Raw genomic sequence first — 57,671 nt, 5'->3', positions numbered from 1 at the left:
GCGTCTGGCTGCCCGGAAACCACGATTTCCAGCCAGCAATGTACAGCTCCCTTCAGGATGCGGGGATTTCTCCGGCAAAATGCGTATTTGCAGGTGAACAGTGGCAGATCCTGCTGCTGGACAGCCAGGTATTTGGCGTCCCGCACGGTGAGTTAAGCGAGTTTCAGCTCGACTGGCTGGAGACCAAACTGGCTGCCGAACCTGAACGTCATACGCTGCTGTTGCTCCATCATCATCCGCTGCCGGCGGGCTGCAGCTGGCTCGATCAGCACAGCCTGCGTAACTCAGCGGCGCTGGATAGCGTGCTGGCCAAATACCCGCGGGTGAAAAATCTGCTGTGCGGACACATTCATCAGGAACAGGATCTCGACTGGAACGGACGCCGCATGCTGGCGACGCCGTCAACCTGCGTGCAGTTTAAACCGCACTGCGCCAACTTTACGCTGGATACTATCGCGCCAGGCTGGCGCTGGCTGGAACTGCATGCCGATGGCACGCTGACTACGGAAGTCTGCCGTCTGGCAGGCGCAGAGTTCCGCCCGGATACCGCTTCAGAAGGCTACTGATGTCTACGCTCCTTTATCTGCACGGATTCAACAGCTCGCCGCGCTCCGCAAAAGCGACGCAGTTTCGCCAGTGGCTGAGCGTGCAACATCCCCACGTTGAGATGATTATCCCGCAGCTGCCGCCTTATCCGGCGGAGGCGGCGGAAATGCTCGAATCGATCGTGCTCGAACACGGCGGTGAATCCTTCGGCGTGGTCGGCTCATCGCTGGGTGGATACTACGCCACCTGGCTCTCGCAATGCTTTATGCTGCCCGCCGTTGTGGTTAATCCGGCGGTACGGCCATTTGAGCTGCTGAGGGACTTTCTTGGCGAAAACGAGAACCCCTACACCGGGCAGCAATATGTGCTAGAGTCACGCCATATTTACGATCTCAAAGTTATGCAGGTCGACCCGCTTGAAGCGCCGGATCTCATCTGGCTGTTGCAGCAGACGGGTGATGAAGTGCTGGATTACCGCCAGGCAGTGGCGTATTACGCCTCCTGCCGCCAGACTATAGAAGAGGGCGGAAACCATGCTTTCACGGGCTTTGAGGATCATTTCACCCAGATTGTCGATTTTCTTGGACTGCACAGCCACTGACAATCAATGCGAATTGCTAGTTTAAATCATGACGCAAACCTATAACGCTGATGCCATTGAGGTACTCACCGGGCTTGAGCCGGTTCGCCGCCGCCCGGGGATGTACACCGATACGACGCGCCCAAACCATCTGGGCCAGGAAGTTATTGATAACAGTGTGGACGAAGCGCTGGCGGGCCATGCCAAACGCGTTGACGTCATCCTGCACGCCGATCAGTCGCTGGAGGTCATCGACGACGGTCGCGGCATGCCGGTGGATATCCACCCGGAAGAGGGCGTGCCTGCCGTTGAGTTGATCCTCTGTCGTCTGCACGCGGGCGGTAAGTTCTCCAACAAGAACTATCAGTTCTCCGGTGGTCTGCACGGCGTGGGGATTTCCGTAGTGAACGCCCTGTCCAAACGCGTGGAAGTGAACGTCCGCCGCGACGGCCAGGTTTACAACATCGCGTTTGAAAACGGCGAGAAGGTGCAGGATCTGCAGGTCGTCGGCACGTGCGGTAAACGCAACACCGGCACCAGCGTCCACTTCTGGCCTGACGAAAGCTTCTTCGACAGCCCACGCTTTTCGGTTTCTCGCCTGACGCACCTGCTGAAAGCCAAAGCGGTACTGTGCCCGGGCGTGGAAATCACCTTTAAAGACCACGTTAATAATACCGAACAAACCTGGTGCTACGCCGATGGCCTGAACGACTACCTGTGCGAAGCGGTAAACGGCCTGCCGACGCTGCCGGAAAAACCGTTCGTCGGTAACTTTAGCGGCGATACCGAAGCCGTGGACTGGGCGCTGCTGTGGCTGCCGGAAGGCGGCGAGCTGCTCACTGAAAGCTACGTTAACCTGATCCCGACCATGCTCGGCGGTACGCACGTCAACGGCCTGCGTCAGGGGCTGCTGGACGCGATGCGCGAGTTCTGCGAATACCGCAACATTCTGCCGCGCGGCGTGAAGCTTTCGGCGGAAGATATCTGGGACCGCTGCGCCTACGTGCTCTCCGTGAAGATGCAGGACCCGCAGTTTGCCGGGCAGACCAAAGAGCGTCTGTCATCGCGCCAGTGCGCGGCGTTCGTCTCCGGCGTGGTGAAAGATGCGTTTACCCTGTGGCTGAACCAGAACGTCCAGGCGGCAGAGATGCTGGCCGAAATGGCCATCTCCAGCGCCCAGCGTCGTCTGCGCGCCGCGAAGAAAGTGGTGCGTAAAAAGCTGACCAGCGGCCCTGCGCTGCCGGGCAAGCTGGCGGACTGTACCGCGCAGGATCTCAACCGTACCGAGCTGTTCCTCGTGGAAGGGGATTCGGCGGGCGGGTCGGCCAAGCAGGCGCGCGATCGTGAATATCAGGCGATCATGCCGCTCAAGGGTAAGATCCTGAACACCTGGGAAGTCTCTTCAGACGAAGTGCTGGCCTCGCAGGAAGTGCATGATATCTCGGTGGCGATCGGTATCGATCCTGACAGCGAAGATCTGAGCCAGCTGCGCTACGGCAAGATCTGTATTCTTGCGGATGCGGACTCCGATGGTCTGCACATCGCTACGCTGCTCTGTGCGCTGTTTGTGAAGCACTTCCGCACGCTGGTGAAAAACGGTCACGTCCACGTGGCACTGCCGCCGCTCTACCGTATCGACCTTGGCAAAGAGGTTTACTACGCGCTGACGGAAGAGGAGAAAGCGGGCGTGCTGGAGCAGCTTAAGCGTAAGAAGGGCAAACCGAACGTGCAGCGCTTTAAAGGGCTGGGCGAGATGAACCCGATGCAGCTTCGCGAAACGACGCTGGATCCGAACACGCGCCGTCTGGTGCAGCTGACGATCAGCGACGAGGACGAACAGCAAACCAACGCCGTGATGGATATGCTCCTTGCCAAGAAACGTTCGGAAGACCGACGTAACTGGCTGCAGGAGAAAGGCGATATGGCGGATATTGAGGCCTGATGTCCCCCTCACCCTAACCCTCTCCCCAAAGGGGAGAGGGGATTGCACGGAGCCGTCTTTTCACCCTCGCACTAAAATCAAAACTCCATCTTCACCGTAAACTGCACTTCACGCGGGTCGCCAATCTGGTTGCCCAGGTTGTTGGTCGCAATCGACGACGTGTAGTAGGTCTTATCAAACAGGTTCTTCACGTTCACCTGCAGCGTCACCGGATACTGCAGCTTCATCTTATACGCCGCAAAGGCATCCGCCACGAAATAGCCCGGCAGATAGTAATCCGCGCCGTTGGTCGCCGAGCGGCGGCTCACGCCGTGCCCGCCGCCGCCGAGCGTCAGGGTATTCCCGGCAAACGCATTGTGGATATCGTAGGTGAGGAACAGGGATCCGGTATGGCGCGGCACGTTCGGCAGCGGTTTGCCCGCGTAGTCCGGGTCTTCCAGCACTTTCGCGTCGGTGTAGCCGTAGCTGGCGATAATGTTGGTGTTCTCCGTCAGCGACCCGGCGAGATCCACCTCCACGCCCTGAGAGCGCACGCGGCCCGCGGTTTTGGCGATGGTCTCGCCCCCGATGCTTTCGTTATAAAGCACGTTGCGCTTGTGGATATCAAACAGCGCGATGTTGGCGGTAATGCCGTCGAACAGGTCAAACTTTGCGCCCACTTCGTAGGCGTTTGAGGTTTCCGGCGGCAGATCGCCAATGTAACTCGCAATGGACGACTGCGGCATAAACGTCTGCGAATAGTTGGCAAACAGCGAGACTGCAGGCGTCAGTTTGTAAACCAGCCCCAGCTTCGGCGTCCACTGATCGTCGCGGCTGTCGGTATTGACGTTAAACGGGCGGCCTTTGCCCGCGTACTGGGTGTAATACTGGTAGCGCAGCCCGGCGACGGCGATCCATTTATCCGTCAGATACAGGGCATCCTGGGCGTAGGCCGAGTAGCTCTCCTGCTTGAGCGTCTGGTCGCTGTCAGCGGCGGAGACGGTTGTACACTCGTCGAGTTTGCCGTAAACCGGATTATAGATATTGAAGCCTTTAACGTTCTTACAGCGCATCATGTCCGTGCGCAGCAGATCGTAATTTTCATACGACACGCCGGTCAGGATCTCATTGTAAAAGCCCGCGATATCCACGTTGCCCTGCAGATCCGCACGGGTGCTGTGCATGCGCTGGGTGGAACCCTGGGTCGCATCCACGCGGCGGGTCAGGGTGCCGGTTTTTGAATCGTAGGCCATGACGCGGGCCTGATTGTCGCTGTATTTATCCTGGCTGTAGCTATAGTCGAACTTCGCGGTCCACTGGCTGTTGAGGCGGTATTCCGCGTTGAGCTGAGCGAGATCGGACTGCCCGTCGGTCACGTTAAACGGCTCGTCGAAGCGGGTTTTGCGATCGACGTCGACGGCTTTTTTGGTGTTGAGATCGAAGATCGTTCCGCGATCGAACGGCGTTTTATAGTCGCGATGTGAATAGAGCACGGTCACGGTGGCATCGTCGCCGAACCACGTCAGCGACGGGGCGATAAAGGTGCTGCGTTCATTGCCGAAGTTGCGCCAGTAATCCTCGTCCTGATATTCACCCGTCAGGCGATACGCCAGGCGTGTGCCGTCAATCGGACCGGTAACATCAACCTGTCCGGTGCCGCCGCCAAAGCTGGAAGAGGTGGCAGAAATCGAGCCGCCGAAGGTTTTCTCCGGGCGCTTCGTGACGACGTTAATCAGGCCGCCCGGATCGAGAATGCCATACAGCGTGGAGGCCGGGCCTTTCAGCACCTCCACGCGTTCGGTTGCGGCGTTAAAGCTGCGCGGCAGCACGGTGCGCAGGCCGTTGGTCATGACCGAGCCGTCGCGGTTTGCGCCGAATCCGCGGCGCACAAAGGCATCCTGCGTGCCGCCCAGGGTGTTGGTCTGCACCACGTTGCTGACGTTATAGAGCGCTTCATCCAGCGTGGTAGCGTGCTGATCCTCCAGCACCTTATCGCTGACGGTATTCACCACCTGCGGAATATCCAGCATCGGCATGTTGGTCAGCGTGGCGGTGGAGGTGTTCAGCGGCTGGTAACCGCTGGTGGCCTCCGCTGCAGCATTTGGATCGGCGGTGACGGTAAGCGTTTCGCCGTCTTTAGCCGTGGTGTCTGCTGCCTGCACCAGCGGTGCCATAAACAGCAGTGAAAAGAGCGCGCGCCCTTTTACTCCAGAGAGTGAAGGTGTGAACGTAGCCATTACATCTGTTATCCCGAAATATCCGTGAAGCACCTTCACGGAAGAACATGTGAGTCATTGCCCTTGATGGTCTGCTCGTTAGCCAGAGACGGCATCGAACATGTAATTGAGAATCATTCAATCATGCGTCAATGTAGTAGTAAATGAAAAAAGTTAAAAAACGGCTACATGGATAAAACGCAGCGGAAAAGTGAAAATATTAATAATTATCTTTTTGATAAATAAGTGTTTATTTTCTTTTTGCTTAGCGTAGTAGCGCTCCGTTGCCCCTGGTTTTTTTAGGGTGTTTCTTCTCTTGACTACTACATGGCGCGGCCTCAAACTCTCAAAAGAGAATGATTTTTATTTATATTTATTGCTGTTTTTTATTACGTTGGCGTTCACGTGGCTCACAACACGACAAAACCGGGGCTGGTTCTGGAGAATCTTTCTGCCGGTTATCAGAAAAAAATCATCGTTGAGGGTATCTCCCTTGCGATCCCCCAGCAGAAAATCACCGTTCTGGTGGGCGCGAACGGCTGCGGAAAATCCACGCTGCTGAGTACCATCGCGCGTTTGCTCCAGCCGCTTGGCGGCGCGGCCGTTCTCGACGGTAAGGCGATCCACGCGCAGCCGACCAAAACCGTCGCCCGCCAGTTGGGCATCCTGCCGCAGTCTCCGCTGCTGCCGGAAGGGTTAACCGTCTTTGAGCTGGTCTCACGCGGGCGTTTTCCCTGGCAGAACTTTATGCGCCAGTGGAGCGACGAAGACGAGCGGGCGGTGGAAGAGGCGCTGCGCCTGACCGGCACGGCTGAGTTTGCCCATATGCCCGTCGAAAGCCTCTCCGGCGGCCAGCGTCAGCGCTGCTGGATCGCCATGGCGCTGGCGCAGCAAACGCCCTATATCCTGCTGGATGAACCCACCACGTTCCTCGATCTCCGCTATCAGGTGGAGATCCTCGAACTGCTGCATACGCTGACGCGCGAGCATGGGCGTACCGTGGTGGTGGTGCTGCACGACCTGAACTTCGCCGTGAACTACGGCGATTCGCTGGTCTTTTTACGCCAGGGAAAAGTCGAGGGCGTACTGCATGAGGGAGATGTCTGCACGCCGGAGCTGATTAAAGCGGTGTTTGATGTCGACGTGCATATGTCCATCAATCCGCTGACCGGTAAACCGTTCTTTATGCCGTTTCGCCAGGTCACAAAACAGCCATGATGCGCACCTCTCTGGCTTTCCTGATGTTCGCCCTGCTGCTGGCAACGGGCGCGATTGCCCATCTTGGGATCGGCGCACGCTTTATCGCCCCGCAAACGGTGGTGGAGGCCTTCTTTAACTTCGATCCGCGCAATTTCGACCATAACATCATCATCAAACTCAGGCTGCTGCGCCTCTGCGCCGCGATGGTGACAGGCGCCGCGCTCGGCGTGGCGGGCGTGCTGCTGCAATCCGTGATCCGCAACCCGCTCGGCGAACCGCATATTCTGGGGCTTAACGCCGGGGCAGCGCTCGCGGTGGTGCTGACAAGCGCGCTGGGGATGACGCTGCCGTTTGGCCGCCCGCTGATTGCCGCAACCGGTGCCGCGGCGCTGTTTCTGCTGGTGCTCACGTTCTCCTCTTCTGGTCGCACCGGGCTGACGCCGATGAAAGTCACTCTGTGCGGCGTGGCGATGTCGGCGTTTGCCTCGTCGATTACCGCCACGGTGCTCATTCTTGATGAACAGACGCTGCTCGCCATGCGCACCTGGCTGGCGGGGGATTTGGCCGGGCTTAGCGGCGAAACGATTACCGCTGCCCTGTGGGTGGCTGGTGTGGGGTTTGCGCTGGCGCTCTGGTTGTCGCCGTCGCTCAACATGCTGGCGCTGGGCGACAGGATGGCGCAGGGGCTTGGCGTATCGCTGTTGAAAACCCGGCTGCTCGCCCTGCTTGCCATTGCGCTGCTCTGTGGTGCGGCAGTCTCCATTGCCGGGCCGATCGGCTTTATCGGGCTCGTGGTGCCTCAGCTTATTCGCCGTCTGGTGTCGGTCGATCTGCGCGTGATGGTGCCGCTGTCCGCCCTGTGCGGGGCGCTGGTTCTGCTGCTGGCGGATATCGCTGCCCGCACGCTGTTTTCGCCCTGGGAGCTGGCAACCGGCATCATGACCGCGCTGGTTGGCGCCCCGGTCTTTATCTTCATGGCCTCGAGGATGTTCAAATGAACCGCGCCGGGCTGCGTGCGCTACGCGTTGGCGCCTTCTCGGCGCTGGTCCGCCCAAAGGCGCTTGTATGTCTGGTCATCCTGACGCTGGTCGCCTGCCTGCTGACGGGGTTTGGCCTGACGCACGGTTCTTTGCCCATCCCCACCTCCGCCATCGGGCGCGCGCTGTTTTATCCAGAAAGCCTGACGGCGGAGACGCGCTACATCGTGATGGATATCCGCCTGCCGCGCCTGCTGATGGCGGCGCTGTGCGGTGGGATGCTCGGCATGGCGGGGGCGGCGATGCAGTCCATTACCCGCAATGGCCTGGCTGACCCCGGCCTTATCGGCGTGAAAGAGGGCTGCAGCGCGGCGGTACTGCTGCTGATATTTCAGTTTCCGGCGCTGAGCATGGCCTGGCGGCCATTGGTCGGCATGGGCGGCGGGCTGCTTACCGCGCTGCTTGTGATGGCCCTGGCGCGCGATATCTCACGTCCGCGATTCATCCTGATCGGCATCGGCGTGTCGTGGGTCTTTGCTGCCGCAATGGGCGTCTTTATGACCACAGCGGACGTGCGCGACGTGCAGACCGCGATGCTGTGGCTGGCGGGCAGCCTGCATGCGGCAAACTGGACGCTGGTCTGCATTGCCGCTGTCTGGGCGCTTCCGGCGTTTGCACTGCTGCTGTTTACCGCCCGCGCTGCGGACGTGGCGTTACTCGGCAATCACGCCGCAGCAGGCCTTGGCGTGCGCACAAACCGGCTGGCGCTTATAAGGGTTCTCGCCCCGGTAGTGCTGACGGCGGCCTGCGTCTCCTGCGTGGGCAGTATTGGTTTCGTCGGGCTGATTGCGCCACATATGGCGCGCCTGCTGCTGCGCGGTGGGCAAACCGCGCTCCTGACGGGAAGCGCCGCGCTGGGGGCGCTGCTTGTGCTGCTGGCGGATAACGTCGGGCGGCTGGCTTTCCTCCCGCTGCAGCTGCCGGCGGGAATTGTGATTTCGCTGATTGGCGGACCGTTTTTCCTGCTGCTGCTCTGGCAGCGTCGGGACAGATTTTAGGGGATTAACATGCGCATACTGTTTTCGATGCTGTTGCTGGTGGGGTTCGCGGTGAGCGCGGCGGAGCCAACGCAGACGTTTACTGACGATCTGAACCGTAAGGTGGTGGTACCGGTGCATCCAAAACGGATCGTCTCGTTACACGATCTGGATATCACCATTCCACTGATTGAGCTTGGCGTACCGCCGGTGGCGAGCCATGGCCGCACCCGGCCGGACGGCAGCCATTTTCTGCGCTCCAGCGGCATGTTAACGGGCGTCGACTTCGATAATTCTGACATCAAATTTATCGGCACTGCGGATATCGACATTGAAGCCATCGCCGCCGCAAAACCAGACCTGATCGTTACCGAGCCAACCCGCAATACCCCGGTGGAGCAACTGGAGAAAATTGCCCCGACGGTGAGTATCGATCATCTCGACGGCGGCGCGCCGGAGATCTACCGTAAGCTGGCGCAGCTGACGGGAACGCAGGCGCGGCTCAGGGTTCTGGAGCGGCGCTACCAGGAGCAAATTAAGGCACTGAAAGCGACTATTGATACCCGCAAGGTAACCGTGTCGGTGATTCAGGCCAATCAGGGGAAAATTAACGCCATGCACAGCTACCACTCGCTGGGCCGCGTGCTGCGTGATGCCGGGTTCACCTTCCCGCCGCTTATTGAGTCCATCCCGGAAGGGGGGCGGATTGACGTCAGCGCCGAGCGCCTGCCGGAGCTGGATGCCGATTTCGTTTTTGCTACCTGGCGCGGGGATACGGGCGGCAAGCCGCAGGATGAGCTGGCAGCAATGGATGCGGTGATGCCGGGCTGGTGTCAGTTCCTGAATGCCTGCCGGACCGGGCACTACGTGCTGATCTCGCGTGAAGAGGCCATCTCGAACTCGTTCGCCTCGTTAGGGCTGATGGCCGCGCAGGTTCAGTCGCAGATTGCCGGACGTCCACTGCCGGAGGCGTCACGGTGAGCCGTAAAGTCGATGTCTTTGGCGATCGCCTTCGCTCGCGCTCGCACCAGCTCACGCCGCGCCTGCTGCAGGTGGCACGCTATATCAATGAAAACCGTGAAGTGGTGATGGAGCAGACGGCAATGGAGATCGCGACGCTGCTGAAGACGTCGGATGCCACCGTCGTTCGCGCCATCCAGGCGCTGGGTTTCGCCGGGCTGCGCGATCTCAAGCAGACGCTGGAGCAGTGGTTTGGTCCGGTCGTGACCTCCAGCGAAAAGATCTCCACCACGGTGAATACGCTGACCAGCGACGTCAATGCGAGCATTGATTTCGTGCTGGAGGGGCACCAGCACACCTGTGAAGTGTTGTCCGCTCCCCACAACCGCTTTGCGATGGCGCAGGCGGTCTCCCTGCTGGCGCAGGCGAGGCAGGTTGCCATATTTGGGATTGGCGCGTCCGGCATTCTGGCCGACTACACCGCCAGGTTGTTCAGCCGGATGGGGCTACCCGCCACGCCGCTTAACCGTACCGGAATAGGGCTGGCCGAGCAGCTGATCGGGCTCCAGCGCGGAGATGTGCTGATCATGATGGCGCAAAAATCCGCGCATCGGGAAGGACAAACCACACTGCGCGAAGCGAAACGGCTGGGGATCCCCACCATTTTGCTGACCAATGCCACCGACTCGCGATTCAGCAAAGAAGCCAGCGTGGTGATCCACGTTCCGCGCGGCGGCGAGAAGGGCAAAATCCCGCTTCACGGCACGGTGCTGCTGTGCCTGGAGATGATTGTTTTGTCCGTTGCCTCCACCGAGCCGCAGCGCACCATCAAGTCGATGAAGCGCATCAACGAGCTTCACCGGGGGTTAAAGCCGGGCAAGAAAAGCAGTTGATTGTCTCCCTCTCGTTTGAAGGAGAAGGGCGGGTGAGGGTGTCATACCGCACGATGGTTCTTCCGGTACTGCAGCGGCGTCTCGCCAATCCCCTTCTTAAACGCGCTGATAAACCAGGTGACGTCAGAAAATCCCACCCGCGCGGCAATCTCCCGCACGCTCGCGTCGCTGTGCAGCAGGCATTCACACGCCTTGCGCAGGCGGAGCGTGTTCAGGTAGTGGTGGATCTTCTCCCCTGTCTCCGCATGGAATTTCCGCGACACATAGCTGCGTGATTTCCCCAGCTCCGCCGCCAGCGCGTCGAGGTGGAATTTCTCCTGATAATGCTCATCCAGCCAGAACATCACCTGGTTGGCGATCCCCTGGCTGCTGCCCGGTGCGCCGGAACGATCGTCAGGTAACATAGCGAACAGGCCGATCAGCAGCCCGGCGATGTTTTCGCTGGTCATCGGCGGCGGATAACAGCTGAACAGATGATCGACATGGCTATGACAGTGCGCCAGGTCCGCTACCCACGCCTCTGAGCCGCGACGAGACAGTTTTTCCAGCCGCTGATGAGTATGGGGGAAATCACGCAACGCCTTCAGCACCGCGTGGTGGTCGAGATGAATAATCGTGCGCCGGTAAATCGCTTCCGCCTGTTCGTCCACTCTCACTTTATGCAGGGTGAAGGGCGGAAAGAAAAACAGGCGTCCGGGGCGCATAGTGTAGTGACGATTATCGACAATCGCGACGCCAAATCCTTCTTCTATATAGAGAATTTCCAGACACTGATGCCAGTGGTGGTAACGCACCGTGTTGGCAAAGAGGCGGCTGAACGACGCCACGGTGTCGTTTAAGGTAATCAACTCAAGATGATCGGATGTGGGCGCGTCGTGCATAGTGCAATAAAACTCAACTTTTTCCCGTCATACGAGATTTATAAACCACCTTTTTAAATTTTATCAACCGCAGGTTTATTGAACATTCTCACCTGTGACATGGCTAACATTTCTCCACCTTACGCATTCACTATGCTTGGCCGCAGTTGATGACGAGGGTGGAACTATGTGTGCGACAAACGACGAAAAATCAAATCCGTTGTCTTCACGCCAGGATGTTGTGGTGTCTCTGAATACCTTACTTGGCGCGCTGGATACGCAGTTTCCGGTAAATCATTCGCGGTTCTCGCTGGGTGATACCTGCGCGCACTACGCGACGGATATTGCGCAGATGGAGGGGCTCTCCCGCGCGCTGTGGGGGCTGTTTCCGCTGTTGGCTTCGGGCGATGCTTCGCCGTTTAGCGAGAAGTACATGGAGGCCATCAGGATCGGCACCGATCCGCAAAGCCCGGGCTACTGGGGTGAAACCGGCCCGTACGATCAGCGTCTGGTCGAGATGGCGTCCTATGGTCTGGGGCTCTCCCTGATGGGGAATAGACTCACCGATTGTTTGAGCGAGCGCGAAGTGCTGAATCTGCACGCGTGGCTCAATCAGATTGCCGACGCGCAGATGCCCGACAGCAACTGGAACTACTTCGCTATCATTGTCCAGCTGGGCTTCAAACGCGCCGGGCTGCCGTACGACCAGGCCGCCATTGACCAGCGGTTTGCGCTGATGGGGGCCTATTATCTGGGCGACGGCTGGTATTCCGACGGTCCTGGACGCCCGAAAGATTATTACATCTCCATGGCGTTCCACTTCTACGGCCTGATTTACGCCACTTTGAGCGGGGACGAGGCGAGGGCGGAGGTGCTGCGCGAGCGCTCGCGCCTGTTTGCGGAGGACTTTATCTACTGGTCCGCCGCGGACGGCGCGTCAGTACCGTTTGGCCGCAGCCTGACCTACCGCTTTGCGATGGTCGCCTTCTGGAGTGCGGTCGCCTTCTCTGAACTTGACGTGTTCACGCCGGGTATTGTGAAGGGAATTATCCTGCGCCATCTCCGCTGGTGGCAGCAGCGACCGATTACCGACCGGGACGGCATTCTGACCCTCGGTTTTGCTTATCCGAACCTCGCCATGTGTGAGGACTATAACTCTCCCGGCTCGCCCTACTGGGCGCTGAAAAGCTACCTGATCCTGGCGCTGCCGGAGGCGCATCCGTTCTGGCAGGCAGAAGAACAGCCGCTGCCCGCGCTGGCGGAGAAGCGCGTCATCCCGCACGCGCAGCAAATCCTGATGCATTCGACGAACTCTCAGCATGTCACCATGCTCACCGCCGGTCAGCTGGAGCTGAACAACTACGTCAACACTGAAGCGAAATACACCAAATTTGCCTACTCCTGCCGCTTTGGCTTCACCATTGAGCGCGGGCGCTTTGGCCTGAAGCATGCGGCCTGTGATTCCATGCTGCTGCTGGCGGACGGGGATAACTATTTCCGCGGCCGTCGCGAGTGCGAAGCGGTGCGGGTGGATGATAACGCTATCTATTCACGCTGGTCGCCGTGGCACGATGTGCATATCGAGACCTGGCAAATTCCCTTCGGCGAGTGGCATTTGCGCCTGCACCGCATTAACAGCGCGCGCACGCTGCAAACGGCCGAGGGTGGTTTCGCCGTGATGAAAACCGGGCACCAAATCCGCGCGCGCGGCAGCTATCTGGCGGCAGAGAACGGCAGCAGCGCGATTATCGATCTGTCGCCCTTCATTGAACGCACCCCGGACAGCATCGTCACGCCGCCGAACAGCAGCATCATGTTCCCGGAGTGCGCCTCCATTCCGCTGTTAACAACCGATCTCCATCCGGGAGAGAGCTGGCTCTGTTGCGCCGTCATTGCCAGCGAAAAACAGAGCGTTGCGACCGCGCCGCATCTGGATATTACCCATAACCAGGTCGCGATCCGCGAACCTGGAGGCGAACGTCTGCTGTCGTTCACGTTATAAAAATTCTGACCCTACACGTCGGCGAGGATGCTATGAAAAAGACATCTACAACGAACAGAAGTGAATATTACAAAATCAGCAGCTTTATTTTTCTCTATTTTTTTACCTGGTCTGCCAGTATTGGCCTGCTGGCGATCTGGCTTGGTCAAAAAGCGAATCTCAGCGGTTCGGTAATAGGCACCGTCTTCGCGGTTAACGGTATTTTTTCCGTTATTCTCAAACCCATCTACGGCTATATTCTCGATAAAATCGGCATGAGCAAATACCTGCTCTATTTTGTTGTGATCATGTCAGCCCTGATGGCACCGTTTTTTATTTATGTCTATCAGCCGCTGTTAATGTCCAATACCCTGCTGGGGATTATTATCGGCGCACTCTATTTAAGCTTTGCCTGGTATGCGGGCGTCGCGGCGTGTGAATCCTATTCCGACCGCTTCAGCCGCTTAAACGGCATGGAGTTCGGGCAAATTCGTATGTGGGGCTCGCTCGGCTGGGCGGTGGCGTCGTCCTTCTCTGGCCTGCTGTTTAACCTCTCTCCGGCCTATAACTTTATTCTGGGTAGCGCGGCGTCGGTGGTGATGCTGGTTGTCCTGCTGAGCCTGAAAGTGAACACTAACTCCGCATATGCGGGCGAGGTGCTGACGAAAGAGAAAATCGCACCGGCAGACGTGTATGCCCTGCTGCGTAACCGTAAATTCTGGGCCTTCTGCCTGTACGTGGCGGGGGTGGCATGGATGATGTTTATCGCCGAGCAGCAGTTCTCGCGCTATTTCGTCACCTTCTTTAACGATATTCACGAGGGTAACGCGGTGTTTGGCTATCTCGGCACCGTGCAGTCGGGCATGGAATTCGTCATGTATATGATTGTCCCGCTGTTCGTGAATATTATTGGCGCTAAACGCGGGCTGTTGATTGTCGGGCTGGTGGTCGGGGCACGGCTGATTATTTCCGGGATGTGCGATTCGCACCTGTTAATTTCCATTCTCAAGCCGCTGTACGGTCTGGAAATTTGTCTGCTGCTGGTGTCGGTATTTAAATATATCGCGGAGCATTTCGACAAGCGCGTGAATGCCACCATGTATTTACTCGGTTATCAGGCGATGCTCTATGTCGGCAACGTGGTGGTTTCCTCACCTGCCGGATATATGTATGACCGCATTGGCTTTGAGCAGACCTATATCATTATGGGCGCGACGGCGCTGACCTTTACCCTTATTTCTGCCTTTACGTTATCTGCCTGCCAGAGCAAATGGCGCGGCCCCCGCCCGCTGAACGTAGCAGAACCTTCATCACGCTGACCACAAGGAACCGAAATATGTTAAGTCGTATCAGTGAGGAACGCCTGTCTGCCATTCCTGTTCCCGTAGACTCGCGCCTGTTTAGCGATGAACTGACCTCTGCGCGCAGCCACGTCCTCGAGCTGATTAGCCGTCATTTAACGGCGTTCGGAGAGCAGTTCCCGGCGGAAACCTGCCGGAACGGTTTTTACCCGCTGACGGACAACGTGGAGTGGACCACCAGCTTCTGGACCGGCCAGCTGTGGCTGGCGTGGGAGATGAGCGGTGAGGAGAAATTCCGCGCGATGGCGGAAAAGCACGTGCGCTCGTTCGGCCTGCGTATTGCCGGGCGCAGCGACACCAATACCCACGATCTGGGCTTCCTGTACACGCTCTCCTGCGTGGCAGCCTGGCGACTCACCGGCAGCCGCGAGGCGCGCGGCTTCTCCCTGCTGGCGGCGGAAGCCCTGCTGGAGCGCTTCCATGAGAAGGCGAAGATCATTCAGGCGTGGGGCGATCTTTCAGACCCGGAGCAGGCCGGGCGGATGATCATCGACTGCAACATGAACCTGCCGCTGCTCTACTGGGCAACTGAGCAGACGGGGGATCCGCGCTTTGCTGACGCCGCAAAAGCGCACGTCATGCAGGCGGCGAGGTATCTCATCCGCGACGATGCCTCGACGTTCCACACCTATTACATGGATGTGCAAACCGGCGCGCCGCGCTACGGCAACACCCAGCAGGGGTATGCCGACGACTCCTGCTGGTCGCGCGGGCAGGCGTGGGGCATCTACGGCTTCCTGCTGAGCTATATCTATACCGGCGACGAGACGATGATTGCCCTGTCTAAGCGGCTGGCGAACTACTTCCTCAACCGCCTCCCGGAAGATTACGTCTGCCACTGGGATCTGGCGCTGGTGGGCACCGACGCACTGCGCGATTCGTCGTCAGCGGCAATCGCGGTGTGCGGGCTGCTGGAGCTGGTGAAGCATCTGCCGGTGACGGATCCGGACCGGGAGCGGTATCTGGAGTGGGCCAAAGGCATTATGTCGTCACTGACGAAGCACTACCTGATGGGCAAAGAGGAGAAGGGCGACGGGCTGCTGAAGCACTCGGTCTATCACCTGGCGAGCCACAAAGGCGTGGATGAGTGCGCAAGCTGGGGAGATTACTTCTACGTGGAGGCGCTGGTGCGCTTTACGCAGAGCTGGAAACTGTACTGGTAAAAACGGTCGGGGGGGCGTCCCCCGACTCGCGGATCACGCTTTTGGAATACGCAGCGTCTGGCCGGGGTAGATTTTATCCGGGCTGGAGAGCATCGGGCGGTTAGCCTCAAAAATCTTGTTGTACTGATTGGCATCGCCGTACACGGTTTTGGAGATAGCGCTCAGGGTGTCGCCAGATTTCACCGTGTAGTAAGTGGCTTCATCTTTGGCATCGGTGGCGGTGATGTTGTTTTCCACCTCGCTGACGCCCGCGATGTTGCCGACGGCGACCTGGATTTTTTCTTTCTGCTCCTGGGTCAGCCCGTCGCCCGTCACGCTGGCTTTTCCATCGGTAACGTTAACCTGAACTTTGTCTGAACCGGGAATGTTGAGTTTCTTGAGGTGCTCGGTGATTTTGTCGCTCTGACCTTTGTGGTCGGTCAGGTTATCCCATAGCTTTTCGCCTGCTTCTTTTACGAAGTTAAAAAGACCCATTCCATCCTCCTGTTAATCATGAAGTCAGAATAAGCATAGCAGGTCAGAGAGATTTCCCTCCCCGGAAGGAGAGGGAAGGCAGGTTTTAAACCCCTTGCTCCAGAATACGGATATGGGTCTCCAGCACGTCACCCTTCACCGCGTCGCTCCACGCTTTCATGTGTGCGGTCTGCAGGTGGGCTTCAAGGTGCGCGACGGTTTCCCACTGCTCAACCATGATAATGGAGTCTGGCGCAGTGGCCTGGAAGCTTGCGTCGGTAGCGGCGTCCACCATCGGCGCGTAGCCGTGGCAGCCTTCTTCTTTCAGTACGGTTGGGATGATTTTCGCGAACTGATCCAGCACCGCCTGGCGGTGATGTTGACCTGGACGAGTACGGATTTCTGCGATTACTGTAAGCATGGTTACTACTCCTTTAATTCCAGGCTACCAGTTAAGCAAAAATTTTCGCGAGATGCTTGCGATATTCTGCGATATAGCTCGGGACGTCAGGCATTTTAATCACGTCGTTGACGATAAAGGTCGGCAGCGGATCCATCCCCAGGAACTGGTTCGCCTTGTGGAACGGCAGATACGCGCCGTCTACGCCCACGCCTTCGAAGAACTGATCTTTTTCGGTGAACGCTTCCATTGGGGCGTTCCAGGTCAGGGAAAGCATATATTTTTTGCCCTGAATCAGGCCGCCGGAACCGTATTTTTTAGAGGCATCTGAGCGGGTGCGTCCGTCGCTGGCATACAGCGAACCGTGACCTTCGGTGAAGACGTCGTCCATATACTTTTTCACGGTCCACGGCGCGCCCATCCACCAGCCCGGCATCTGCCAAATCACCACGTCGGCCCACAGGAAGTTCTGCACTTCGGCCTTCACGTCATAATTGCTGTCCGCGCGCACGACCTTAACATCATGCCCGGCGTCGCGCAGGAAACCGTCCGCGACCTCGGTCAGGGTGTCATTCAGCTGGCCTTTAGAGTGCGCAAATTCTTTCGCGCCGTTGATAATCAGGATGTTGCTCATTTTTTGTCCTCGATGCTGAGAGTATGCCGGGTATTCTACGCGCGAGGACGGAGCGGAAAAATAAGCAAAATGTGCAAAGTCTTTTGCGCTCAGCGCAATAATCCCTTACCAGCTAACCTTCACTTCAAAGCCGCCTTCTGTCGCATTGTCCAGCGAGACGCGCATCCCGTGTAACGCCGCGATGCGCTTCACGATAGATAGCCCCAGCCCGCTGCCCGTGGCGTCCTGACCCGGTGGACGATAAAAGCGCTCGCCGAGACGCGCCAGCGCATCGGGCGAAATACCCGGCCCGTTGTCGCGCACGGTAAAGCTCCGGGTGTTCAGCGTCACGTCTACCACGCTGCCGCGCGGGCTGTAACGGGTGGCGTTATCCAGCAGATTACGCACCAGCAGGCTCAGAAGCAGCTGCTGACCCGTGCGGGTCACCTCCGGCGCGTTGATGTGCAGGCGAATATCGATCCCTGCCTGCTGCGCCGGAGGGTAGATATCCATTACCGCGGACTGCAGCAGGTCGGTCATCGCTATTTGTTCTATGCCGTCCAGGCTATCCAGCGAGTCCAGGCGAGACAGGGTGAGGAGCTGATCCACCAGCCGGGAGGCGCGGTCGATACCCGCGTGCAGCTGCGTCAGCGCTTTTTCCTGCGCCTGCGGATCGTCCTGAGAGAGCTGCGCCACGTCGGTTTGCACCTTCAGCGCCGCCAGCGGGCTGCGCAGCTCGTGGGCGGCGTCAGAGGTGAAGCGACGCTCGCGGATCATCATCTCCTGGGTACGGGCAAAAAGATGGTTCAGCGAGTCGAGCAGGGGGCGCACTTCTGCGGGCACGCCCTGAGTGGGCAGGGCATCGGTGGCGTCCGGCGAGCGGGAGCGCAGGGTCTGGGCCAGCTTTTTCAGGGGCCTCAGCTCGCGGCTCAGCAGGACGATCAGCAACAGCAGCATCACCGGAAGTGCCACCAGCCACGGCGTCAGCTGCGAGCTGACCACATCCAGCGCCATATCCTGCCGGTACTCCCACTCCTGGCCGACAACGACGCGGTATTTTCCGTCCGGAGAGGTTAGCCACAGGAAACGCCATTCGTCGTTGTCATCCTGAAGCCGTCCGTCATCAAAGCCATCACGACGATAGTGATACGGGATATCGCGCCCGTTTTCGCCGTCGTTAAGGATCATCGTGCCATCTGAAGCGTAAATAGCGAAGGCCAGCGCGTCGTCGTCCAGATGCCCGTGTTTGGCCTTTTTCGGCACCTCGCGCATGCGTTCCGGCGCGCGGATTTCGTCCAGATCCATCGTCAGCAGCCGTTTGGCAAACAGCATCTGCTGCGTATCGAACAGCTTATCGAGCTTGTGGGTGGTCTGCTGCCACGCCACCAGGCTGGCGGCAAACCAGGCCGTCAGAGACAGCGCTAAAAAGAGAAGCGTCAGGCGCAGCTTCAGGCTCAGTTTCATGCGTCACCCAGGGTGTAGCCGATGCCGTGCACGGTGCGGATAAACTCGCTCCCGAGCTTGCGGCGTAAATGATGAACGTGGACTTCGACGGCATTGCTGGAAACGTCATCGTCCCAGGTATACAGCTTTTCCTCGATCAGCTTGCGCGGCAGCACCCGGCCCGCGTTACGCATTAACAGCTCCAGCAGAGCGAACTCTTTCGGTTTAAGCGTCAGCGTTTCGCCCTCCAGCGTGGCGACGAGGCTGGCCGGGTCGAGTGTCACCTTGCCATGACGCAACTCGCTGCGGGTCTGGCCGTGGCTGCGGCGCACCAGCGCTTCCAGACGGGCGGCCACTTCTATTAGCGCGAACGGCTTGCAGAGATAATCGTCCGCACCGAGGCGCAGCCCTTCAACGCGCTGGTTCAGCGCATCCCGCGCGGTCAGGATCAGCACCGGTTCGCTGCGCCCGCTTTCGCGCCAGGCGCGCAGGATCTCCAGACCGTCAATTTCCGGTAGGGTCAGGTCAAGCACCACGGCATCATAGGGCGCAGAGGTGAGTGCGGCCTGCCCGGTTTTCCCGTCGGTAAACCAGTCCACGCTAAAGCCCAGTTTGCCTAAGCCTGCTTTGATGCCATCGCCGATTAACCTGTCGTCTTCTACCAGTAAAATGCGCATATTCCCTCCTTGATGCCGTCAGTAAACCCTCTGTAAGCGCCTGCTGTACAGTAAAAATAAATAAATTTTCCCCTTAAGAAGTTGTTAAGGTTTACCCTGTTTAATGGATTGTGAAACGACATTAAAGGGAGAGATAAAGATGAAAAAATTCGCTGCAATTGCTGCCATCATGATGATGACCACCGCGCCGGTCTTTGCTGCTCAGGGCGGTTTTACTGGCCCATCAGCCACACAGACCCAGACGCAAACCCAGCAGGGCGGTTTTGTCGATAACAACGCCAACCTCACCACTGCGGCAAAAGTGAAAGACCTGAAGGACGATGCCTGGGTGAAGCTGCGCGGGAATATTACCGAGCGCCTGTCCGATGACCGCTACACCTTCCGCGATGAGTCCGGCATGGTGGTGGTTGAGATTGACCACAAGCGCTGGAACGGCGTGACCGTCACCCCGCAGGATAAAGTCGAACTGCAGGGTAAAGTCGACAAAGACTGGAACGAGTTTGAAATCGACGTGAAGCAGGTTATTAAGCTAAACAAATAACCCGAAAAGGGCCGCATACGCGGCCCTTTTTCTTTGTGACTCAATTCGTCAGATGAGGTAGTATCTGCGGCAATATTGCCTGAAACCCTTCGGTTTCTGAGTTGAGGAATCACACGTAATGAGCGATATGGCAGAGCGCCTCGCGCTACATGAATTCACGGAAAACGCCTACCTGAACTACTCCATGTACGTCATCATGGACAGGGCGTTGCCGTTTATCGGGGATGGCCTGAAGCCCGTTCAGCGCCGCATCGTCTATGCGATGTCCGAACTGGGGCTGAACGCCACCGCCAAGTTCAAGAAATCCGCCCGTACCGTGGGTGACGTACTGGGTAAATACCATCCGCACGGCGACAGCGCCTGCTATGAAGCGATGGTATTGATGGCCCAGCCGTTCTCTTACCGCTACCCGCTGGTTGACGGGCAGGGGAACTGGGGTGCGCCGGACGATCCGAAATCCTTCGCGGCGATGCGTTATACCGAATCCCGCCTGTCCAAATACGCCGAAGTGCTGCTGGGCGAGCTGGGTCAGGGAACCGTTGACTGGGTGCCAAACTTCGACGGTACGCTGCAGGAGCCGAAGATGCTGCCCGCGCGTCTGCCAAACATCCTGCTGAATGGCACCACCGGTATCGCGGTCGGCATGGCGACGGATATTCCGCCGCACAACCTGCGTGAAGTGGCGAAAGCCGCCATCACCCTGATTGAGCAGCCAAAAACCTCGCTGGACGAGCTGCTGGATATCGTGCAGGGGCCAGACTATCCGACCGAAGCCGAGATCATCACCTCGCGCGCGGAAATCCGCAAAATTTACCAGAACGGTCGCGGCTCCGTGCGCATGCGCGCGGTGTGGAATAAAGAGGACGGCGCCGTGGTGATCACCGCGCTGCCGCACCAGGTTTCCGGTGCCAAAGTGCTGGAACAGATTGCCTCCCAGATGCGCAATAAAAAGCTGCCGATGGTGGACGACCTGCGCGACGAATCGGATCACGAGAACCCGACCCGTCTGGTTATCGTGCCGCGCTCCAACCGCGTGGACATGGAGCAGGTGATGAACCACCTGTTCGCCACCACCGATCTGGAAAAAAGCTACCGCATCAACCTGAATATGATTGGCCTCGACGGTCGCCCGGCGGTGAAAAACCTGCTGGAGATCCTCTCCGAATGGCTGACATTCCGCCGGGATACGGTGCGCCGTCGTCTGAACCATCGTCTGGAGAAAGTGCTTAAGCGCCTGCATATCCTCGAAGGTTTGCTGGTGGCGTTCCTCAATATCGACGAAGTGATCGAGATCATCCGCACCGAGGATGAGCCGAAGCCCGCGCTAATGTCGCGCTTTGGCATCAGCGAAACCCAGGCCGAAGCAATCCTCGAACTGAAGCTGCGCCATCTCGCCAAACTGGAAGAGATGAAGATCCGCGGCGAGCAGAACGATCTGGAAAAAGAGCGCGATCAGCTGCAGGCGATCCTCGCCTCCGAGCGCAAGATGAACACCCTGCTGAAGAAAGAGCTGCAGGCGGATGCCGATGCCTTCGGCGACGACCGTCGTTCTCCGCTGCACGAGCGCGAAGAAGCGAAGGCGATGAACGAGCACGACATGCAGCCGTCCGAGCCGGTGACGATTGTGCTGTCGCAGAGCGGCTGGGTGCGCAGCGCCAAAGGCCACGATATTGACGCGCCGGGCCTAAGCTACAAAGCGGGCGACAGCTTCAAAGCGGCGGTGAAAGGCAAGAGCAACCAGCCGGTGGCGTTTATCGACTCCACGGGCCGCAGCTACGCCATCGACCCGATTACGCTGCCTTCCGCGCGCGGCCAGGGCGAACCGCTCACCGGTAAGCTGACGCTGCCGCCGGGCGCAACGGTTGACCACATGCTGATGGAAGCCGACGACCAGAAGCTGCTGATGGCCTCCGATGCGGGTTACGGCTTTATCTGTACCTTTAACGACCTCGTGTCGCGTAACCGTGCCGGTAAGGCGCTGATCAGCCTGCCGGACAACGCCCACGTGATGGCGCCGCTGGTGATCGAGAATGAAAGCGATATGCTGCTGGCGATCACCTCTGCCGGACGTATGCTGATGTTCCCGGTCAGCGATCTGCCGGAGCTGTCGAAAGGTAAAGGCAACAAGATCATCAACATCCCGTCGGCGGAAGCCGCGAAAGGCGAAGATGGCCTGGCGCACCTCTTCCTTCTGCCGCCGCAGAGCACGCTGACTATTCACGTCGGCAAGCGTAAGATCAAACTGCGTCCGGAAGAGCTGCAGAAAGTGGTGGGCGAGCGCGGTCGTCGCGGTTCGCTGATGCGCGGTCTGCAGCGTATCGACCGCGTGGAGATTGATTCGCCTGCGCGCAGCAGCGCGGGTGACAGCGAAGAGTAATGTCGTAACACCCCCTCTGTCCGGAGGGGGTATTTCAATAAAATTTCCCGTAAAATCGTTGTTAATTCGTGCGTTGCGATTAACAATACGCGCTCGTAATAAAGTCCTTACCTGGCCACAGGTGAAGTATAATTGTCAGCTGTCAGGGCTTCAGAGGTCGCTATGCTATATATTGTTCGTCTAATTCTTACCGTTATCTACTGCATTCTGGTCTGTATTTTCGGCTCTATTTACTGCCTGTTCAGCCCGCGTAATCCGAAGCATGTTGCCACCTTTGGCCATATGTTCGGTCGCCTTGCGCCGCTGTTTGGTCTGAAGGTTGAAAAACGCCTGCCTGAAGGAGCGGAGAATTTCGGCAACGCCATCTATATCGCCAACCATCAGAACAACTACGATATGGTGACGGCCTCCAATATCGTTCTGCCGCCAACCGTGACGGTAGGGAAAAAAAGCCTGCTGTGGATCCCGTTTTTTGGCCAGCTGTACTGGCTGACCGGTAACCTGCTGATCGACCGTAACAACCGTGCAAAAGCGCACGGCACCATTGCGGAAGTGGTGAATCATTTTAAAAAGCGCAAAATATCCATCTGGATGTTCCCGGAAGGGACGCGCAGCCGCGGTCGCGGCCTGCTGCCGTTTAAAACCGGCGCGTTTCATGCCGCAATTGCGGCAGGTGTTCCAATTATTCCCGTGTGCGTTTCCAATACTTCTAATAAGATTAATCTTAACCGCCTGAATAATGGTCTGGTGATTGTCGAAATGCTGCCACCCGTCGATACCAGCAAATACGGTAAAGACCAGGTGCGCGAGCTGGCAGCGCACTGCCGCGAGCTGATGGCTCAGCATATTGCGCTGCTCGATAAAGAAGTCGCAGAAAGAGAAGCCGCCGGTAAGGTTTAATCCGGCGTTAAAGGGAAAACGAATTCCCGCGTTGTTAGTCGTTTCAGATGGAGCTTATATGTCACTCAGTCGGCGTCAGTTTATTCAGGCTTCGGGGATTGCCCTTTGTGCGGGTGCGATGCCGCTGACAGCCAGCGCCGCCGGGCAGCAACAGCCGCTGCCCATTCCGCCGTTGATCGAATCCCGTCGCGGGCAGCCGCTTTTCCTCACGCTTCAGCGCAGCCACTGGTCATTTACCCAGGGCACGCGCGCGCCGGTGTGGGGCATCAACGGGCGCTACCTCGGGCCGACCATCCGCGTGTGGAACGGCGATGACGTTAAGCTCATTTACAGCAACCGTACGGCTGAAAATGTCGCCATGACCATCAGCGGCTTACAGGTTCCTGGCCCGCTGATTGGCGGCGCGGCGCGAATGATGTCCCCCAATGCTGACTGGGCGCCCGTCCTGCCGATCCGCCAGAGCGCGGCAACCCTGTGGTATCACGCCAACACCCCTAACCGTACGGCGCAGCAGGTCTATAACGGTCTGGCCGGCATGTGGCTGGTGGAAGATGAGATCAGTAAATCGCTGCCGATCCCGAACCACTACGGTGTGGATGATTTCCCGGTCATTATTCAGGACAAACGTCTGGATAACTTCGGCACGCCGGAGTACAGCGAGCCGGGCAGCGGTGGCTTCGTCGGCGATACCCTGCTGGTTAACGGCGCGCAAAGTCCGTACGTGGAAGTGTCCCGTGGCTGGGTGCGCCTGCGCCTGCTCAACGCCTCTAACTCGCGTCGCTATCAGCTGCAGATGAGCGATGGCCGTCCGCTGCACGTGATCTCCGGCGACCAGGGCTTTTTACCCGCGCCGGTCTCCGTGAAACAGCTGGCGCTGGCACCGGGAGAGCGCCGTGAAATTCTGGTGGATATGACCAACGGGGATGAAGTCTCCGTCACCTGTGGTGAAGCCGCGAGCATCGTTGACCGTATTCGCGGGTTCTTTGAGCCGTCGAGCATTCTGGTCTCCACGCTGGTGTTAACCCTGCGTCCAACCGGCCTGCTGCCGCTGGTCACCGACAGCCTGCCGATGCGCCTGCTGCCGCAGGAGATCATGAGCGGTTCGCCGGTGCGCAGCCGTGATATCAGCCTGGGCGACGATCCGGGCATCAACGGCGCCCTGTGGGATGTGAACCGCATTGATATTACCGCTCAGCAAGGAACCTGGGAGCGCTGGACGGTGCGTTCAGATATGCCGCAGTCGTTCCATATTGAAGGGGTGTCATTCCTAATCCGCAACGTTAACGGCGCGATGCCGTTCCCGGAAGACCGCGGCTGGAAAGATACCGTCTGGGTGGACGGCCAGGTTGAACTGCTCGTCTACTACGGTCAGCCTTCGTGGCCGCACTTCCCGTTCCTGTTCCACAGCCAGACGCTGGAGATGATGGACAGGGGCTCCGTGGGGCAGATGCTGGTGAATCCGGCACCGTAAAACGAGTCGGGTGGCGGCTTCGCCTTACCCGACCTACAGGCCGTAGGCCCGGTTAGCGTAGCGCCACCGGGCAATAAATACCCCTTCATTTCCCACATTGATCCAGCGTATAATCCCGCTCCTTTTGTCTATTTTTTCTTCGGAAGCACTATGAGCGCAATTTCCCTGATCCAGCCGGATCGTGACCTCTTCTCCTGGCCCCAGTACTGGGCGGCCTGCTTTGGACCGGCGCCGTTCCTGCCGATGTCCCGGGAAGAGATGGACCAACTGGGCTGGGACAGCTGCGATATCATTCTGGTCACGGGCGATGCCTACGTTGACCACCCGAGCTTCGGCATGGCCATCTGTGGCCGCATGCTCGAAGCGCAGGGCTTCCGCGTGGGGATCATCTCCCAGCCCGACTGGAACAGCAAAGACGATTTTATGCGTCTGGGGAAACCCAACCTGTTCTTTGGCGTGACCGCCGGTAACATGGACTCGATGATCAACCGCTATACCGCCGACCGTAAGCTGCGCCATGACGACGCCTATACCCCGGATAACGTGGCGGGCAAACGCCCTGACCGCGCAACGCTGGTCTATACCCAGCGCTGTAAAGAAGCCTGGAAAGACGTGCCGGTGATCCTGGGCGGAATCGAGGCAAGCCTGCGCCGCACCGCGCACTACGACTACTGGTCAGATACCGTGCGCCGCTCGGTGCTGGTGGACTCCAAGGCTGACATGCTTATTTACGGTAACGGCGAGCGTCCGCTGGTGGAAGTGGCGCACCGTCTGTCGCAGGGCGAGCCGGTGAGCAGCATCCGCGACGTGCGCAACACCGCGATCATGGTGAAAGAGGCGCTGCCGGGCTGGCGCGGGGTGGATTCCCGCATCATCGATATGCCGGGCAAAATCGACCCGATCCCGCACCCGTACGGTGAAGATCTGCCGTGTGCCGATAACAAACCGGTAGAGCCAAAGAAAGCGGAAGCGAAGGCTATCGTTGTGCAGCCGCCGCGCCCGAAGCCGTGGGAAAAGACCTATGTGCTGCTCCCGTCCTACGAGAAGGTGAAAGCCGATAAAGTGCTCTACGCGCATGCGTCCCGTATTCTGCACCATGAAACCAACCCGGGCTGCGCCCGCGCGTTGATGCAGAAGCACGGCGAGCGCTTCATCTGGATCAACCCGCCAGCCATTCCGCTTTCCACCGAAGAGATGGACAGCGTCTTTGCGCTGCCGTACAAGCGTGTGCCGCACCCGGCATACGGCAACGCCCGTATCCCGGCGTATGAGATGATCCGCTTCTCGATCAACATTATGCGCGGCTGCTTCGGCGGGTGTTCGTTCTGCTCTATTACCGAGCATGAAGGGCGTATTATCCAGAGCCGCTCTGAAGATTCGATCATCAACGAGATCGAAGCCATTCGCGACTCGGTGCCGGGCTTTACCGGCGTGATCTCCGATCTTGGTGGCCCAACCGCGAACATGTATATGCTGCGCTGCAAGTCGCCGCGCGCGGAGCAGACCTGCCGCCGTCTCTCCTGCGTCTACCCGAGCATTTGCGAGCACATGGACACTAACCACGAGCCGACGATCAACCTCTACCGCCGCGCGCGCGACCTGAAGGGGATCAAGAAGATCCTGATTGCCTCCGGGGTGCGTTACGACATCGCCGTGGAAGATCCGCGCTACATCAAAGAGCTGGCGACGCACCACGTCGGCGGCTACCTGAAGATTGCGCCGGAGCACACCGAAGAAGGCCCGCTGTCGAAGATGATGAAGCCGGGCATGGGCAGCTATGACCGCTTTAAAGAGCTGTTCGACACCTATTCGAAGCAGGCGGGTAAAGAGCAGTATCTGATCCCGTACTTTATCTCTGCGCACCCGGGCACGCGTGACGAGGACATGGTGAACCTGGCGCTGTGGCTGAAGCAGCGTCGCTTCCGTCTGGATCAGGTGCAGAACTTCTATCCGTCACCGCTCGCCAACTCGACGACCATGTATTACACCGGCAAGAACCCGCTGAGTAAGATTGGCTATAAGAGTGAAGAGGTGGTGGTGCCGAAAGGGGATAAACAGCGTCGTCTGCATAAGGCGCTGCTGCGTTATCATGATCCGAAAAACTGGCCGCTGATCCGCCAGGCGCTGGAAGAGATGGGTAAAAAACACCTGATCGGCTCGCGCCGCGACTGCCTGGTTCCGGCCCCGACGCTGGATGAGATGCGCGAAGCGCGTCGCCAGAACCGCAATACGCGCCCGGCGCTGACCAAGCACACGCCGATTGTGCATCAGCGTTCGAATGGTGGGACAGCGCCGAAGAAGAGTGTAAAACGTAAGATCGGTTAAACCGATTGCCCGGTGGCGCGTCGCTTACCGGGCCTACGCTCTGACTGGTAGGCCGGGTAAGGCGAAGCCGCCACCCGGCTTTTTACTAACCGCCAAACTGGTCCGGATCCGGCCCTAAACGCTTGCCCTTATCCAGCTTCGCAATTTCACCCAGCTCGTCTTTGTCCAGACGGAAATCCCAGACGTCGAAGTTCTCGGCGATGCGCGACGGCGTGACCGATTTCGGGATCACCACCAGGCCATTGTCCAGATGCCAGCGAATGACGATCTGCGCCGGGGTTTTGCCGTATTTATCCGCCAGGTCGCGGATGATTTTCTGATCGAACACGCCTTCACCGCCCTGCGCCAGCGGGCTCCAGGACTCGGTCTGGATCTTGTGGGTGGCGTTCCAGGCGTGAAGCTGGCGCTGCTGCATCAGCGGGTGCAGCTCGATCTGGTTAATCACCGGTGCGACGCCCGTTTCGTCAATCAGACGCTGCAGGTGATGCACCTGGAAGTTACAGACGCCGATGCTTTTCACCAGCCCCTCTTTCTGCAGGTCAATCATCCCTTTCCAGGCGTCAACATAGTGATCGATAGCCGGAACCGGCCAGTGCATCAGGTACAGATCGACGAAATCGAGCTGGAGTTTCTCCAGGCTCTCCTGCAACGCTTCGCGGGGGCGCTTTTGATCGTCGTTCCACAGTTTAGTGGTGATGAACAGTTCATCGCGGGGGACGCCGGCGCTGGCCAGTGCGGTCCCCACGCCGTCCTCGTTTTTGTACGCGGCGGCGGTATCAATCGACCGATAGCCGACTTCCAGGGCTTTATGAATGGCGGAGACGACCTCGTCGTTACCGGCTTTCCATACACCTAGCCCCAGTTGGGGCATCACGTTGCCGTCCTGCAGCTTGATTACGGTTTGGTTTGCCATTTTTCCTCCTTCAGGTGCGCATCGCCGGAGGGGGACTCCGGCGATGGGGTGTGCATTAAGTCTGGACGAAATGTCAAAAAACGAAAGTCGGGAGGGCAAAAACGCTTAGCGTGCCGCTTCGTAGATACGACGGCTCACGTCCAGCGTAATGTCCCCGTGCTCGCCCAGCTGGGTCATGCCGTGCGCTTCGAGTTTCGCCAGCAGGGCAGGGATGGAACTGCCGTCCAGGCCGTAGCCGGACAGACGCGTTGGTACGCCCAGGCTCTCAAAGAAGTTACGGGTCGCTTCGATGGCGGCATCAATACGCGCGTCGTCAGAACCCTCGGTGATGTTCCACACGCGCTCGGCGTACTGCAGCAATTTGGCGCGCTTTGCATCACGTTTTTCGTTCCACAGCGCAGGCAGAACAACGGCCAGCGTCTGAGCGTGATCGAGGCCGTGCATCGCCGTCAGCTCGTGGCCGAGCATATGGGTCGCCCAGTCCTGCGGCACGCCAGCGCCGATCAGACCGTTCAGCGCCTGCGTCGCGGCCCACATGACGTTCGCGCGAACGTCGTAGTTTTCCGGCTCTTTCAGCGCTTTCGGACCTTCCTCAATCAGCGTCAGCAGAATGCCTTCCGCGAAGCGATCCTGAATTTTGGCATTGACCGGATACGTTACGTACTGCTCAACGGTATGAACAAAGGCATCGACCACGCCGTTCGCCACCTGACGTGCGGGCAGGGTGTAGGTGTAAACCGGGTCCAGGATCGCGAACACAGGCTGAACGTGTTCGTTCATGAAGGCCTGCTTATCGCCGGTGGTTTTACGGGAGATCACCGCGCCCTTGTTGGATTCAGAGCCGGTGGCCGGCAGGGTCAGCACGGAGCCCATCGGGATTGCGCTTTTAATGTCGCTGCCGCGGGTTTCCAGAATGTGCCACGGGTCAACGCCGTCAGCGTAGTGCGCTGCCGCCGCGATGAACTTGGTGCCGTCCAGTACGGAGCCGCCGCCGACGGCCAGCAGGAAGGTAATGTTCTCTTCTCGGGCGATTTTCACCGCGTTCATCAGCGTTTCATAAGAGGGGTTTGGCTCGATGCCGCCGAACTCACGCACGTCCAGACCGTCCAGGGCGCTGTAAACCTGATCCAGCACGCCGGTTTTTTTCACGCTGCCGCCGCCGTAGGTGATCAGCACGCGGGCGTCCGCAGGGATCTGCGCGCGCAGGTCGGCGATGGCGTCTTTACCAAACAGAATGCGGGTTGGGGTGTGAAGATTAAAGTTGTTCATTGCTCGTTCCCTTTAGTGGGTGAAAAACCGTGGTGGCGCGGGTGGCTACCTGATGCTGCTCATTGTGGCCGCCCGGCGCTATCCTCTCAATGCACATTCCTGCCGATGTCTTGCCCATTTCTACAGAGCGCTGGAGAAAGCGCGGAAAAGCACGCACACTGTCAACGTCGGAAACCGTACCCGGAGTAACGCTAAATGAACCGCGAAGCAATCTGCCGTCAGCTCACGGCGCAGATTAAACGACTGATGGATAAAGAAAATGGCGTCAGCAATCTGCTGCCAGACATTCGCCTGCTCTATGGCACGCAGCCCGGGACGCGTACGCCGGTGATGTACCAGCCGGGCATCGTTTTTCTCTTTTCGGGCCATAAAATTGGCTATATCAACGAGCGTGTATTCCGCTACGACACCAATGAATACCTGCTCCTGACAGTACCTTTACCCTTCGAATGTGAAACCTTCGCGACAGAGGCGGTTCCGCTGGCCGGTATTCGCGTCAACGTCGATATTCTTCAGCTGCAGGAGCTGCTGATGGAGATTGGCGAAGACGAGCTTTTTCAGCCGTCGATGGCCTCAAGCGGGATTAACTCGGCAACGCTGTCGGAAGAGATCCTCTGCGCGATAGAGCGCCTGCTGGATGTGATGGAGAGGCCGCTGGACGCGCGTATTCTGGGTAAGCAAATCATCCGCGAAATTCTCTATCACGTGCTGCTGGGGCCGGGTGGCGGGGCACTACTGGCGCTGGTCAGTCGACAGACCCACTTCAGCCTGATAAGCCGCGTGCTTAAGCGTATCGAAAGTCAGTACACGGAAAACCTCAGCGTCGACCAGCTGGCGGCGGAAGCGAACATGAGCGTCTCGGCGTTTCACCATAACTTTAAATCGGTGACCAGCACCTCGCCGCTGCAGTACCTCAAAACCTACCGGTTGCATAAGGCGCGGATGCTGATGATCCACGACGGCATGAAGGCCAGCGCGGCGGCAATGCGGGTGGGGTACGAAAGTGCCTCGCAGTTCAGTCGGGAGTTTAAGCGCTATTTCGGCGTTACGCCGGGAGAAGATGCGTCGCGCATCCGAACGATGCAGGGAGCGTAGGCTTTTTCCCCTCTCCCTTATGGGGAGAGGGTCAGGGTGAGGGGGTCAGGCGCTGCAGTATTTTTTCTTAATCACCACCGCAATCGTCCCCACCAGCCCTGCGACCAGCAGGAATATCGGCAGCACCATCAGGAAGGTCATCACCTGATCTTCATGGTGCTTCACAAAGGGGATCATGTTCAGCGCGTAGCCGAGGGTGGTTACCACGCCAACCCACAGCAGGGCGCTCAGCCAGTTGAAGAACTGGAAGCGGCGGTTGGAGAGGCCGGAAATGCCCGCCATCGTCGGCAGAAGCGTGCGAACGAAAGCGAGGAAACGCCCGGCCAGCAGCGCCAGCAGGCCATGCCTGTCGAACATGCAGGTCGCGCGTTGATGATACTTATGCGGCAACTGCGCCAGCCAGCCTTTCACGACGCGCGTGTTGCCCAGCCAGCGGCCCTGTAAATAGCTCAGCCAGCAGCCCAGGCTGGCGGCTGACGTGAGGATCACCATCGTCGGCGTGAAGTCCATCACCCCCTTGCCGATTAACGCGCCTGCGAGCAGAAGCAGGCTATCACCGGGGAGGAACGAGGCTGGCAGTAATCCATTTTCCAGAAACAGCGTCGCGAACATCACGAAGTAAACAATCCCCACGACGTGCGGATCCGCCAGCGCGGCAAAATCGTGTTGCCAGAGCGCCGCAATAATATCTTGAATAACAGCCATGGACTTTCCTGTGGAACAGCAGATATAACGCTATTGTACTCCTGAATTGGCTCGCTGGGGTTGATCGCGGACGCAACTCATGCAGACTTTTCTGCTTGCAGTGTTCACGAAAACGTCCAGGAGTACATTTTCAGCCTGCACTCTACACGATACGTTCAAACCCTGCTGACAAATCCGCAATTAAATCGTCCACACTTTCTAAACCGATATGCAATCTAATCAGCGTGCCGCTGAAGTCGACCTCACCGCCCGGGCGCAGGGCCGCAATTTGCTCCGGCTGGTTAGGCAGGATCAGGGATTCAAAGCCGCCCCAGGAGTAGGCCATGCTGAAGAGGGTAAAGTTATCCAGATAGCTTGCCAGCTCGTCATTACTCAGCCGTTTATTCAGCACGAACGAGAACAGCCCGCTGCTGCCCGTAAAGTCACGTTGCCAGAATTCGTGGCCTTTGCTGCCCGGTAACGCGGGGTGATTCACGCGTTCAACCTGCGGATGCTGCGCCAGCCACTCAGCGATTTTCAGGCTACTTTCATGATGCTGACGCAGGCGAACTCCCAGCGTGCGGAGACCGCGGCTGGTCATGTAGGCCGTGTCTGCGTCGACCATCTGCCCCATCAGATAGGCGTTTTCCCGCAGCTGGTCCCAGCAGCGCGCGTTGGAAACCGCGGTGCCAATCATGCCGTCCGAATGGCCGATCAGGTATTTGGTTGCCGCCTGAATCGAGATATCAATGTCGAATTCCAGCGCCTTAAACAGCACGCCCGCCGCCCAGGTGTTATCGATCATGATGATGGCTTCTGGCGCTTTGCTGCGCACGGCCTTCACGATAGCGGGGACGTCATGCACTTCCATGGTGATGGAGCCGGGAGATTCCAGGAACACAATGCGCGTGTTTGGCTGAATAAGTTCGGCAATGCCTGCCCCAATCAGCGGGTCGAACCAGCCGGTGGTCACGCCGAGCTTGCTGAGGATTTTGGTGCAGAAATCCTGGCTTGGCTCGTAGGCGGTGTTGGTCATCAGGATATGGTCACCCTGTTCCACAAACGCCAGAATAGTGTTAGCCACCGCCGCCGCACCGCACGGGAACAGCGCGCAGCCCGCACCGCCCTCCAGCTCGCACATCGCTTCCTGGAGTGAAAAATGGGTTAGCGTGCCGCGACGGCCATAAAACAGCCCGCCTTTTGCGCGGTTACGCGTGGCGATTTTTTTATCCTCAACGGTGTCAAACACCAGCGAGGAGGCGCGTTGAATCACGCTGTTGACCGATCCCTGCGTGTATTTCTTGCTGCGTCCCGCCTGCACCAGCGTGGTATCAAGATGCTTTTTTGTCATGTTCGCTAACCCTGTTTTTATACGTCTGGACGTCCAGACTACCACGATTGTAAAAATCTGCACCCGCAGGCTTATCGAATAAGCAGAAAATATTAGCAAAAATGAGCATAAGAAATTTTTACTGCGTAAGCGCAAGGAAAGTGAGCGAAAATTGCGGCACTATGTAAATACTAATGAGAACTACTATCAATTCGACGACGTTTTGATATTATTACGCTCAGAATTTGTGATTTGCGTCCTGGAGATACAGAGTGGGTAATAATTTGATGCAGACGGATCTTTCCGTTTGGGGCATGTACCATCATGCTGACATCGTGGTTAAGATTGTGATGATCGGCCTGATTCTGGCGTCCGTTGTCACCTGGGCTATTTTCTTCAGCAAAAGCGCCGAGCTGCTTTCGCAGAAGCGTCGCCTTAAGCGGGAACAGCAGCAGCTGGCTGAAGCCCGCACTCTGGATCAGGCTTCTGATATGACCTCATCCTTCCACGCAAAAAGCCTGACCACCCTGTTAGTGAACGAAGCGCAGAACGAGCTGGAACTCTCCGCAGGCAGTGAAGATAACGAAGGCATTAAAGAGCGTACCGGCTTCCGCCTGGAGCGTCGCGTCGCTGCCGTTGGCCGACATATGGGGCGCGGTAATGGTTATCTGGCGACGATCGGTGCGATCTCGCCGTTTATCGGTCTTTTCGGTACCGTCTGGGGCATTATGAACAGCTTCATCGGCATCGCACAGACGCAGACCACCAACCTGGCGGTGGTTGCGCCGGGCATCGCAGAAGCGCTGCTGGCAACGGCGATCGGCCTGGTCGCGGCGATTCCGGCGGTGGTTATCTATAACATCTTCGCGCGTATGATTGGCAGCTACAAAGCGACCCTCGGCGACGTCGCCGCGCAGGTTCTGCTGCTGCAAAGCCGCGATCTTGACCTGAACGCCAGCGGCGCTAAGCCGGTGCACGCGGCGTCCAAACTGCGCGTAGGTTAAAGTTATGGCGATGCGTCTAAACGAAAATCTGGACGATAACGGCGAAATGCATGAAATCAACGTGACGCCGTTTATCGACGTCATGCTGGTTCTGCTGATTATCTTTATGGTGGCAGCACCTCTGGCGACGGTGGACGTGAAGGTAAACCTGCCTGCCTCCTCCAGCCAGCCGCAGCCGCGCCCGGAAAAGCCTATCTATCTGTCGGTAAAAGCGGATAAATCGATGTTCCTGGGCAACGACCCGGTTACGGATGCTTCCGTTATTCCGGCGCTGGACCAGCTTACTGGCGGCAAGAAAGACACCACCGTCTTCTTCCGGGCGGACAAAACCGTAGACTATGAAACCATGATGAAGGTAATGGACACGCTGCATCAGGCGGGTTATCTGAAGATTGGTCTGGTCGGCGAAGAGAAAGCGGCCAAAAAATAGAAAAGAAGCTGGCGAAAGCCGGCTTTTTTGTTTGTTGCTACGCTAAATTTTTATTATTTTCTGCTGTATATCCTCACCCTTCATATTTCTTAATCAATAAAGCCACGATTAATAATCTGTTGATAGTTAAGTAAATATCAATATTCTCCTGCACCATAAAAATATATCTTTTGCTGAAATGACGTCGTGGAATATACCCACTACGCTTATAACAGATAATAAAAACATACCTTCTTTGAAGGGTTTAATTCACCTGCACAGCAAGAGACTCCCTATGGCTATCACGACAGGGCTGCGTCCTCACGCGCCAGCACGCGATCTTATCTCCTTAACGGCAATCCGTCGGCGTGCCGACCGTTTAATTCTGGTTCTGGTCTGGGCGCTATGGGCCGTATCGCTCGGGGTGGGCTATATGAATGACAATCTGGTTCAGGGGGCGACGGCCGGGACTCTGCTGGCGCTCTTTTCCACGGTGATGACGCTATGCTTCCCGGGCGCTCTGCTGCTGCATCTGAGTTCTGCGTTTGTGCTGATGGCCTTTTCCGCGCTGCTGATCCATCTGGGGGAGGGGGAGACCGAATACCATTTCTCTGTTTTCGTCCTGCTCTCCGCATTGCTGGCCTGGCGGGACTGGCGGCCCCTGGTGATGGGGGCTGCGGTCATCGCATTACACCATTTGATATTTAACTATCTGCAGGAAAACGATCTCTATGGTGTCGTGGTTTTCACCCACACGGGCTTTCATATGGTGGTGTTCCACGGGCTGTTTGTGGTGGCTCAGACCGCTATCCTGGTTCTGCTGGCGGTGAGAATGGAGCAGGATGCCCGCTCGGCGAGCGAGGTGGCAAGCCTTGCGGGCGTGATCAACCGCGAACCGGGATATCTGACGCTCGCCGTCGATGCGATGCCCGCCGAGTCCCCTTTTGCGCGCACGTTTAGCCTGACGCTTGGCACCATGCGGTCCACGCTTGAACAGGTCAGCGCTAACATTGGGCAATTGCTGGAGGCGTCGCGTGCGCTGGGTCAGCGCAATAACGCGCTGTCGGAACGCACCGAACATCAGGCAAGTTCGCTGGCAACGGCAGCCAGCGCTATGGAACAGCTCAGAGCGGTTGCCACCCTGACCAGCGAAAAGGCCAGCCTTGTAAGAGAGGTAGCCCTCAGCACCAGTCACGTGGCGGAGCAGGGCGGCAACAACGTACGTCAGGCGATCGCGGCGATGGAGCAGATCCGCGAGGAGTCGCAGCGCATCTACGCCATTCTGGAGTTGATTGACGGCATCGCGTTCCAGACGAATATTCTGTCGCTCAACGCCTCGGTCGAAGCTGCCAGAGCGGGTGAGCACGGCAAAGGGTTTGCGGTGGTGGCCTCTGAAGTGCGCATGCTGGCCCAGCGCAGTGAGGGGGCGGCAAAAGATATCCGCCAGCTTCTGACCGCATCGCAGGCGACCACGCAGCATGGCGTCGAGCAGGTGGAGCACGCCGGGTTAACGATGAGGTCGATCATTGAGAGCATCGAAGGGCTTCGCTCCCTGCTGGAAGAGCTTTCGCAGATGAGCGAACAACAGCGGGCGAGCATTGCGCAGATGAACGACAGTATTGCCAGCATTGATGCCAGCGTGCAGGAGAACGTGCGTCACGTAGCGCAAACGTTGCAGGTTGCGGAGCAGCAGCGTCAGCAGACGGGTCAGTTAAAAGAGGCGATTGCCGTATTCAGATTTAATTAGCTTTGCGGTGTTGAGGAGGCGCTGGCGTCAACTGCCAGCGCATCTTCATCGAGCGCAACGCAGGTGACGTTTGAAGTCCGGTACTTTCCCTCTGACAGTTTGCGCGTCAGCCGCAGGGTGGCGGTTTCTCTGGCAAGCAGATATTGGTAGTTGGCCTCAAGGCGTCCCAGTAGCTTCTCTTTCAGCTCGGGTCGTTGCTCAATGATGGTGTTCATCACGGCACCGTAAATCTCTTCTTTGACCTGCAGGGGATAAATCTCGCGGCGATTCTGCCATTTCAGACGCACCAGCGTGGCCGGGATCGATACCAGATCCTGGGTAATACGCGTCATCTCGTCATTTTTAGTGTTTCTTAAGGCTTCGAGATTTTGCTTTAAGATAAATTCATCACTTTTTTTATCATCTAAAGTCAAATAAACGTCGTTATCTTTAACTTCTTTCACGTTAATCTTCCCCCAGGGTATAAAAAATAGGGTTGTTTTTCTCGCGCGTAATTAGATTAAGCCAAATTTCATTGCCCGCTTCATTTATTTCTTTTGTTTTTTCGGCCATTATTTGACTGAGTTTCTGGGCATCTATTTCGCCTTCAGCCTGCAGGTCATTCAGCAGATGGACGAACGCTTCAATTTTGATAGCGCGAAATAAGCGATCTTTTATATGGCGATCGTGCTCTTCCAGCAGCATATTACGGGATTTGCCGGTGCTGGAGACGCCAATTAATATATCAGGTTCGAAATCAGAGAGTTTTCTTTTCCCCTGAGTGAAACTCGCCTTTTTTTCTGCTTCCGTCGGTTGCTGTTCCACAGGCGCAATGTGGTACTTAGCCGGGACGAGATAGTCGGGCAGCATTTTTAATTTCCTTTAATTTCAACAGGGTGGGGTTGGTAAAGGCGTGAGATTCGTTGACAATATCATGAGGCAATTTTAAAATCAAAAAAAATGGAGCCAACCCATGAACAGCATCTTTTTTACGGTCATCGTATTACTATTACTGACCGCTGGTGTGCTTTTATTGATGCAGGATTTCAATAAAACCAAAGCCTCGAAGGACACCGGTGAAGCCCCGCAGCCTGAGTTGATGACAAAAGAGGAAGGAGAGGACCATTTCTCCGTTTTGATGAACTCGGTAACACCCGTTTGGTACTGGCGGGTGAATCACGAATATATCGACTTCTTACATGCGACAATTAAGCGCATGAATATGTCGGAAATTAACGACACGCCCGGTCTGTTTGAGGCGCAGCGTCGGTGTAGCGACCTGAATTCAGCGGTTTATAAATATTACGACAATATCAAAAAGCGCTGTCTTAACGGTGAGAAAGTCTCCTGTGCCGATCTGGACGTTTTAAATCTACGTCAATGTTTTCGCGAGTTCAGCCTGGAAGCCTACCCGGAACTGGTGGCGCTGGTCTGGCCGCAGTATGCGCGTCCGGAGGTTAACCCGGACAACGTCTGAGCAATACACTGGTTAGTTCTTGCAAACAGTCAGCGCCGTTGAGATATACTGGGCGCTGGTTTCTTTTGCAAACAGGACTTTATGGAACGCTTCTTCGAAAACGCCATGTACGCCTCTCGCTGGATACTGGCCCCCGTCTATTTTGGCCTTTCGCTGGCGCTGATCGCGCTGACGATTAAGTTCTTCCAGGAAATCTTCCATGTTCTGCCGAACATTTTTTCCGTCGCCGAAGCGGACCTGATTCTGGTTCTGCTGTCGCTGGTGGATATGACGCTGGTGGGTGGTTTGCTGGTGATGGTGATGTTTTCCGGCTATGAGAATTTTGTCTCCCAGCTTGATATTGACGAGCGCAAGGAGAAGCTCAACTGGCTGGGCAAAATGGACGCCTCGTCGCTGAAGAATAAAGTGGCCGCCTCGATTGTGGCAATCTCCTCAATCCACCTGTTACGCGTGTTTATGGATGCGAAAAACGTCCCGGATAACAAGCTGATGTGGTACGTGATCATCCACCTGACGTTTGTGCTGTCGGCGTTTGTGATGGGGTATCTGGATAAGATCAGTAAGAAATAAGGTACACATTTCTCCCTCACCCTGCCCTCTCCCCTCTGGCGAGAGGGCAGGGTGAGGGGAAAAGCTATTTATCCGACGACGCCTGCCACAAATTCAGCTCACCATCCGCCACGTGCTGGTCAATCCGCGTGAGCTCTTCCTCAGTAAAGTGCAGGTTATCCAGCGCCCGAACGTTCTCAGCAAGCTGTTCAGGGCGGCTTGCGCCAATCAGCACTGACGTCACGCGCGTATCTTTCAGCAACCAGCTCAACGCCATTTGCGCCATGGTCTGCCCGCGCGCCTGTGCCATCTCGTTCAGCAGGCGAAGGCTGCTCAGGTTGGCGTCGGTCAGCATTTTCTGCGTCAGCCCGCGCACTTTATTGCCTTCACGCTCCATGCGTGAACCTTCCGGAATGCCGTTCAGGTATTTTCCGGTCAGCAGACCCTGCGCGAGCGGGGTAAAGGCGATGCAGCCCGTGCCGTTAGCTTCCAGCGCATCCAGCAAGCCGGTCTTATCGACCCAGCGGTTAAGCAGGTTATAGGATGGCTGGTGGATCAGCAGCGGGATCTTCCACTCGTGCAGCAGCGCGGCCATTTTTTGTGTGCGCTCGGTAGAGTAGGAGGAGATGCCCACGTACAGCGCTTTCCCGCTCTGAACCGCATGGGCCAGCGCGGAGGCCGTCTCTTCCATTGGCGTATTTTCGTCCACGCGGTGGGAGTAGAAGATATCAACATATTCCAGACCCATGCGCTTGAGGCTCTGATCGAGACTGGCGAGCAGATATTTACGTGAACCACCGGACCCATAAGGCCCGGGCCACATGTCGTAACCGGCTTTGGTGGAGATAATCAGCTCGTCGCGATACCCGGCGAAGTCTTCACGCAGCAGGCGGCCAAAATTCTCTTCCGCGCTACCCGCTGGCGGGCCGTAGTTGTTAGCAAGATCGAAATGGGTAATGCCGAGGTCGAAGGCTTTACGCAGCAGCGCGCGCTGGGAATCAAGGGGCTGAACGTGGCCGAAGCTGTGCCACAGGCCCAGCGACAGCGCGGGCAGGCGCAGGCCGCTCTTTCCACAGTAGCGGTACTGCATATTCTCGTAGCGGGTAGCGTCAGGGTACCAGGACATGATGTCTCCTTTCTTATTTAATGAATTTTCGAAACAACGTTTTTGTTCTGCGTTTATCAAATCATAAATTGTACGGAGAAGCGATGACACGGCCTGTTCTCATCATGCTGAAACGTGACGATTAACCATGACTGTGTGACCTGTGAAGCCACGCTAATCAAAAATAATCACAAAAGGTTATAATTTCCGCGCTGCCTGCCGATAACGAGAGTAGCACTCGCCTCTGGGCGAATTCACCCTCACGGCAAGGAAGATTTATGAATATGCTACGTAATTTCACGATCCGTTTCGTCATGCTGACGATCCTCGGGATCTTTTGTTTAATGTGGGCAGGCGTTGGGTTGTACAGCACCTGGTCCCTGTCACGGGTATCAGATGGCAATGAAGTCGATCGCCAGCTGGTGAAACAGATGACGGTGCTCAGCCAGGGCAACGATCAGTATTTCCGCTTTGTCACCCGCCTGAGCCGCGCAATGGAAGTGAAGGCCGCTGGCGGCACGCCGGATTTGTCCTCTGCCCAACAGGCGCTGAACAACATGGGTAAGAAACTGGCCGAAATGAAGGCGATCTCACCTGGCCCAATGGATGAGCAGGTCTCTGCGCAGGTGATAGGTTCCTGGCAGGCGCTGCTTGAACAGGGCGTCACGCCGCAAATGGAGCAGGCGAAGCAGGCCTCGCTTGAGGGCTATCGTCAGCAGGCCAATAACGTCACGCCGCCGCTGAGCCGTGCGTTCGGGGCCGCCGCCGAAGAGTTCAACAATGCCGCCGCGAAGACGCTCGACAGCACCCGCGTGATGGTGGACGGCCTGACCAGCATGACCCGCACGGTGATTATCGCCGCGACGATCGTCGGTCTGCTGATCCTGCTTTTCACCGACCGCTATCTGGTTTCGATGCTGGTTAAACCGCTGGATCGCATTCGCCAGCAGTTCCGCCAGATTGCCCAGGGCGATCTCAGCCAGCCCATTGAGCCGTTCGGTCGCAACTGTGTGGGGCAGCTGGTGCCGCTGCTGAGCGCCATGCAGGACAGCCTGCGTGAAGCGGTCAGCACCATTCGCTCCGGCAGTGAGAACATCTGGCGCGGCGCGACGGAAATCTCCAGCGGTAATAACGATCTCTCTTCCCGTACCGAAGAGCAGGCTGCCGCGCTGGAAGAGACGGCGGCCAGCATGGAACAGCTGACCGCCACCGTGAAGCTGAACGCGGAAAGCGCGCGCCAGGCCAGCCAGCTTGCCGATGTGGCCTCAACCACCGCCAGCCGCGGCGGTTCGCTGGTGGAAGAGGTAGTCACCACCATGAGCGGTATTTCGGAAAGCTCGAAGAAAATTGCTGAAATTACCAACGTGATCAACAGCATCGCCTTCCAGACCAATATTCTGGCGCTCAATGCGGCCGTAGAAGCGGCGCGCGCGGGCGAGCAGGGGCGTGGATTCGCCGTGGTGGCGGGTGAAGTCCGTAACCTGGCAAGCCGAAGCGCCAATGCGGCAAAAGAAATTGAGGGGCTGATTACTGATTCCGTGACCCGCGTAGAGCAGGGTGCGCAGCTGGTGAGCGACACCGGCACCACCATGGATGCAATTTTGCGTGACGTGACGGAAGTGACGACCATTATGAAGCAAATCGCTTCCGCCTCTGAAGAGCAAAGCAAGGGCATTTCGCAGGTCGGAATTGCCATTACGCAGATGGACGGCGTCACTCAGCAGAACGCCTCGCTGGTAGAAGAGGTTTCCGCGGCGGCGGCGGCGCTGGAGCGTCAGACCGAAGAGCTTCAGCGTTCGGTGCAGAAGTTCCGCCTGACGGCATAACACAACAGGCCGCCTGGTGCGGCCTTACTCTTTCTTGTCCCGATGCTGTTAGTGCGTCGCTTCACCAATCAGCGCGCCCGTGCCGGCACCCACGGCTGCGCCTTTCAGCACGCTCTTGCCCGTCACTGCAGCCGCGCCCGCGCCAACAACAGCACCTACGGCACCGCCCTTACGTGCGTCTTTGCCTTTTTCGCCGTTTTTGAACATTGCACCCGTGCCTGCGCCAACGACGGCGCCACCCACGGTTGATTTCAGATCTTTGCCCGTGGCGGCGCCAATAGCAGCACCTGCGACTGCACCTGCAGCGGTTTTGTCGATGGCCATTCCCGAGGTGGAAAAAATGAGGGCGCTGATAACCAGCGTTGTTTTAATAAGTTTCATAACAGATCCTTTGTGACTGCTGTCGGTTGATACGTCGTTTCTCACTTTCTCATGCGAGAAAAACGTCCAGATAGTGCCAGCAATACCGGCTCAACCTTTAGGCTAATCATGCCCTGGGCAAGGATCTCAGTTGCCGGGCGGGGAGCCGCCCGGCGGAACATTATGCCTGACGCTTGTCTTCCGTATTAGTATCGAAGTCGCTCGCCGCGTGGCGTTCGTGAAGCTGCTCGTTCAGCTCGCCGCTGGTGCGGTTAACGATGCGTCCGCGCTTAACGGCATGGCGGTTCGCCACGTCTTTTGCCCAACGCTGGACGTTGGTGTATTTTTCAGCTTCCAGGAACTCGGCGGCGTTATACACGCTGCCCAGCGCCACGCAGCCGAACCACGGCCAGATCGCCATATCCGCGATGGTGTACTCCTCACCCGCCACGTAGCGACCGCGCGCCAGCTGTTTATCCAGCACGTCGAACAGGCGCTTGGCTTCCATGGTGAAGCGGTCAATCGCGTACTCAATCTTCACCGGTGCATAGTTGTAGAAGTGACCAAAGCCGCCGCCGAGGAAGGGGGCCGCGCCCTGCAGCCAGAACAGCCAGTTCAGGGTTTCGGTGCGGCCAGCCGGATCTTTTGGCAGGAAGTGACCAAATTTTTCTGCCAGATAAAGCAGGATGCTGCCGGATTCAAATACGCGCGTTGGCGGGTTCGTGGAGTAGTCGCGCAGCGCCGGAATTTTCGAGTTCGGGTTCACGTCAACAAACCCGCTGGAGAACTGATCGCCCTCGCCGATGCGGATCAACCACGCGTCGTATTCCGCGCCCGTCACGCCCAGCGCCAGCAGCTCTTCGAGCATGATGGTCACCTTCTGGCCGTTGGGCGTTCCCAGGGAGTAGAGCTGTAGCGGGTGGGTACCCACGGGCAGATCTTTCTCGTGCGTCGCGCCGGAAATCGGGCGGTTAATATTGGCGAACGCGCCGCCGTTGTTCTTTTTCCATTCCCACACTTTCGGTGGCTGATAGGTGTTTTCTTCTGACATGTTGGCCTGCCTTTTCGGTGTTGTGTTGAGGCAGTGTAGCAGGTGGCAGGGGAACCGTTTAACGATGCGAGCGTAATGCACAGGGCAGGTGTATGATAAATCCACCTCTGTCAGGTTAATTACAACGTGCAGACGACGACAACCCTTCAAAAAATTGCCGCCTGCCTGTTTTAGGTTGGATACATGCGTAAAGGAAAGTTAAGCAGTGATGCGCCATTCGGGACGTTGTTAGGCTATGCGCCGGGTGGCGTGGCGATTTACTCATCAAATTATGGCAGTCTGGATCCGCGCAACTACCCGGAAGAGGCGGATTTCCGCAGCTATATCGGCAACGAATACATGGGCCACAAGTGGCAGTGCGTTGAGTTTGCCCGCCGTTTCCTGTTCCTCAACTATGGCTTCGTGTTTACCGATGTCGGCATGGCGTGGGAGATTTTCTCCCTGCGCTTTTTACGCCAGGTGGTAAACGATAACATCCTGCCGCTGCAGGCCTTTTCCAACGGTTCGAAACGCGCGCCGCGCGCCGGGGCACTGCTGATCTGGCAAAAGGGCGGCGAGTTTCATGAGACCGGCCACGTGGCGGTGATCACTCAGCTTCTGGACGATAAGGTGCGTATTGCGGAGCAGAACGTGATTCACTCCCCGCTGCCGCTCGGGCAGCAGTGGACGCGCGAGCTGCGCATGACCGTCGAGAACGGCTGCTACACCCTTCATGACACCTTCAGCGATACCGAAATCCTCGGCTGGATGATCCAGACGGAGGACACCGAGCACAGCATTCCCCAGCCTGAACCGGACGGTGAACTGCTGAAAATCCGCGGCGCACGATTGAAAAACAAACGTCAGTTCGACGGGAAATGGCTTAACGAGGACGATGCGCTTCAGCAGGCGTATATTCGGGCAAACGGGCATGTGATCAACAAAGATCCCTGCCAGTATTTCACCATCACCGAAAGCGCTGAGCAGGAGCTGATCAAGGCCACCAACGAACTGCACCTGATGTACCTGCACGCGACGGATAAAGTGCTGAAAGACGACAGCCTGCTGGCGCTGTTCGACATTCCGAAAATCCTCTGGCCGCGCCTGCGCCTCTCCTGGCAGTGGCGTCGCCACCATATGATCACCGGTCGTATGGATTTCTGCATGGATGAGCGCGGCATTAAGGTTTACGAGTACAACGCCGACTCTGCGTCCTGCCACACCGAAGGCGGGCTCATACTTGAAGAGTGGGTGAAAAACGGCTATCGCGGCAACGGGCATAACCCGGCGGAAGGGCTGCTGGAGGAGCTGACCGGCGCCTGGAAGCACAGCCACGCGCGGCCGTTCGTGCACATCATGCAGGACAATGACGTCGAAGAAGACTACCACGCGCTCTTTATCCAGCGTTCGCTAATGCAGGCCGGGTTCGAGACCAAAATTCTGCACGGGCTGGAGGCGCTGAGCTGGGATGCCGCGGGGCAGCTGATTGACGACGAAGGTCGCCACGTCAACTGCGTGTGGAAAACCTGGGCGTGGGAAACGGCGATAGAGCAGATCCGCGAGGTGAGCGAAACCGAATACGCCGCCGTGCCGATCCGCACCGGGCATCCTGAGGGCGAGGTGCGCCTGATTGACGTCCTGCTGCGCCCGGAGGTGCTGGTCTTTGAACCGCTGTGGACCGTTATTCCCGGCAACAAAGCGATTCTTCCGGTGCTGTGGCAGCTGTTCCCGAACCACCGTTACCTGCTTGATACCGATTTTGAGGTTAACGATCTGCTGAAGCAGACCGGCTATGCCGTCAAGCCGATTGCCGGACGCTGCGGCAGCAATATCGATCTCATCAGCGCGCAGGACGAACTGCTGGATAAATCCAGCGGTAAGTTTGTCGATCGCAAAAACATCTACCAGCAGCTGTGGTGCCTGCCGAAGGTCGACGGCAAATACATTCAGGTTTGTACCTTCACCGTGGGCGGGAACTACGGCGGGACCTGCCTGCGCGGCGACGATTCGCTGGTGGTGAAAAAAGAGAGCGATATCGAGCCGCTGATTGTACTGAAGGATAAGTAACGTCCATTTGCGGTAAAAAAGCCCCCGCCGGGCATCCAGCGGGGGCTTTTTGTTACTGCGCGTCCTCGTCCTGCTGTGCGCTGGTTTTCAACTCGATAATGCGTCCAATCTGGTCATGATAAACCGTCAGCAGGTTGTGCTGGCTCATCTCCGAGATGAGTTGCGGTGAGACGTTAAAGCTGCGGGCAAGTTCGTCATGATGCAACAAGCCCGGCTGACGCCGTCTTACGTTCGCGCGGCGGCGATTGTACTGATACCACAAAATCAGCAGCCAGCCGTTGAGCGCGGCGAGCAGAAAATAGATCAACACCGTGTTAAAGGAAGCAATAATGGCTCCCCAGCGGTAGTCGCTCTCTTCGGTCAGGTGCATCCACAGCCTGGCGTACAGGAAAAACAGAAATCCTCCCCACGCCAGTAGCGTTAACGCAGCATCGAAAAGACGCGGCAATAGCCGATGCTCCGTCAAAATTAAGGTATTTTCGTTCATTGAAGGCTTCCTTTTCCCCGGTCCGGACTGATCCAGCGCGCGCGGGCGCGCTGGCGTTTAAGCATGACTTTTGGAAATGCGACGAGAGTGGTGAACAGGCCAATCATCCAGTACACCATCGGGAACCAAATCACCCAAAAAAGCGAGCTGGCCACTCTTCGCTCATAGCGCCGCTCAATGTACAAACTGACCAGGAACTGCAGCAGGCACATCACTCCCAGCAGCAGCCCGGTAAACTCTGGCGGGAACAGCGTATCAACGGTCAGATTGGCCGGAAGCGGAACAATATGCCCGATGGCGAATAGCAGCACGGTTATCGCGTAAGCGAATGCCCACAGCGTTGACAGCGCGTACTCCAGAAACAGCGGCCACATGCGGTGGTGTTCCCAGCGCACCATTTTGCGCAGGTTGACCAGAAACACCTCCGCGCCCCCCTGCGCCCAGCGCAGACGCTGTCTCCACAGGCCCTTCAGCGTCTCCGGCATCAGGATCCAGCACAGCGCCCGCGGCTCGAAAAAGATATCCCAGTGGCGCAGCTGGAGCTTCCAGCTGATGTCGATGTCTTCGGTGATCATGTCCGGGCTCCAGTACCCGACGTCCGCCAGCGCCTGTCGGCGAAAGGCAGCAATGACGCCGGAAACGGTAAACACCCGGCCATAGATCCGCTGCGTCCGCTTGATGAGCCCAATAATGGACGAGAACTCACCTACCTGAATGCGGCCAATCAGCGTGGAGCGCGTGCGAATGCGCGGGTTCCCGGTAACCGCCCCGACGTGGGGATACTGAATCAGCGGTGCCACCAGATACGCCGCGGTGTCGCGGTCGAGCAGGGCATCGCCGTCAATGCAGACCAGCAGATCGCCCCGGGCCGCCGCCGCCCCGGCTTTGAGCGCCACGGCTTTTCCCTGGTTTTCCGCGAGGTTAATCACCCGCAGGCGCGGCTGCTCCAGCGCCAGCTGGTGCAGCACCTGTGCGGTGTTGTCAGACGAGCCGTCGTTAATGGCGATCACTTCTATATTCTCATACCGCTGAGCCAGCGCGGCGCTAATGGTCTCTCTGGCGTTTCTTTCCTCATTGAAGCAGGGGATCAGAATGGAGATAAGCGGCTCGCCGGTAAGCGTCGGGGCGGGCGTGTCTTTATCCCATGACCAGTGGCGTTCAAGCTGAAACCAGAAATAGAGGCCGCCGGTGACCCAAAGCACGGACATAAACAGCGGCCAGAAAAAGACAAAATCCAGAATCAGTTCGCCGGTAAAGAGGGCGGCCACGCCTAACGGCAGCCCGAATACCAGACATAAAATTGAAAAGGCGATTAAGCGATCAGTCATTGTCAGGGTACCAGTACGAAGAAAATACGGGCCTGATGCGCGAGATATCAGGCTGGTTATTGATAAAGTCGTCGGGGTAGTAGCCGTAGTGTTTAATGCCGTTCAGCTGGAGCACCCGCATCCACGCCGCGAGCTGGCTGTCGGAGACGGCGCGCTGCGGTTTTTGCTCCCAGTCCCTGGCCTGCAGCTCGAAAATGGTTTTATCCAGCGCGCCGGGCCGCGCGGCGACGGCTTTGATCAAACGCGTCAGCCACGCATTGCTCTCGTTCGCCGGAACGGACTCCATCAGCGGCATCGCCATCGGCACCGTCCAGTCATAGGCCGCCAGAAAATCATCGAGATTCTGTGCAAACCACGCTTCGCTCTCGGGCTGCAGAATGGGTAAGACGAACATATTGCGCGCGGTTTTTATCTGCGGGCCGCGGATGTGCTTCACCGCCTGGCTCAGAGCGCGGGTAAACCCGATAAGCATCCGGCTTTTCTGGCGGGTCGTGTCCTGCATGGCATCGTCAACATCCGTCAGCACCGCATCGTCATGGAACAGGATCCCGTTGAAGCTGGCGTAGCGGGCCAGATCTTCATAGATATCCGTCACCTGCTGGCGCACCTGCGGGTCCCACGGGGAGAGCCGGATATAGGGCTCGGTGGCCTCGCGCAGCTGTCCTGTCCGATCGTCCCGGCGCTGCACGCGCGGCAGGGCAGGATCGAGATCAAACGAGAGTACCGGCATCCACGCGTAGACCTTCACCCCCGCGCGGGTTTGCAGCTGCCAGGAGACGAAGTTAAAGAGATCGGCCCGGACCGGCAGCCGACGATTGGGAAAATAGAGCGCTTTGATCCTGCCGTCGCCCTGCGGGTCGGCAAACGCCTGCAGGAAGACGTGGCCGATCTTCATGTCATAGACCCGCTGGATCAGCCTGTTGATGTTTTGGGTCTGCTGCGCCGGATCGGGATCGTAAACGTAGTCGAGATCGACATGCATCACGCGCACGGGATCGCGCTCCTGAACCTGGCTGACCGAACTGGCAAACGCTTTGAGCGAGGGGTTACCGGCGATCAGCAAACGGGGAATGCTACCGAGATTGCGCACGTCACCCAGCCCGTCCTCCAGGGTAAAGGCCAGCTGGTAACCCTGTTGTCTGGCGATGGCGAGCGACGTACCGCTGGCGGCCCCGTAAGGCCAGACCCAGGCGCGCGGCGCCTTACCGGTCACCTGCGTGATTTTTTCGGTCACCTTACGCACGTCATCGCCGATCCGCTGGCTGAACTGCTGGTCAGTTTCATAGCGTCCCGTCGCTTTATCATAAAAGCGGTTGGCGATGGCCGGTTCACGGCTGCCCTGCGGGTTGGCAACAATGCCGTAATGCGAGGCCCAGGTATGCGAGCCGATCTCAACCAGAGGAGACTGGCTTAATTCGCGCACCATGTCCCAGGTCGCGAAGCGATCCCGGGGCGTCATCAGGCCGCCAAAGTTCACCTTCTGGTTTGCTGGCGTATCCACCCAACTTCCCACCGGCGCCCAGAGCGCAGGCACGTTCCAGGCCTTAAGCAGCGGCCAGACGCGGGTGTAGAAGCTGCTGTAGCCGTCGTCAAAGCTGAGCAAAACGGCTTTGGGCGGCAGCGTTTTTTTCCCGTCATGCGCGTCCAGAATGTCCTGCACGCTGATGGCGTGATAGCCGTTGTGCAAAAGCCAGCTTATCTGCTCGTTTAACGCGCTGGTGCGTACGGAGAGGTAGCGCTGATCGGCGGCATCATCTTCGACGTCGTGGTAGGCCAGCACCAGAAACTGATTCTTCGGCCAGGGTTTACTCGCCTCCGGCTGCGGCCGATCTTTGGGCGCAATGAACGAGATAGCCTGCGCGCAGACGCTCGCACTGAGGCAGAGCCAGCCGATGAGTATCAGGCTCACGGAAAAACGTGTGTTCAGCATATTCATCCTTAAAAGCGTAAAGTCGCATCAAGCGTGACGGAGAGGTTGCTCTCGCGTTTGCCGTCGTAAGGGCGTTTGTCCCAGTTCAGCATCACGCCGGTATCAATGACGTTATTCCACTGGACGCGTTGCCCGTAGCCCAGCAGAGCGATGGCGCCAGCGGACTGGTTTTTCTGCCAGTAGCTGCCGCCTCCCGCCACAAACTGCTGGCTCCAGAGGGTGTCGTAATGGCGGACCATCTCATGGTCCACGGCCAGGGCGGCCGTCACGGACAGATCCCGCGCCGGGTTGTAATAGAGCGTGTTGCGCAGGCTGTTTTTACTGGCGGCGAGCCCAGGTTCAAGATCCAGCGTCAGGGTCGGGGACTGCCAGAGACGCTCCTGACCCGTAAGGGTGTATTCCTGTCGGCGGTTATGGTCTGAGAAGCGGCTGACTGCGGCGCTGAACTGGTACTCGCGGCGCTCGTTTTGATACCAACGCACCCCAGCTTCACCCCGGTTGGCGCTGATCCCGTTGCGTAATGCCCGTAGCGGCGTGGTGCGGGATAAGCGCTCAAGGCTGCCGCTGACCTGCCAGTTATCATTGAGAAAGTATGTGGATGAGAGGCGAGCACCCGGCTTGTTTTCACCGTGATAGCGGTTGCTGGAGAGCTCGGCTTCGAGCTGAAGGTCGCGAGGCCGCCACTCGACGCCGCCCAGGAGATGGCGGCTGGTGCCTTTGCCTTCATCGAAATTACCCTGCGCATAGCGGGCACCCGCGAACAGCCGCCAGCTATCCGCTATCGGGGGACCATAGAGCGTGGCGTCCCATGTGAGGTCGTGCGTCCCGCTGACGGGGTTATCGGAGTGCAAACCTTTGCCCGCGTTAAGGCGCAGCTCGGACATATGGTGGACGGCTCTGAGCCTGTCCAGACGCCGGGCGCTGCGATCGACGTGCGCGCGAGCCAGCACGTCGTCGGCCAGCAGGTCCATCTGTCGCCACTCCTGCAGATCCATGGCGACGTAAGCCTGCTGTTGTTCCAGCTCCAGGTTTGATGGCTCCAGCGCCTCCGCCCTTTTTAACGTTTGCTCGGCCGCGCGCGGCAGGCCCCGCGCCTGTAACAGCGTGGCATAGTCAATCTGCAATCCCTGGTTGCCCGGCGCCGTTGACGCCAGACGGTGCGCCAGCTTTTCGGCTTCCGGCAGGGCGTTGGTTGCCAGCAAATAGTTTAATTTGAGCGACTGCCCGGTAAGCCACCGATCGTTGGGCTGCGGAGTGGGCGAGCCGAAATCGTAGCGGATCCACGGAACGCCGCGGGTCTGGCGCTCTACGTACTGGCGAGCGGCCTGATATTGCCCCGTGTCCAGCCAGGCGTAGAAAAGCGCATGCTCATCGTCCTGCGGATCGGCGGCGTATTGCGGATAGCGTTGCAGCAGCGAGAAGGCGGCAGAAGCGTTTTGCTCCTGCAGATACGCGGAGATCGCCCAGCCGATGGCCCAGTCCGGCACCGGATGCTGCGCTGCCGTCAGCGCCTGATATTCACGGATGACCTGCGGGTAATCGCCATGCGCGTACAGCGCACCAAGCCTGTCGATGCGCGCCAGGATGACGTCCTCCGCCGCCTGCGGCTCGTGTTGCCAGCGGGAGAGCAGGGCGTCGTAACGATTAAGTGCCGTTTGCGCCAGCTGCAGGCGCTCCTTTTCCGTTCTGCCTGGCACATCGGCAAGGCGGACGAGTTCGGCGGCGGCATTACGCTCAAGAAGACGACGCTCCGCGGGGGGCAGCGTTACCCCTTGTGACAGCTGGAGCGCGGGGGTATTTACCCGGCTATCCGTTAGCGCGTCGATCTGCTCGCTGAGGAGTGCTTTATTCTCCGGCGCGAGGGTCAGCGCGCGCGTGTCGGCTAAAAGCCGATCCCATCTTTTACCCTGTCGTAGCCAGACGTACGACAGCGTCTGAAGGTGTGCCTGAGAGGGATTTTCCGCAACCAGCCGTCGGGCTTCCTGCAGAGCGAGCGCATCCATACGGGCATCGGCCAGGGTTTTGATATAGCCGATACGATAATCGTCGTTATCCGGCGCAAGGCTAAGCGCCTCCTTCCAGAGCGATAAGGCTGGCTGCCACGCTTTTTGATTTCTCCTCGCCTGTGCGACGGCAGCAACACCCCGGGCGGGCAGCGGCATATAAACGCCATAACGCTGCCAGACCTGAATAACCTCGTCATCGCGGCCTGCCCAGGAGGCAACCTGTAACCAGTCTGCCACCTGCCCGGACGTCAGCGCATTCTGTTGCTGATAATGCTGAACATAATCGAGAAACGGCGTGTAATTACCGTTACGCGCCTGTTGAATCTGCTTTTCATAAACGGATTCCGTCGCCTGAACCAGAACAGGAAAGAGTAATAACAGAAACAATAACCCTGGGGCGCGATAAAAGAATAACGTTTTGAAACGAAGCGATCTTTCCATATCTATTTGCCATTTGTTTATCATGAATCCATTGCATAACACGGCTGCCTTTTAACTCTGCGTTAAAGGCCATAAATGAGAACATTAAATCTGAAAGCGGTGATGTTATGGGGTACTTACTTAAAGGTAATTATAGATCCTTATCTCGGTGAACTGGATGGAAGGTAATGTACACCTGATATGTTGCCGGATAAATATGTTGAAAAGCGGGTGGATGGTTTTGAGATAATTCTGTAATGGCACGTTTTTGATGATTATTTTGAATTGGGGTGTTATTTGTAATTCATTGATTAAATTGTATTTTATTTTTATTGCAAAGACTTTGTTTATATTTTTAATGTAGTTCATTCGTGCCAGTTAAAGTACTTTCTGGTACATGTTTGGGAAGTTTCATGACAAAAATTCTTAATGTTTGGTGAAGCGTCTTTTCTGAGATTGTTTTTTATTTATAATTAATATCAGCCATTGAATGATAGTCTACAGGAAGTCTAACGCATCAATGCGTGCATTGAGGGATGATCAAAGCTGGAATACATTTGTCGTTAATACAAATACGCTATAAAACGAAGGCGCTCTTCTTTCAGGGGAGGCGTTCTTGCTTTAATCTAAAAGGGATGGTTAGTGGCAACTTCAATAGTGTTAGTGACTCAGGATCGCTATCTTGTCAGGGGGATGAGGCTATTTTTTCCGGATATTATCCTGCTCGACTCGATTGACAGAAACATATTTGATAACGGTGCAGATGAATATTCTGTGTTGATTGATAGTCGTTCTCCGCTCCGTTTATATGACTACCTGATACGCCATCCGGCCAGAACGAAAAAAACGATCTGCTGCGTGATGCTGGATATGCGCCATCGCGAGGAGAATCTACTCAGTATGAAGTTGTTTATGAACACGTCGCTTACGGCACCGGATATGGCGTCGTTATTTAACCTGGTGCTCAATATGAAGGGCAGGCGTCTGACCACCAAATGGCTGCTTAACTTACGGCTTAGCACACATGAAGCGATTATGCTGCGGTTACTGAGGGCAGGGATGTCGATGGAAGCGATTGCCGATGAGCTGAATACGTCGGTGAAAAGCCTCTATCGCAAACGAACGGCGCTGTCGGAACGCCTGGGGGCCGAAAACTTCAACGAGGCGTGTTTGTTTATCTTTAAAAACAAACTGCTGGATGCGGTTGGGAACGATCCCTGAATTCCTGTGTGCCCAAAAGCAAGAACCCGCCACAAGGGCGGGTTCTTTTAACGAAGATAATTCAGAACGACCAGCGCAGATTAGCGTTAACCGAGTTGACGCGGGTATCCGCACCATATTGCCCCTGGTAACCCACATCCAGCGTCGCAGCCCGCGACAGCTGTACGCTCACGCCAATATCACCCACCATCACGTCCTCATCCACGGCCTGCCCCTGAGTAATGAACGCGTCGCTGCCTGCAAACGCCATGCGCGAAGAGGTATTCTTATCGCCATAGGCGTGCTGCCAGCCCAACGAACCGTAGAGGTTAACGTTCTTCGGTAGCTCGGTCACACCGCGCACTCCGAGGGTGGAATAGAAGGTGTTCATCGTTTCGTTACGTACGCTCAGCGCGGCGGCGCCGCCGTCTTCCCTGAAGCTGTCGGTATGCAGTCGAACGTACGATAAATTGACGAAAGGCTCAATATTCATATCAGGCTGGCCGAAACGGTAGCCCGCTTCGGTGAACGCCAGCAGCGAGTTGGCGTCGTAATCCGACTTCAGACGATCCGAGAAGCCGCTGAAATCAACATTGCGCTCGCCTTCGATCTTGTGCCAGGTGTAACCCAGCGCGCCGCGAAGGGAGAACGCATCCTGTTGACCCGCCGCATACAGGCCAAGATGATAGTTGTCGGTATCCGTTGAGGAGCGACGACTGTCGACGTCGTAATCACCCCGGCTGTAGCCGAAGTAGCCGCCGACACGCACGTTATGGTCCGCCAGCTTGCGATCGGCCCCCAGCAGGAAACCGGTGGTGTTGCCGTCCAGCTTGCCCACGTTACCATCGCCGTTGTTCTGGCTCCATGAACTGAAGGTCTGACCCCAGACGCCGTTATTTTGCGGCTCAGGCTGCTGCACCAGCGACATCGCTAACGGTGGTATCGGCAGGCTGTCGTTATCAAACGCGCGCTGCATACGCTGGTTTAACACGTTAAACACCTGCGTGCTCCCAGCGATCAGGTTGGACTGTATTGACGGATAAACTTCACCGGACAGCTGATTGAATGCCTCGCGCGCTTCCGGCGCGCTCAGCAGCAGCAGCGAGTTGTACAGCGCCAGCGACGGGCCGCTTTGCGTCAGCGTGGAGAGCGCACCGGCGGTATTCCACTGGTTGCCGCTTTTGGCCACGGTCTGGAAAATCCCCGGCTTGCCGCTGCCCGGATTCTCACCGCCCGGGTTTTCTCCGCCCGGGTTCTCACCGCCTGGGTTTCCTCCTCCTGGATTTTCGCCTCCTGGGTTTTCGCCTCCCGGATTCTCGCCGCCGGTCTCTTTCTGCGCGATGGTCAGATCGACGGCGTTGGTGCTCTGGTTGAGCGCCACGTCCAGGAAGGCGGATTTGGACACCGCCCCCGCGAACTGACCGTCAATTCCCCCGTCGGAGGTTAAAATGCGATAGCTTTGACCCGTTTTGTAGCTGGTTTGCGGATCCAGCGCGGTGACCTGTACCTGAGCCCGATCGCTGATGGTCGTTTTGCCTGCTACCAGCAACTGGTCGCTGCGGCCATCACCGGCGATATCGACATCATAGAAAGACTCACCTACAAAATTCAGATAACGTTTCAGCGTCAGCGTACCGATATCGCCATCCCCTGGTGAGATATGCCCGCCGGACAGGATCTCGGTCTGGCCCAGCGTGCCGTTCCCCCCCAGCGTGCCGCCGGCCTTGATTGACGCGGCGCTGCTGTAGCCCAGCCCGTTGCTAACGTCGGATCCCGCCGTCGCGTTGAGGATCAGCGTCCCGCCGTTCTCGGCGCTAAGGGTCTGAATATCAAAAATATCGTCTTCTGGCTGGGTGTTGATGTTGCTGGCAATAATGACTTTGCCACCGCGCGCGGTCACGTTCGCCTGAAGGGCTGAAAGATCGCCGTTCAGCGTTGTCTGCCCGGAGGTATTGATCACCTCACCTTCGCCGCTCATCTTGTTGCTGAAGACGTAATTTCCGTCGGTATGGTTGAAGTAGACATAGCTGCCGAACAGCCCGCCGCGCAGGCTGATTGCCGTATTCGCATCGAGAGTACCCGCGCCGCCCGCTGTGCCAAGCGTTGGCTCAGTTAAACCCGTTCCGGTGTCCATATTTCCGCGGCTGCCGATGATGAGCGCCCCCCGGTTCGAACCGGAACCCGAGGTCCCCACGATCAGCGTATTGCTGCCTGCGGAAAATGAACCGCCGTCAATCACCGACAGCACGCCATTGCCATAATCGCCCACGCTCACGCTGCTTCCGCTGGTAAAGCGCGAGTCTTTGCTCGCAATAACCAGTTCGGCGGTTTTACCCGCCCCGGAGACGCCCGCCACCTGCACGCCGCCAACGTTAACCGCACCGCCGTTCAACACGTCCAGGTCGCCATAAAGCGTCAATGTACGGCCAACGTTCCACTGTGAGCCGCTCCCCGTAACGGTGGCTTTCGGGCTTAGCGTGTCGGTTTCACCCGGCCCGGTACCGTTGCCGATGCGCGCATCGTAGGCGGTGCTGAGTGCCGCGCCGTCTTCAATCGACAGCGTGGAGCGTGCCCCCAGATCGGTGCCTACGCTGAGAAAATTACTGATCACGCGAGAGCCGGCGCCCGTGGCGATAAGGTGGCTGTCGTAGCCGCGGGTGGTGCCGACAACGATCTCCTTCGCGCTCGCCAGCGCGCCCTCTTCGACACGCAGGGTGCCGAGGCCAAGATTCAGGTCGCCGCGCAGGACGTACTGATCGTTTACCGCGTTTAGCTCAGCGTTTGGCCCACGAACCGTGACCACGCTTTCATAAATTTGGCCGTCGAACAGCCGACCGATATTGATGTTATAGGCGGTGATTTTGCCATTATCGATCAGCAGGTTTCCGCGTTGATTACGTCCAACGTAAACATCTCCGGTGTAACCCAGCGTTTCGGTAATACGCGCGTCGCCATCAAAAATGGCATCGGCTGCACGCGCGAAATCGGCAGGTGAAAGCAGTAACAGCGGCGCGGAAAATAGAGCGAGGTAAAGTCTGGAAAGCGGTGTCTTAACCGCTAAAGCATGCGATGTAGAGTTATTCACGGGCTATCTCCGTACTCATTAGCGTGATGTCTGGAAAATCGTTTTTATGAAAACTCAGATACGTCAGAAAATATAAAAGGCGTTATTTATGTACGCCTTTTGATTTGAAGTTAATTATTTATGCGTGACAACAGGGGTACAGGTTGGCGCGCTCAGCGTCGGTGCGGATCCTAAAATCCCCGGCATCATCATTGATGAGCAATCGAAAATACGCCCTTTTTCGGTCGTAGCGCGATAAGAGAGCTTTTGTCCGCCCAGTGCGTCCGGCTGGGCGCCATTAACATTGGTCACGGTTATTTCATCCGATGAACCCAGCCCCAGCATTTTAGCGGTCTCCGCCTGCAGGAGTGGAATAGCCTGATCGGTTTTCAGCGTCGAACAACCGGCTAGCATCAACGTAACGGTTAAAAAGACGAGAGGTTTTTTCATAAATTATCCTTGATATCCAATCAGTTAATTTCACTGATTGTATTTATGTTTTCATTTACTCAAATCAGCGAATAATATATTTCCCTTTCCTAATCGAAAAAACCCTCCTAAAGTAGGGTGGGTAGATAATAATTCATCTGTATTCTCAGATATGCGAAGGTCAAAGGAGGACCCTTTGGGACAGAATTATGCGTTGGTCGTTGATGACCATCCATTGGTAGCAAGCGGCATCGCCAATTTTCTGATTACACATTGCCAATTTAAGCAGGCGAGTGTGGTGACGAATGAAGACGATTGCTACCGTCAAATTAGGGATAATGGCCCGCCACGTTTGCTGGTAATCGATTTTTGGCTCTCGTCCGGAACGGCATTGAAATTACTCAAAGAAGTGAAACAACTTTACCCACAGGTACGACTCCTGGTAGTCAGCGGGGATGACAATAATGATCTCTGGCGGAAAGTTCATGCCGCCGGGGGGCACGGTTTTGTATTGAAAAGCGAACCGCCTGAAATGTTCTCACAGGCCGTTTTCGCACTCGCTAATAATGTGACCTGGTTTCCTGACGGAAGCGAACTTTCCGTTCAGTCGAATAATGAGAAGTTAAGTAAATTTAACTTAACGCCGCGACAAATAGACGTGTTAAATATGATTATGCGCGGTCTGCCAAATAAAAGAATCGCCGCGCAGCTTTCAATTTCTGAGCCCACGGTCAAAGAACACATCAGCAATATATTGAAAAAGATAGGCGTGAACAGTCGGGTAGAGGCCATTACGCTTCTGCATAGCAAGCAGGAACCGTCGGAATGAGGTTTTTCCAGAGCTTACAGAACGATGGTATCTCTCCTGCGGCGCAGATCCGTTTGCTAAACAACACCTTTCTGCGGCTGGTGTTTAGCTTTAGCGCGGTGCCCTTTGTCGGGATTCCTTTCGCCATCTGGATTTATATGCTTGGGGACGACCTCGGCCCAACGATTACCTGGATAATCATTTATCTGCTGTGTGCTGTGGCGATACGAATATTGCATCGACGCTATCAGCGCGAAGCGAAAGACAATATTGAAAAGGACGTGCTGCGACGCTGGCTTCCGCGTATCAATAATATCGCCTTTGTTCACGGGTTGGGCATTTCATCACTCTATTTAATTACCCCGCAGACGCAGAATTTTGACTTTTTCCTGCTTCTTAATATCAGCATCGCCGCTATCGTCGCCGCCAATGCGACGCATCTGACGCCCGTCATCAGCACCTTTACGCGCTTTTTCTTCGCCTCCTGGGGGGTATTAAACCTCGGTATTATCTGGCGGCTGGATGAGCTGATGTTCATCGTGCTCATGCTGAATTTGCTTTACGGCTTCGCGATTTACCGCCATGCATTAACTTCACACGCGTTCTTTATTCAGCAAGCGCTTCTTGAGGAAAAAAGCTCGCGCCTGGCGGAGCAGTTTCGTCAGGCCAAAGAGGACGCGGAGCAGGCTCTGCTGGATAAAAATCAGTTCCTGACAACCGCCAGCCACGATCTGCGCCAGCCCGTGCACGCCATGGGTTTTCTGATCGAAGCCATCCTCCACCGAAACCGGGACGACAGCCTGACGCCACAGCTTCTTGACCTGCAGCAGAGCGTTCGCTCGGTGCATTTGATGCTTAACTCTCTGCTCGATCTCAGCAAAATTGAATCCGGGAATGTACTTTCTGCCCCGACCAAATTGGATATCGGCGCTCTGCTTGACTCGGTAATCACGCTGTTTCGCGAAGAAGCCAACAGCCGCGCACTTAGGCTGTCTACCCGTCGGCCCAAACGCCGTATCTACGTGACAGGCGATCCGCTGCTGGTGCGACAATCCCTGATTAACCTGATTCAAAACGCCCTTCGCTACACGCTCAAGGGCGGTGTGCTGGTCGCCATCCGACCACGCGGTGAGGAGTGTATGGTTGAGGTGTGGGACACGGGTGTCGGTATCGCCGATGACGAGAAAGGGAAAATCTTCTCACCTTACTACCGCCCCGAGCTGGCATGGAAGATAGACAGCGCCGGACACGGGCTGGGGCTGGCCGTAGTGGCCCGTTGTGCCAAGCTGATGAAGGTGAAGTACGGGATGCAATCCATTGAAGGCAAAGGCTCACGCTTCTGGATGCGCTTCACTCAATATGCTGGTGAAGACATCGCGCTGGACACCACGCCCGCCTGTGAAAGCACCGCCACGCCGGTACGATATGCACCGCTGCACGGTTCCTGCCTGGTCGTTGATGACGACCCGCTGGTGACGTCTGCCTGGGAGAGCCTGATGAGCGTATGGGGAATCGACGTGCGCTGCGCGGCTTCCGCTGAAGAAGCGTTCGCCATTATCGACGACGGCTTCACACCGTTAGCCGTGCTGTGCGACCAGCGCCTGCGATCCGGCGAAAGCGGCTTCGACGTCCTTAAAGCGCTTTTTGAACGTCTGCCGGATATGAGCGGCGCGATAGTCAGCGGCGAATTTAATTCACCGGTTCTGCTGGAGGCAGAGCAGGAAGGGTACCTGGTGCTGCGCAAGCCTCTGGAGCCAGCTAAATTGTATGCGCTGCTGACGCAGTGGTTCGGGTGTCGCTAAGGGAATGTAGAAGTGCTGGGTTTGGCGGGCTCAGAATGCAAAAACGGACCTCCGTGGAGGTCCGTTAATAGGAATTTGGTGCCCGGACTCGGAATCGAACCAAGGACACGGGGATTTTCAATCCCTTTAAAAAAGGCCAAATGATCCAGCAGAACTAACAGTCGTTTACTGGTTAACCTTGAGAAAAACGGTTAGGTTTGGTGTTGCAGGACTTAAGCAATGCTTAAATACGGCATTTCGAAGCTACCAGAGATCTACCATTGGGTAATGACTCCAACTTATTGATAGTGTTTTATGTTCAGATAATGCCCGATGACTTTGTCATGCAGCTCCACCGATTTTGAGAACGACAGCGACTTCCGTCCCAGCCGTGCCAGGTGCTGCCTCAGATTCAGGTTATGAATCGCCACGGGTTTAACAGACACCTCAGAGTCATTTAAGATGGCTTAAAGAGAGGT

General features: G+C 57.1%; 49 protein-coding genes and 1 pseudogene (1 of these 50 running past the window's edge). 27 read left to right on the top strand and 23 right to left on the bottom strand.

Translation table 11 applies throughout. From position 1 onward, the window contains the following. The 3 genes in view from cpdA to parE are tightly spaced (at most 28 nt apart) and all read left to right on the top strand, a layout consistent with a single transcriptional unit that may run on beyond the window. Positions 1-566, top strand: the 3' portion of a protein-coding gene (cpdA, locus tag D5066_RS14845) for a 3',5'-cyclic-AMP phosphodiesterase (protein WP_080328223.1). 262 nt of this gene lie to the left of the window's left edge; only the last 566 of its 828 coding nucleotides appear in the window; its start codon lies beyond the left edge, outside the window; it ends in the stop codon at positions 564-566. Continuing rightward, positions 566-1,147: an esterase YqiA gene (gene yqiA / locus D5066_RS14840; RefSeq protein ID WP_080328222.1), complete on the top strand. Its 582-nt coding sequence runs from the start codon at positions 566-568 to the stop codon at positions 1,145-1,147. Before cpdA ends, yqiA begins: the two co-directional genes overlap by 1 nt. Before the next feature lie 28 nt (positions 1,148-1,175). Then, on the top strand, positions 1,176-3,068 hold the full coding sequence (parE, locus tag D5066_RS14835; RefSeq protein ID WP_080328221.1) for a DNA topoisomerase IV subunit B: 1,893 nt from the start codon (positions 1,176-1,178) through the stop codon (positions 3,066-3,068). A 77-nt stretch (positions 3,069-3,145) separates the two neighbouring features. Here the strand turns inward: parE and D5066_RS14830 are convergent, their stop codons facing one another. Beyond that, a complete protein-coding gene (locus D5066_RS14830; protein ID WP_119916399.1) occupies positions 3,146-5,284 on the bottom strand; it encodes a TonB-dependent siderophore receptor in 2,139 nt (712 codons plus the stop codon). 384 nt (positions 5,285-5,668) lie between these two features. On the opposite strand from D5066_RS14830, the gene D5066_RS14825 reads away from it, so the two are divergent. From D5066_RS14825 to D5066_RS14805, 5 genes are read left to right on the top strand one after another with little or no spacing between them, the layout of a single operon-like run. Next, positions 5,669-6,481 carry an ABC transporter ATP-binding protein gene (locus D5066_RS14825; RefSeq protein ID WP_119916398.1) on the top strand — a complete coding sequence of 271 codons (813 nt, stop codon included), beginning with the start codon at positions 5,669-5,671 and terminating at the stop codon, positions 6,479-6,481. Then, a complete protein-coding gene (locus D5066_RS14820; RefSeq protein ID WP_119916397.1) occupies positions 6,478-7,461 on the top strand; it encodes a FecCD family ABC transporter permease in 984 nt (327 codons plus the stop codon). The genes D5066_RS14825 and D5066_RS14820 overlap by 4 nt, the downstream gene beginning before the upstream one ends. Further along, a complete protein-coding gene (locus tag D5066_RS14815; protein ID WP_119916396.1) occupies positions 7,458-8,498 on the top strand; it encodes a FecCD family ABC transporter permease in 1,041 nt (346 codons plus the stop codon). Before D5066_RS14820 ends, D5066_RS14815 begins: the two co-directional genes overlap by 4 nt. Before the next feature lie 9 nt (positions 8,499-8,507). Continuing rightward, the gene (locus tag D5066_RS14810) at positions 8,508-9,458 is read left to right on the top strand and encodes an iron-siderophore ABC transporter substrate-binding protein (RefSeq protein WP_119916395.1); all 951 of its coding nucleotides are present in this window, start codon (positions 8,508-8,510) and stop codon (positions 9,456-9,458) included. Then, the gene (locus tag D5066_RS14805; RefSeq protein ID WP_119916394.1) at positions 9,455-10,330 is read left to right on the top strand and encodes a MurR/RpiR family transcriptional regulator; all 876 of its coding nucleotides are present in this window, start codon (positions 9,455-9,457) and stop codon (positions 10,328-10,330) included. The genes D5066_RS14810 and D5066_RS14805 overlap by 4 nt, the downstream gene beginning before the upstream one ends. A gap of 41 nt (positions 10,331-10,371) precedes the next feature. On the opposite strand, the gene D5066_RS14800 is transcribed toward D5066_RS14805, so the two are convergent. Then, a complete protein-coding gene (locus D5066_RS14800) occupies positions 10,372-11,211 on the bottom strand; it encodes a helix-turn-helix transcriptional regulator (protein WP_119916393.1) in 840 nt (279 codons plus the stop codon). Positions 11,212-11,377: 166 nt separating this feature from the next. Between D5066_RS14800 and D5066_RS14795 the strand changes: the two genes are divergently transcribed. Genes D5066_RS14795 through D5066_RS14785 form a run of 3 tightly spaced genes read left to right on the top strand, consistent with a single transcriptional unit; the run spans position 11,378 to position 15,695 of the window. Further along, positions 11,378-13,192: a DUF2264 domain-containing protein gene (locus D5066_RS14795; RefSeq protein ID WP_119916392.1), complete on the top strand. Its 1,815-nt coding sequence runs from the start codon at positions 11,378-11,380 to the stop codon at positions 13,190-13,192. A 32-nt stretch (positions 13,193-13,224) separates the two neighbouring features. Continuing rightward, positions 13,225-14,490: an oligosaccharide MFS transporter gene (locus D5066_RS14790; protein ID WP_080328212.1), complete on the top strand. Its 1,266-nt coding sequence runs from the start codon at positions 13,225-13,227 to the stop codon at positions 14,488-14,490. A 17-nt stretch (positions 14,491-14,507) separates the two neighbouring features. Then, positions 14,508-15,695, top strand: a complete 1,188-nt coding sequence (locus tag D5066_RS14785) for a glycoside hydrolase family 88 protein (protein ID WP_119916391.1) — start codon at positions 14,508-14,510, stop codon at positions 15,693-15,695. A gap of 33 nt (positions 15,696-15,728) precedes the next feature. On the opposite strand, the gene lysM is transcribed toward D5066_RS14785, so the two are convergent. The 5 genes from lysM to qseB form a co-directional block, all read right to left on the bottom strand. Continuing rightward, positions 15,729-16,169 carry a peptidoglycan-binding protein LysM gene (gene lysM, locus D5066_RS14780; RefSeq protein WP_003862507.1) on the bottom strand — a complete coding sequence of 147 codons (441 nt, stop codon included), beginning with the start codon at positions 16,167-16,169 and terminating at the stop codon, positions 15,729-15,731. Positions 16,170-16,254: 85 nt separating this feature from the next. Beyond that, positions 16,255-16,569: a putative quinol monooxygenase gene (locus tag D5066_RS14775; protein ID WP_008502984.1), complete on the bottom strand. Its 315-nt coding sequence runs from the start codon at positions 16,567-16,569 to the stop codon at positions 16,255-16,257. Positions 16,570-16,600: 31 nt separating this feature from the next. Continuing rightward, positions 16,601-17,182: an NAD(P)H-dependent oxidoreductase gene (locus tag D5066_RS14770; RefSeq protein WP_080328210.1), complete on the bottom strand. Its 582-nt coding sequence runs from the start codon at positions 17,180-17,182 to the stop codon at positions 16,601-16,603. 105 nt (positions 17,183-17,287) lie between these two features. Next, positions 17,288-18,625, bottom strand: a complete 1,338-nt coding sequence (gene qseC, locus D5066_RS14765; protein WP_119916390.1) for a quorum sensing histidine kinase QseC — start codon at positions 18,623-18,625, stop codon at positions 17,288-17,290. Further along, complete coding sequence (qseB, locus tag D5066_RS14760; protein WP_080328208.1) at positions 18,622-19,281, bottom strand: quorum sensing response regulator transcription factor QseB; 660 nt, start codon at positions 19,279-19,281, stop codon at positions 18,622-18,624. The genes qseC and qseB overlap by 4 nt, the downstream gene beginning before the upstream one ends. Positions 19,282-19,420: 139 nt before the next feature. Between qseB and D5066_RS14755 the strand changes: the two genes are divergently transcribed. The 5 genes from D5066_RS14755 to D5066_RS14735 all read left to right on the top strand — a co-directional run bounded on the left by D5066_RS14755 (position 19,421) and on the right by D5066_RS14735 (position 26,895). Then, a complete protein-coding gene (locus tag D5066_RS14755) occupies positions 19,421-19,822 on the top strand; it encodes a YgiW/YdeI family stress tolerance OB fold protein (protein WP_119916389.1) in 402 nt (133 codons plus the stop codon). A gap of 118 nt (positions 19,823-19,940) precedes the next feature. Beyond that, positions 19,941-22,199, top strand: coding sequence for a DNA topoisomerase IV subunit A (parC, locus tag D5066_RS14750; RefSeq protein WP_119916388.1), 2,259 nt, complete (start codon positions 19,941-19,943; stop codon positions 22,197-22,199). Positions 22,200-22,361: 162 nt separating this feature from the next. Then, on the top strand, positions 22,362-23,099 hold the full coding sequence (gene plsC / locus D5066_RS14745) for a 1-acylglycerol-3-phosphate O-acyltransferase (protein WP_061097059.1): 738 nt from the start codon (positions 22,362-22,364) through the stop codon (positions 23,097-23,099). A 58-nt stretch (positions 23,100-23,157) separates the two neighbouring features. Continuing rightward, positions 23,158-24,570: a cell division protein FtsP gene (ftsP, locus tag D5066_RS14740; RefSeq protein WP_080328206.1), complete on the top strand. Its 1,413-nt coding sequence runs from the start codon at positions 23,158-23,160 to the stop codon at positions 24,568-24,570. Between the two features lie 150 nt (positions 24,571-24,720). Beyond that, positions 24,721-26,895, top strand: a complete 2,175-nt coding sequence (locus tag D5066_RS14735) for a YgiQ family radical SAM protein (RefSeq protein ID WP_119916387.1) — start codon at positions 24,721-24,723, stop codon at positions 26,893-26,895. An 85-nt stretch (positions 26,896-26,980) separates the two neighbouring features. Here D5066_RS14735 and dkgA read toward each other — a convergent pair whose 3' ends face one another. Next, a complete protein-coding gene (dkgA, locus tag D5066_RS14730) occupies positions 26,981-27,808 on the bottom strand; it encodes a 2,5-didehydrogluconate reductase DkgA (protein WP_080328204.1) in 828 nt (275 codons plus the stop codon). A gap of 105 nt (positions 27,809-27,913) precedes the next feature. Beyond that, positions 27,914-29,077 (bottom strand): alcohol dehydrogenase, encoded by a 1,164-nt coding sequence (yqhD, locus tag D5066_RS14725; protein WP_119916386.1) that lies wholly within the window; start codon positions 29,075-29,077, stop codon positions 27,914-27,916. 195 nt (positions 29,078-29,272) lie between these two features. On the opposite strand from yqhD, the gene D5066_RS14720 reads away from it, so the two are divergent. Next, entirely contained in the window at positions 29,273-30,172 is a 900-nt protein-coding gene (locus tag D5066_RS14720; RefSeq protein WP_119916385.1) for an AraC family transcriptional regulator, read from the top strand. A gap of 45 nt (positions 30,173-30,217) precedes the next feature. Here the strand turns inward: D5066_RS14720 and yghB are convergent, their stop codons facing one another. Together yghB and metC are read right to left on the bottom strand one after the other, a co-directional pair. Further along, the gene (gene yghB, locus D5066_RS14715) at positions 30,218-30,877 is read right to left on the bottom strand and encodes a DedA family general envelope maintenance protein YghB (RefSeq protein ID WP_080328201.1); all 660 of its coding nucleotides are present in this window, start codon (positions 30,875-30,877) and stop codon (positions 30,218-30,220) included. 142 nt (positions 30,878-31,019) lie between these two features. Further along, positions 31,020-32,207 (bottom strand): cystathionine beta-lyase, encoded by a 1,188-nt coding sequence (metC, locus tag D5066_RS14710; RefSeq protein ID WP_080328200.1) that lies wholly within the window; start codon positions 32,205-32,207, stop codon positions 31,020-31,022. A 251-nt stretch (positions 32,208-32,458) separates the two neighbouring features. Here metC and exbB point away from each other — a divergent pair, with 251 nt between their 5' ends. From exbB to D5066_RS14690, 3 genes are all read left to right on the top strand, one after another. Beyond that, the gene (gene exbB, locus D5066_RS14700; protein WP_119916383.1) at positions 32,459-33,190 is read left to right on the top strand and encodes a tol-pal system-associated acyl-CoA thioesterase; all 732 of its coding nucleotides are present in this window, start codon (positions 32,459-32,461) and stop codon (positions 33,188-33,190) included. A 4-nt stretch (positions 33,191-33,194) separates the two neighbouring features. Then, positions 33,195-33,620 carry a TonB system transport protein ExbD gene (gene exbD / locus D5066_RS14695; protein ID WP_014885232.1) on the top strand — a complete coding sequence of 142 codons (426 nt, stop codon included), beginning with the start codon at positions 33,195-33,197 and terminating at the stop codon, positions 33,618-33,620. A gap of 274 nt (positions 33,621-33,894) precedes the next feature. Next, positions 33,895-35,346, top strand: a complete 1,452-nt coding sequence (locus D5066_RS14690; protein ID WP_119916382.1) for a methyl-accepting chemotaxis protein — start codon at positions 33,895-33,897, stop codon at positions 35,344-35,346. On the opposite strand, the gene D5066_RS14685 is transcribed toward D5066_RS14690, so the two are convergent. Continuing rightward, positions 35,343-35,789 carry a cytoplasmic protein gene (locus tag D5066_RS14685; RefSeq protein ID WP_080328197.1) on the bottom strand — a complete coding sequence of 149 codons (447 nt, stop codon included), beginning with the start codon at positions 35,787-35,789 and terminating at the stop codon, positions 35,343-35,345. The two genes, D5066_RS14690 and D5066_RS14685, sit on opposite strands and share 4 nt — an antisense overlap. 1 nt (position 35,790) lies before the next feature. Next, positions 35,791-36,195: a hypothetical protein gene (locus D5066_RS14680; protein WP_080328196.1), complete on the bottom strand. Its 405-nt coding sequence runs from the start codon at positions 36,193-36,195 to the stop codon at positions 35,791-35,793. A 103-nt stretch (positions 36,196-36,298) separates the two neighbouring features. On the opposite strand from D5066_RS14680, the gene D5066_RS14675 reads away from it, so the two are divergent. Both D5066_RS14675 and D5066_RS14670 read left to right on the top strand, forming a co-directional pair. Then, on the top strand, positions 36,299-36,802 hold the full coding sequence (locus D5066_RS14675) for an ESA_00282 family adhesion-associated protein (protein WP_119916381.1): 504 nt from the start codon (positions 36,299-36,301) through the stop codon (positions 36,800-36,802). 81 nt (positions 36,803-36,883) lie between these two features. Further along, entirely contained in the window at positions 36,884-37,372 is a 489-nt protein-coding gene (locus D5066_RS14670; RefSeq protein ID WP_080328194.1) for a TIGR00645 family protein, read from the top strand. A gap of 64 nt (positions 37,373-37,436) precedes the next feature. Here the strand turns inward: D5066_RS14670 and D5066_RS14665 are convergent, their stop codons facing one another. Further along, a complete protein-coding gene (locus tag D5066_RS14665; RefSeq protein WP_119916380.1) occupies positions 37,437-38,477 on the bottom strand; it encodes an aldo/keto reductase in 1,041 nt (346 codons plus the stop codon). 257 nt (positions 38,478-38,734) lie between these two features. On the opposite strand from D5066_RS14665, the gene D5066_RS14660 reads away from it, so the two are divergent. Beyond that, positions 38,735-40,282: a methyl-accepting chemotaxis protein gene (locus tag D5066_RS14660; RefSeq protein ID WP_119916379.1), complete on the top strand. Its 1,548-nt coding sequence runs from the start codon at positions 38,735-38,737 to the stop codon at positions 40,280-40,282. A gap of 48 nt (positions 40,283-40,330) precedes the next feature. Here D5066_RS14660 and D5066_RS14655 read toward each other — a convergent pair whose 3' ends face one another. Together D5066_RS14655 and yghU are read right to left on the bottom strand one after the other, a co-directional pair. After that, on the bottom strand, positions 40,331-40,663 hold the full coding sequence (locus D5066_RS14655) for a YMGG-like glycine zipper-containing protein (RefSeq protein WP_119916378.1): 333 nt from the start codon (positions 40,661-40,663) through the stop codon (positions 40,331-40,333). A gap of 160 nt (positions 40,664-40,823) precedes the next feature. Further along, the gene (gene yghU, locus D5066_RS14650) at positions 40,824-41,693 is read right to left on the bottom strand and encodes a glutathione-dependent disulfide-bond oxidoreductase (RefSeq protein ID WP_119916377.1); all 870 of its coding nucleotides are present in this window, start codon (positions 41,691-41,693) and stop codon (positions 40,824-40,826) included. A 183-nt stretch (positions 41,694-41,876) separates the two neighbouring features. On the opposite strand from yghU, the gene gss reads away from it, so the two are divergent. Further along, positions 41,877-43,739 carry a bifunctional glutathionylspermidine amidase/synthase gene (gss, locus tag D5066_RS14645; RefSeq protein ID WP_119916376.1) on the top strand — a complete coding sequence of 621 codons (1,863 nt, stop codon included), beginning with the start codon at positions 41,877-41,879 and terminating at the stop codon, positions 43,737-43,739. A gap of 52 nt (positions 43,740-43,791) precedes the next feature. On the opposite strand, the gene pgaD is transcribed toward gss, so the two are convergent. From pgaD to pgaA, 4 genes are read right to left on the bottom strand one after another with little or no spacing between them, the layout of a single operon-like run. Beyond that, the gene (gene pgaD, locus D5066_RS14640) at positions 43,792-44,226 is read right to left on the bottom strand and encodes a poly-beta-1,6-N-acetyl-D-glucosamine biosynthesis protein PgaD (RefSeq protein WP_119916375.1); all 435 of its coding nucleotides are present in this window, start codon (positions 44,224-44,226) and stop codon (positions 43,792-43,794) included. Further along, positions 44,223-45,554 carry a poly-beta-1,6-N-acetyl-D-glucosamine synthase gene (gene pgaC, locus D5066_RS14635; protein ID WP_119916374.1) on the bottom strand — a complete coding sequence of 444 codons (1,332 nt, stop codon included), beginning with the start codon at positions 45,552-45,554 and terminating at the stop codon, positions 44,223-44,225. The genes pgaD and pgaC overlap by 4 nt, the downstream gene beginning before the upstream one ends. After that, entirely contained in the window at positions 45,547-47,484 is a 1,938-nt protein-coding gene (gene pgaB, locus D5066_RS14630; protein WP_119916373.1) for a poly-beta-1,6-N-acetyl-D-glucosamine N-deacetylase PgaB, read from the bottom strand. The genes pgaC and pgaB overlap by 8 nt, the downstream gene beginning before the upstream one ends. A gap of 8 nt (positions 47,485-47,492) precedes the next feature. Continuing rightward, entirely contained in the window at positions 47,493-49,931 is a 2,439-nt protein-coding gene (gene pgaA, locus D5066_RS14625) for a poly-beta-1,6 N-acetyl-D-glucosamine export porin PgaA (protein ID WP_119916372.1), read from the bottom strand. A gap of 672 nt (positions 49,932-50,603) precedes the next feature. Between pgaA and D5066_RS14615 the strand changes: the two genes are divergently transcribed. Then, a complete protein-coding gene (locus D5066_RS14615; RefSeq protein WP_080328183.1) occupies positions 50,604-51,131 on the top strand; it encodes a helix-turn-helix domain-containing protein in 528 nt (175 codons plus the stop codon). Positions 51,132-51,192: 61 nt separating this feature from the next. On the opposite strand, the gene D5066_RS14610 is transcribed toward D5066_RS14615, so the two are convergent. Then, entirely contained in the window at positions 51,193-54,195 is a 3,003-nt protein-coding gene (locus D5066_RS14610; RefSeq protein ID WP_119916370.1) for an autotransporter outer membrane beta-barrel domain-containing protein, read from the bottom strand. A gap of 114 nt (positions 54,196-54,309) precedes the next feature. After that, complete coding sequence (locus D5066_RS14605) at positions 54,310-54,624, bottom strand: lipoprotein (RefSeq protein WP_061097082.1); 315 nt, start codon at positions 54,622-54,624, stop codon at positions 54,310-54,312. 175 nt (positions 54,625-54,799) lie between these two features. On the opposite strand from D5066_RS14605, the gene D5066_RS14600 reads away from it, so the two are divergent. Together D5066_RS14600 and D5066_RS14595 are read left to right on the top strand one after the other, a co-directional pair. Further along, on the top strand, positions 54,800-55,432 hold the full coding sequence (locus tag D5066_RS14600; RefSeq protein WP_119916369.1) for a LuxR C-terminal-related transcriptional regulator: 633 nt from the start codon (positions 54,800-54,802) through the stop codon (positions 55,430-55,432). Further along, positions 55,429-57,213 (top strand): hybrid sensor histidine kinase/response regulator, encoded by a 1,785-nt coding sequence (locus tag D5066_RS14595; RefSeq protein ID WP_119916368.1) that lies wholly within the window; start codon positions 55,429-55,431, stop codon positions 57,211-57,213. The genes D5066_RS14600 and D5066_RS14595 overlap by 4 nt, the downstream gene beginning before the upstream one ends. Before the next feature lie 278 nt (positions 57,214-57,491). On the opposite strand, the pseudogene D5066_RS14590 reads toward D5066_RS14595, so the two are convergent. Beyond that, positions 57,492-57,614, bottom strand: a pseudogene (locus D5066_RS14590) (IS1 family transposase); the annotation flags it as partial. Positions 57,615-57,671 lie beyond the last annotated feature (57 nt).

The sequence above is a fragment of the Enterobacter chuandaensis genome (assembly GCF_003594915.1).
Taxonomy (GTDB): Bacteria; Pseudomonadota; Gammaproteobacteria; order Enterobacterales; family Enterobacteriaceae; genus Enterobacter; species Enterobacter chuandaensis.
Note: the sequence above shows the minus strand (reverse complement) of the source record. Positions and strands in the feature narration are given on the sequence as shown.

What these genes read in the sequence shown, in the direction of transcription:
- yqiA (WP_080328222.1), top strand. Translation starts at nt 566, where the DNA reads ATGTCTACGCTCCTTTATCTGCACGGATTCAACAGCTCGCCGCGCTCC.
- parE (WP_080328221.1), top strand. Translation starts at nt 1,176, where the DNA reads ATGACGCAAACCTATAACGCTGATGCCATTGAGGTACTCACCGGGCTT.
- D5066_RS14830 (WP_119916399.1), bottom strand. Translation starts at nt 5,284, where the DNA reads ATGGCTACGTTCACACCTTCACTCTCTGGAGTAAAAGGGCGCGCGCTC.
- D5066_RS14820 (WP_119916397.1), top strand. Translation starts at nt 6,478, where the DNA reads ATGATGCGCACCTCTCTGGCTTTCCTGATGTTCGCCCTGCTGCTGGCA.
- D5066_RS14815 (WP_119916396.1), top strand. Translation starts at nt 7,458, where the DNA reads ATGAACCGCGCCGGGCTGCGTGCGCTACGCGTTGGCGCCTTCTCGGCG.
- D5066_RS14810 (WP_119916395.1), top strand. Translation starts at nt 8,508, where the DNA reads ATGCGCATACTGTTTTCGATGCTGTTGCTGGTGGGGTTCGCGGTGAGC.
- D5066_RS14800 (WP_119916393.1), bottom strand. Translation starts at nt 11,211, where the DNA reads ATGCACGACGCGCCCACATCCGATCATCTTGAGTTGATTACCTTAAAC.
- D5066_RS14795 (WP_119916392.1), top strand. Translation starts at nt 11,378, where the DNA reads ATGTGTGCGACAAACGACGAAAAATCAAATCCGTTGTCTTCACGCCAG.
- D5066_RS14790 (WP_080328212.1), top strand. Translation starts at nt 13,225, where the DNA reads ATGAAAAAGACATCTACAACGAACAGAAGTGAATATTACAAAATCAGC.
- D5066_RS14785 (WP_119916391.1), top strand. Translation starts at nt 14,508, where the DNA reads ATGTTAAGTCGTATCAGTGAGGAACGCCTGTCTGCCATTCCTGTTCCC.
- lysM (WP_003862507.1), bottom strand. Translation starts at nt 16,169, where the DNA reads ATGGGTCTTTTTAACTTCGTAAAAGAAGCAGGCGAAAAGCTATGGGAT.
- D5066_RS14775 (WP_008502984.1), bottom strand. Translation starts at nt 16,569, where the DNA reads ATGCTTACAGTAATCGCAGAAATCCGTACTCGTCCAGGTCAACATCAC.
- D5066_RS14770 (WP_080328210.1), bottom strand. Translation starts at nt 17,182, where the DNA reads ATGAGCAACATCCTGATTATCAACGGCGCGAAAGAATTTGCGCACTCT.
- qseC (WP_119916390.1), bottom strand. Translation starts at nt 18,625, where the DNA reads ATGAAACTGAGCCTGAAGCTGCGCCTGACGCTTCTCTTTTTAGCGCTG.
- qseB (WP_080328208.1), bottom strand. Translation starts at nt 19,281, where the DNA reads ATGCGCATTTTACTGGTAGAAGACGACAGGTTAATCGGCGATGGCATC.
- D5066_RS14755 (WP_119916389.1), top strand. Translation starts at nt 19,421, where the DNA reads ATGAAAAAATTCGCTGCAATTGCTGCCATCATGATGATGACCACCGCG.
- parC (WP_119916388.1), top strand. Translation starts at nt 19,941, where the DNA reads ATGAGCGATATGGCAGAGCGCCTCGCGCTACATGAATTCACGGAAAAC.
- plsC (WP_061097059.1), top strand. Translation starts at nt 22,362, where the DNA reads ATGCTATATATTGTTCGTCTAATTCTTACCGTTATCTACTGCATTCTG.
- ftsP (WP_080328206.1), top strand. Translation starts at nt 23,158, where the DNA reads ATGTCACTCAGTCGGCGTCAGTTTATTCAGGCTTCGGGGATTGCCCTT.
- D5066_RS14735 (WP_119916387.1), top strand. Translation starts at nt 24,721, where the DNA reads ATGAGCGCAATTTCCCTGATCCAGCCGGATCGTGACCTCTTCTCCTGG.
- dkgA (WP_080328204.1), bottom strand. Translation starts at nt 27,808, where the DNA reads ATGGCAAACCAAACCGTAATCAAGCTGCAGGACGGCAACGTGATGCCC.
- yqhD (WP_119916386.1), bottom strand. Translation starts at nt 29,077, where the DNA reads ATGAACAACTTTAATCTTCACACCCCAACCCGCATTCTGTTTGGTAAA.
- D5066_RS14720 (WP_119916385.1), top strand. Translation starts at nt 29,273, where the DNA reads ATGAACCGCGAAGCAATCTGCCGTCAGCTCACGGCGCAGATTAAACGA.
- yghB (WP_080328201.1), bottom strand. Translation starts at nt 30,877, where the DNA reads ATGGCTGTTATTCAAGATATTATTGCGGCGCTCTGGCAACACGATTTT.
- metC (WP_080328200.1), bottom strand. Translation starts at nt 32,207, where the DNA reads ATGACAAAAAAGCATCTTGATACCACGCTGGTGCAGGCGGGACGCAGC.
- exbD (WP_014885232.1), top strand. Translation starts at nt 33,195, where the DNA reads ATGGCGATGCGTCTAAACGAAAATCTGGACGATAACGGCGAAATGCAT.
- D5066_RS14690 (WP_119916382.1), top strand. Translation starts at nt 33,895, where the DNA reads ATGGCTATCACGACAGGGCTGCGTCCTCACGCGCCAGCACGCGATCTT.
- D5066_RS14680 (WP_080328196.1), bottom strand. Translation starts at nt 36,195, where the DNA reads ATGCTGCCCGACTATCTCGTCCCGGCTAAGTACCACATTGCGCCTGTG.
- D5066_RS14675 (WP_119916381.1), top strand. Translation starts at nt 36,299, where the DNA reads ATGAACAGCATCTTTTTTACGGTCATCGTATTACTATTACTGACCGCT.
- D5066_RS14670 (WP_080328194.1), top strand. Translation starts at nt 36,884, where the DNA reads ATGGAACGCTTCTTCGAAAACGCCATGTACGCCTCTCGCTGGATACTG.
- D5066_RS14665 (WP_119916380.1), bottom strand. Translation starts at nt 38,477, where the DNA reads ATGTCCTGGTACCCTGACGCTACCCGCTACGAGAATATGCAGTACCGC.
- D5066_RS14660 (WP_119916379.1), top strand. Translation starts at nt 38,735, where the DNA reads ATGAATATGCTACGTAATTTCACGATCCGTTTCGTCATGCTGACGATC.
- D5066_RS14655 (WP_119916378.1), bottom strand. Translation starts at nt 40,663, where the DNA reads ATGAAACTTATTAAAACAACGCTGGTTATCAGCGCCCTCATTTTTTCC.
- yghU (WP_119916377.1), bottom strand. Translation starts at nt 41,693, where the DNA reads ATGTCAGAAGAAAACACCTATCAGCCACCGAAAGTGTGGGAATGGAAA.
- gss (WP_119916376.1), top strand. Translation starts at nt 41,877, where the DNA reads ATGCGTAAAGGAAAGTTAAGCAGTGATGCGCCATTCGGGACGTTGTTA.
- pgaD (WP_119916375.1), bottom strand. Translation starts at nt 44,226, where the DNA reads ATGAACGAAAATACCTTAATTTTGACGGAGCATCGGCTATTGCCGCGT.
- pgaC (WP_119916374.1), bottom strand. Translation starts at nt 45,554, where the DNA reads ATGACTGATCGCTTAATCGCCTTTTCAATTTTATGTCTGGTATTCGGG.
- pgaB (WP_119916373.1), bottom strand. Translation starts at nt 47,484, where the DNA reads ATGCTGAACACACGTTTTTCCGTGAGCCTGATACTCATCGGCTGGCTC.
- pgaA (WP_119916372.1), bottom strand. Translation starts at nt 49,931, where the DNA reads ATGGAAAGATCGCTTCGTTTCAAAACGTTATTCTTTTATCGCGCCCCA.
- D5066_RS14615 (WP_080328183.1), top strand. Translation starts at nt 50,604, where the DNA reads ATGAGGCTATTTTTTCCGGATATTATCCTGCTCGACTCGATTGACAGA.
- D5066_RS14605 (WP_061097082.1), bottom strand. Translation starts at nt 54,624, where the DNA reads ATGAAAAAACCTCTCGTCTTTTTAACCGTTACGTTGATGCTAGCCGGT.
- D5066_RS14595 (WP_119916368.1), top strand. Translation starts at nt 55,429, where the DNA reads ATGAGGTTTTTCCAGAGCTTACAGAACGATGGTATCTCTCCTGCGGCG.